This window comes from Rhizobium sp. R634, from assembly GCF_002211305.1.
Taxonomy (GTDB): Bacteria; Pseudomonadota; Alphaproteobacteria; order Rhizobiales; family Rhizobiaceae; genus Rhizobium.
In genome coordinates this window covers 339687-395947 of sequence record NZ_LOKW01000024.1, presented here as the reverse complement: position 1 = coordinate 395947, position 56261 = coordinate 339687, and the positions used below count along the sequence as shown (strand labels likewise).

Below are 56261 nucleotides of genomic sequence, written 5' to 3'. Positions count from 1 at the left end.
TCATATTCTTAACCTGATGCATGTTGTTCGCCGGCTTAGGTCGGTTTGCGGAAGCGGGACAGGAATTCCGGGCCCAGGCCCACAAGCGCGATCAGGGTATGAGGCCACAAGATGAAAGGGGCGAGCATCATTCCAGCTTCGGTGAACGCGCCGATCAAGATCAGAAGTATTATAACGACCTCCTTTCTCTTCGTGATGGCGAGGGCTTGATTCAAGGGCGACGAGGTCATTTTCGTCACCAGTCGCACCACGACGAACGAGGTCCAGATCACAGTGGCAGGTATGCCCATATTCAGCGCGAGTTCGATATAGGTGTTATGCGTGGACTGAGCGTCCCAGGTAAGACGGACATATTGCTCCATGATTTCCGGCTGTCGGAACAAGGCAAATCCCCAGCCCGAAAGCGGCCGCTCGGAAATCAGAGGCAGCAATTGCTCCCAAACATTTGTACGTCCGCTGAGCGTAAGATCTTTCCCGAATGACTCGGCAACCGCCTGCGCTACGCCCATCAAAGCGATGGAGACAACAAAGCCCAGCAAGGCGAATGCGAGAAGAACGATGAACGATCGCAGGATGCGACCCGGAAAGCGTTGGATAAAACGCATCCCATAGAACACTGCTATTCCGATCGAAAGCAGGACGACGGCAGTTGACGACTTCGCCAGCACGATGAGCACCAGGTAGAGCAGCATTGCTGTCCATCTCAGTAGGTCATAGTAGCGCAGTCGGCGGGTCGAAAAGACCGGAAGCAGCAATATGAAGTTCGTTGCCGAAAACTGGCCGAGCATATTTTTGTGATAGAATGCCCCCTTCACCATCCCGGCATAACTGCCTCTCATGACGGCGAACTGAGGAAAGGCTGCTGTGTAAAGAATGTTTATGAAAGCCGTCGCAATTGCGAACTTTGCAAGACTTTCAAACGTTTCGACCGCTCCGTAACGGGCTCTGTAAAGAATTGGCCCGGCTGACAGCAGCGCTACGGCTATGAACGCACGGAACGAGGAGCCAGGGCTGACGGAAAATACGATCGACAGAAAGCAGCATAAGCAGATTATACCGACCAACGGCGAGGCGCTACGGATCAGTTCAACGATCCGCTTGGGCTCCAGCATGCAGTACAGTCCAATGAGCGGAACGAGCGACATCAGCAACAGTCGCATCGGCATTGGATCTTTACCGGCACTCTCCTGGAAGTTGGCCGGCAGCCCATACCACATGCCGGTTGCCCGCCACAGCGTGATGTAAAATATTGCCGTGAGGACGATCCGAACAGTGGTTTCGCGCTTGATACGGTATTGCGCCCGAGGCCTGAGTCTGTGTCTTTGCAGGCCGATCGGCTGGTAGCTGTCGAATGAGGTGCTCATGACACTCCACTTACCTTTGCTGTCCCGAGGGACAAAGATCAGAGCCGCAGACCCGCTGCGGAAAGGAAGTTCCCGATCAGATTGTACGCCCCTTCCTCGAAATGAAGATGGTCCGGCTTGTAGTTGGGACACTCTTTATCGCTTGGCTTGCCGCACCGCAACATATCATCGTTCATTTGAATAAAAGTGACATGCGGCAATTCTGCTAGTGAAACCGCTATTAGCTTGTTGGCTGAAACACGTATATCCTCATAAAAAGCATATTTCTTGCCGCGAGGCGGTATGGACAAGGAATAAATATGGGCGCTCGGCCATAGAGACCGAGCCTTTTTGACGACCGCCGTAACCCCCGTCACGACAGAACAAGGATTTGTTTTCGGACCCAGATTGTTGGTGCCGATGAGGATGACGACATCGGCCGGGTGAAAATCTGGAAGATTTAGATTGTCGAGCCGATAAAGCGCATTTTGCGTGGTGTCGCCGGCAACCCCGAGATTCATCGGACGGCGGGTGGGGAAACTGTTCTTCACCCACGGCTGCCAAAGCTCGACAAGAGAATCGCCAATAAGGGCCAGATCATATCGGGAAGATCTGTCGCGATAGGTTGGAAGAGCCCGATCGTATCTCCTGGTCGGAGGTTTCGGTTGGCCTGACGCCGCTGTCGCTATTGCGGGTTCGGGGCATTCTTGCCCGAAAGACAGGTCGGCGGCGCCGATAACCAGAACAAAATTGAAGACGAAAACGACGGCTAGTTTGGCGAAAAGCCTCAACATTCAGCGTACCATGTCCTAAAATCTTTGGGCCGCATTATTGAGTAGGATATTGGGCGTGACAAGGGAGGAATGGTCCGGCACTCGGCCTGCGGCACTGAAGCGCGGTTTGCAGCGGCCGTGAACGATACTATCTGATCCGCGAATTCCGCATTCGCGGAACCAAAACGCAGGTCCGCCGTTCACTGCCATGTCCGCAGGTGTGCGGCAGGTGGGAACACATGGCACGTCAGACATTCTGGAAAGGCTATCTCAAGCTCTCGCTCGTCACCGCCGCCGTCTCCCTGACACCGGCGACGACGGAGAGCAACAAGGTGCGTTTCCATGTTCTCAATCGCCAGACCAAGAACCGCGTCGAGAGCCGCTATGTCGACAGCGTCACGCACAAGCCGGTGGCCGAGCGGGACCAGGTGAAGGGTTATCCGCGCGGCGAGGACGATTATGTTCTCCTGGAGGACGAGGAGATCGAGGAGGTCGGGCTCGAAAGCACCCGCACCATCGATATCGACAGCTTCGTGCCGCGCGGCTCGATCGACTGGATCTGGTACGACAAACCGCATTTTCTGGCGCCCGAGGACAAGGTCGGCGTCGAAGCCTTCTGCGTCATCCGCGAGGCGATGAAGGCGAACGACGTCGTCGGCATCGCCCGGTTGGTTCTCTATCGGCGTGAGCGGGCCGTGCTCCTGGAGCCTCAGGGCAAAGGCATCATTCTCTGGACCCTGCGGTACGGCGAGGAGGTGCGCGAGCCGGTGGCCGAACTTGACAGCGGGGCCAAGATCGACAGCAAGCTGCTGGCGTTGATGAAGCAGCTGGTGAAGGAAGAGACCAAGGATTGGAGCCCGGCCATGGTGCAGGATCCGATCCAGAAACGGCTGAAGTCGATGATCCGCGGCAAGCAGAAGAGCCTGAAGAAGGCCGCGCCCGCCAAAAAGCCGGCGCCGGTGAAATCGACCGGCAATGTCATCAATATCATGGATGCGCTGAAAAAGAGCCTGGCCGCGGAAGGCCGCCGGAAGCCGAAGTAGCTCCCTATCGCTTCTTCTTTTCCAAAGGTTTGGCCGCTGCGAAGAATCCGTCCCAGGGGTCTTTCGGCAATGCGTCGAGCCGCGTCGGCGTGTTATCAACGGTGAAATAGGCGGGCCCGATGTCGGCGCCGAGTTCGCTCCATTCCAGCGGCATTGAGACCGCGGCGCCGGGTCTCGCTCGCGTCGAATAGGGCGCGACCGCCGTATTGCCGCGGCCATTGCGGAGATAGTCGATGAAGATCCTGCCCTTGCGCTTGGCCTTGGTCGCCGTTGCAAGATAACGGTCGGGATCGTCGGATGACATGCTGTCGGCAAGCCATTTGGCAAAGGCCTTCACCTCCACCCAGCCGGCCTTCGGCGCAAGCGGCGTCACGACATGCAGGCCTTTGCCGCCCGATGTCTTGACGAAGGCCGCGAGACCTTCGGCCTCCAGGCGCTCCTTCAATTCGTAAGCGGCCGCGATCACATCCTCCCATTCCACGTCCTCGCCGGGATCGAGGTCCATGGTGATCATGTCGGGTTTTTCCCAATTGTCCGTCGTCGCACCCCAGGGATGGATTTCGAGCACGGCCGATTGCACCAGGGCGACGATGCCGTTGAAATCGGTGATGCGCAGCAGCTTTTCTCCCTGCTTGTCCTTCGGATCGATGATCTCGCCGATATGCTGGTTCATGCCCTTCCAGGCATGTTTCTGGAAAAACCGCTGGCGGCCGTTGATGCCGTCGGGCAGGCGCAGCAGCGCCAGCGGCCGGTTGACGACATAGGGGGCCATGAAGCGCCACACCTGGGCGTAATAATTCGCCAGCCCTTCCTTGGTCACGCCCTCGTCCGGCCAGTAGATGCGGTCGGGATGGGTGAGCGTCACGGCTGATTTCGGCAGCTCGCGTGTTGTCGTCTTTTCCGTCTCGCGCGTCACGCCCTTCGCCGGCTTGTCTTCGCGCAGGCCGCGAAAGGCGGCATGGCGCAGATTGCCGTCGGCCGACCAGGCGCGGAACTCCACCTCGCCGACCAGCTGCGGCTTCACATAAATCAGCCCGCGCCGCTCCTCGGCCGTCAGCTTGTCGTCGAATGATTTTTCGTTTTGCTGAAGCTGCGACAGCCTTTCATAAAGCATCTGTGCCATTGCCGCCGTATAGCCGGTGCCGACGCGGCCGACATGCTTGAGCTCGCCGTTCTCATAATAGCCCATGGCCAGCGAGCCGATCGCATTCTTCATCGCCGTCGAGGGCACATAGCCGCCGATGACAAATTCCTGGCGGTGCGAACATTTCGATTTGATCCACTCGCCCTTGCGTCCCGACGTGTATTTGCTGTCACGCAGCTTGGAGATCACGCCTTCCAGGCTGAGCCGGCAGGCATGGTCGAGCACCAACCCGCCGCTTTCGTTGAAATGCGCACTGTAGCGCAGCTTGTCGCCATCGCCGGAGAGCAGGGCTTCGAGCAGGCGCTTGCGATCGATGAGCGTCGCGTTCAAAAGGCTGTGGCCGTCGAGATGGAGAAGATCGAAGGCATAGAAGACGAAGCGATCGTAGCGGCCGTCGCTGAGATCGTGCTGCAGCGCCGAGAAATCCGAAGCGCCGGTATCGCGCTCCACGACGATCTCGCCATCGATCATCGCCGACTGTACCGGCAGCGCGGCAAAGGCATCCAGCACGTCCTTGCCGAATTTCTTCGTCCAGTCGAGCCCGCTGCGGGTGAGCATCCTGACATCGCCATCCTCGATCCTGACCTGCAGGCGGTAGCCGTCGAACTTAATCTCATGGATCCAGCGGTCGCCAGCCGGCGGCTTCGGCTTCAGCCTGGCAAGCGCCGGCTCGATGAAATCGGGCAATGTTGCCTTTCGCGCCCCCTTCGGCCAGTCGCGTTGCTCGGGTGCCGGGGCTTTAGCTTTTCGCGCCGGCTTTTTGGCGGCGACCGCCTTAGAATTCCAGGTCGCGTCGGGGTTTTCCGCCACCTCTTCGAGCTGCCGGCCTGATTTGGCCGATTCCGGTCTTTCATCGAGAATATTGCCGTCGTGGCGCGCCTCTGCGTCGTCCCCCTTGATCAGCAGCCAGTTTTCGCCCTTTTCGCCGGGCCGGCCGTGCATGCGCACGAGATGCCAGCGGCCTTTCAGCTTCTCGCCGTCGAGTTCGAATTCCATATGGCCCTTTTGGTACGCCTTGCGGGCATCGCCATGCGGGGTCCACGTGCCGCGATCCCAGACGATGACAGTGCCGCCGCCATATTGTCCTTTCGGGATGATGCCCTCGAAATCGCCGTAGGAAAGCGGGTGATCCTCGACATGCACGGCCAGCCGCTTATCTTCGGGATTGAGGCTCGGCCCTTTCGTTACCGCCCAACTTTTCAGCACGCCGTCCATCTCCAGCCGGAAATCGTAGTGCAGCCGGGTCGCATCGTGCTTTTGGATGACGAAACTGTTGCCGCTCGTGCGCGCCTTTCGGCCGCGCGGCTCCGGCGTGAGCTTGAAATTGCGCTTCGCCTGATAGGTTTCGAGAGCCATCTCAGCTTGCCTTCTTCCTGCCGCTGTCGCTGCGCGCCGGCGCCTTCTTCTTCGCCGGCGGCTTGCCGCTCATCTTTGCGCTCTGGCGCAGCGCTTCCATGAGGTCGACGACCTTGCTTTCCCTAGGCGCTTTCCTCTTCGGCGGTGCGCGGCCCTCAATCTTCGCTTTCACCAACTCGACGAGCGCGTGCTCGTAGCGATCCTCATATTTGCTCGGATCGAAGCTGCCGTGCTTGGTCCCGATGATATGGCCGGCGAGCTCGAGCATTTCCTTGTCGAACTTGATGTCGGGAATATCCTTGAAGACGCTGTCGACCGAGCGAACCTCGTAGTCGAAATTCAGTATCGTCGCGACGATATAGTCGTCATGGGGGCGGATCAGCAGCGTACGGTTGCGCCGGAAAAGCACGGCTTCGGCGAGCGCCACGACCTTGCCGTCGCGCATGCCCCGGCTGATCAGCGACAGGGCTTCTTCGTCATGGGCATCGGCGGGCGCGAGGTAGTAAGGACGATCGAAATAAAGCTTGTCGACGGCGTCGGAGCCGATGAAGGCTTTGACATCCAGCACCTTGTCGCTTTGCGGCATGATCTCGGCGATCTCGTCGCCTTCGATGACGATGTAATCGCCATTCTCCATCTGGTAGCCCTTCACCTGGTCGTCGCGTCCGACCGGCTTGCCCGTCTCGCTATCGACGAACTGCCGTTCGACCCGGTGGCCGGTCCTGCGGTTGATGAGGTTGAAGGAGACGCGGTCGGAAGAGGAGATGGCGGTGTAAAGCCCAACGGCGCAGGCGAGGTCGCCGACTTTCAGATGACCTTTCCAGCTTGCCCGAGCGGCCATTCCGTCCTCCGTCGCATTCAAAGCCGACTGTTGCTCTTGTCGGTTTCGAGTTCCTGGAATGCCCAGCCGCCATCGGGTGAGGGGTAGGCGAGCAGCGCATCGCCGTCACCGATTTTCTGACGCGATGCGGCGTCCTTGGCGCGGATAATCGCTTCATCGGCAGTGGCATAGGTTTCAGAAAGCGTGTCCCCGAGCTTATAGGCCCAGCCATTGTCGTGCGGCACGACCTGATAGGTGATGTCGGCCATTTCGGATCTCCTCTCGTCATGGAGCATCATGCTCTCTAGTTCCGATTTGGTTTGCGCCTTTCGTCGAGCGCGATGATCTTCTCCAGGGAAGCGATATCCTCGCTGGTGACGACGGGGACCGGATCGGCCGCGATCGCCTCCAGCACCTCTTGAGATATGGCGCCGTTGCGGATTGCCCATTCCAGGGTCTCGCGTGTTTCCCGCTCGGCCTTCAGCTGGGCATAGAGCGCGACGATCAGCCGATCGCGGGCGTCCATCCGCCGGCCCTGGCGGTCCATGCTGCGGACATCAGCCATCGCAATCCACCTTTGTCACTGATTTCGTTCAGGTGTAATCAACTGATGAGGGATGGAAAGGTTCCGTTGCCGAGCGCTGCCGGCGCCCGTATGGGGCAGAGGGCGGAACGCTTTGTCTGAAAGGCTGTTGTCAGAGGATTTCATCATGGCAGATCTCAAGGCTCGTCCGCGTCCGACCGGCGCCACCGCCGTTCTCGGGCGCATGGGTTTTCCGCATGTCACGTCCACCACCAAGGGCGAGATCGATATCGTCACCGCACCGTCCCAGCCGGGCTTCAGCCCGCTCGATCTGCTCTATGCCTCGCTTTCGGCCTGCCTCGTGCTCAGCGCACGCATCGCCGCCAGCCAGATGGGCGTTTTGGACAGGATCACCGAGATCACAGTCGACGTCACCGGCGAGAAGGCGACGGAAGGTCTTTCGCGCGTTGCGAAGTTCAACATTGCCTTCTCAATCAAGGGCGATATCGACGAGGAAATGCGCGAGAAAATCGTCCGTGCAGCCGAAGACGAGATCTGCACGGTCAGCAATACGATCCGCGGCAATGCCGATTTTTCGACGACGATATCAGACTAGGCATAATCCATAATTATTATAGACAACTGCCGGCGGAGGATTGCGCGGCCAATGCCTGGCTTCTATGCTCGGGCATCGAAAGCGATGATCCGGCCACCATGCAGTTCAATCCACTCCTGAAGTCTCAACGGCCTGTCGTCGCCATCATCGGCGGCGGCGTTTCCGGCGCAGGCGTTGCCTACCATCTCGCCATGGCAAATTGCCGCGAACGTCCTGTCATCGTCGTCTTCGAACCGCGCGCCGAACTTGGCCGCGGCCTGGCCTATGACACGGCCGATCCGGCCCACCGCATCAATGTTCCGGCCGCCAAGATGAGCCTGCAGCCCGCCGACATCGGCGAATTCCAGGCCTGGATCGAAGCCCGGGATGCCGTCGCCGACGACCCCGAGGCGAAACAGCCCGATGGCATGCTTTTCCCGCGGCGCCGGCTCTTCGGCGAATATGTCGCTTCCCTGCTGAAGCCGTTGCTCGACGATGGCACCGTGCGTCATTGCCGCGCCGCGGTGACTGCCGTCGAGCGCCGTGGCGGCCGCTGGTCGATCCGGGATGACAAAGGCGGCGTGACGGAGGCCGATATCGTCGCGATCGCCACCAGCCATCCGCCGCCGGCAGCGCCCGGCCGGCTTGCGGCCAGGCTTGGCGCCCATCCCCGCTTCATCGCCGATACCACCAGGCCGGGCGCGCTCGAGGTGATCCGCCCGCACGACCGGGTGCTCATCATCGGCAACGGCCTGACGGCGGCCGATGTCATTGCCTCGCTGGCGCAGCGTGGGCATGCGGGGCCGATCACCGCGATCTCGCGCCGCGGCCTGCGTTCGCGCGGCCACGCGCCGGTGCCGCAGCAGCTTTTCGGCGATTTCGTCTCTCACGCCGCGCATTCCGCCGTTTCGCTGCTGGCGGCAATCCGCGCGGCCATCGATGCCGCCAAAGGGGAGGGCATAAGCTGGCACGGCGTGATCGATCAGGTGAGGGCGCAGGGGCATGATCTGTGGCAGGCGCTGCCGATTGCCGAGCGACGCCGTCTCGTCCGTCATCTCCGCCCCTATTGGGATGTGCATCGTTTTCGCATTGCGCCGCAGGTCGAAGCCGTGCTCGACGCGGCGACTGCCGCCGGCCGTCTCGATATCCTCGCCGGATCGGTCGCCGATGCGCGCATCGAGGGCGAGCTCATTCGTTGCGCCCTGCAGCCGCGGTATCAGCGTCAGCCGCTGGAGCGAAGCTATGACGCCGTCGTCGTCACCACCGGCCCGGCCCATGGCGGCATTCTCGAAACCCAGCCGTGGCTTTCCGCCCTTGCCGCAAATGGCCACCTGAGCCTCGATCCGACCGGCCTCGGCCTTGCCTGCACCGACCGTTCGGAGGCGATCGGCTCGACCGGGGCGGCAGATCCGTCGCTGCTGATCTCCGGTCCCTTGGCGCGCGGCACCTTCGGCGAGCTGATGGGATTGCCGCAGGTCACCGAGCATGCATTCTTCGTTGCGAGCGAAATTGCCGGGAAGCTAAAGGCAACTGCGGCGAAGCCACAACCGGCCTGATTTTCTATTTCCGATGTCGCTCTTTGACTGTCGCCACTGATCGGTTTCTGGTACTCAGTCGCCAGCCAATATCCCGCTGCCCTCCTGTTGGGCGGCCAAGAATATCGAGATCATGTCGCAGGCTGCCTCCACCCTTTCCGAAGCCTCGCCTTCCAATCGTTTTCCGCTGGCGATGCTCCTTCTCGGCGGAGCGGCGATCGGCGGCTCGCCGATCTTCGTCAGGCTGTCCGAGGTCGGACCGATGGCCACGGCCTTCTGGCGGGTGGCGCTGGCGCTGATCCCGATCTTCATCGTTTCGCTCATGAAGAAGAATGCGGGACCGAAACCGCAAAGCTTTTCCGACTATGGCATGCTGATCCTTCCTGGTGTCGTGCTGTCGCTCGATCTCGCTGCCTGGCACCTTTCGATCACCATGACATCGGTCGCCAATGCGACGCTGCTCGCCAACCTCGCGCCGGTTTTCGTCACCGTCATCGCCTTCCTCTTTTTCAAGGCGCGGATCAGCCGCGTCTTCGTGCTTGGACTTGTCACGGCACTGGCCGGCGTCGTCATCCTGAAGGGCGGGCCGGCCGCGCTTGGCAATGGCGACCTTCACGGCGATGGCCTGGCGATGATCGCCGCCTTCTTCTACGCCTGCTACATCCTTGCGCTCGGCAGACTGCGCAGCCGGTTCGATACGATGCGCATCATGCTGTGGAGCACGGCGTCCGCCGCCGTCTGCATCCTTCCGGTCGCCTTCTTCTTCGAGGGGAACATGGTGCCGGTGACAATCTACGGCTGGTCGATGGTTTTTGGTCTCGCTTTCATCAGCCATGCCGGCGGGCAGGTGGCGATCACCTATGCGCTAGCCTATCTGCCGCCGGCCTTTTCCTCGCTGACGCTGCTGCTGCAACCGGTCGTCGCAGCGATCCTCGCCTGGGCGCTACTCGGCGAGGCGATCGGCACGATGCAGGCCGTGGGCGGCGCTGTCGTGCTTGCCGGCATCATGGTTGCCCGAACAGCTCGGGCTTCGGCTTGACCGCCTGCTGTTCCAGCGGCGGCTGTTCGTCGCCCATTCTCTGCAGCAGCCACTTCTGGATGATCGGCACATCGGCATCGCCAAGGTCGTGGCCGCCGGGAATGACGTCGGAATCGACGGTGGCGCCCGAACTTTTCAGCCGTCCTTCCAGCTCGCTCGCATATTTGCCGTAGGCATCCGTCTTGCCGCTGATGACGAGCAGGTCCGTGCCCTTCAGATCGGCATGCGGATAGTCGCTGAGAACAGGCATGGAACGCAGCAGCACCGCCTTGTGAATGAGGTTCGGGTGCAGATAGAGCAGCGAGTTCAGAAGGTTCGCGCCGTTCGAATAGCCGACATAGACGACCTTCTGCGGATCGAGCCCATAGGATTTGACGGCGCCTTCGATGAAGGCCGCGAAAGCCTCAGCCTCAGTCTTGATATCGTTCTGGTCGAAGGAGAAGGGGGTGAGGCGCTTGTACCAGCGCGGAAAACCTTCCTCCGTTGCCCGCCCGCGTACGCCGAGCAGCGTCGCGCGGGGCGCCGCCTTGTTCAAGAGCGGCATCAGCGTCGTTTCGTTGCCGCCGGAACCGTGCAGAAGCACGAAGACGCTGCCGTCGGGATTCGGCGGCGTATAGAAGCGATGGACGAAGGGCAGTTCGCGGTAGTTGATGCGCGGTTCGCCAGGCATCGAAAATTGCGGCAGCACCACCTTCAGATCACCGAGATCGGTGATGGCGTCGGGCGGCGCGAAGAGCTTTTTCCCGAGCGCGGCCTGCTCTTCATCCACGATCATGCCGGGCTTGTCCGTCGCAAGCTCGATAAGCGTGCCGCCCGGTTCCCGAGCATAGAGCGAGCGGAAATATTTGCGGTCGTGCATGTTGGTCGGCGACGCCTCGGTCGTCTCCAATGCCCGGCGGACGGACAGCAGCGTCTCCTCATCGGGAGCGCGGAAGGCGACGTGGTCGACCGTGCCGGTGCCCGGCGCGCCGGACCAGAAGCCGCGCGCATCGCGCACGTCGATGATATCGCCGGATTGCGAGACCAGCCTGTCGATCGTGCCGCGGTTGGCCTGGAAGCGGTAGCCGAAATGGGTTTCGAGGAAGCTGCGGCTCTCGGCGGGCTTTTCGGTCAGCATGGTCGCGCCGCGCACCCGTTGGATGGTGTGCTCGACCGGGATCGAGACGCCATCCCAGACGGCTTGCGACGCGAGGCCCTTTGCGCCGGCGAGCTTGAGAATGATGTTGTCGGGATCCTTGAGCCGCAGGACGGGCTCGCCGAATTCCTCGGCCGGTCCCTCGGAGCGCAGGCCGAAGCTCATGGCGCGCGTCAGCCAATAGCCGATGCTTGTAGGGTCGATCGCCAGCGAAATTTCGCTGATCTGGCCGTAGCCGGCCCGTCCTGGCGCGCCGTCCTCCCAGGCGAGGAAGGTCAGCAGCGAACCCGGCGTTCCCGCCGCATCACCGTAGAAGAGATGCAGTTGCGTCGCGTCCTCGTAACCGGCCGTCTGCTTGACCAGCCGCATGCCGAGAAAGCCGGCATAAAAGTCCACGTTCGCCTGCACCTTCCGGGTGACGGCCGTGACGTGATGTATGCCTGATACCATCGAGAGCAGTCCTGATTGAATGGGCGTCAGGAGCGCGAGTATGAGAGCTGCGACAGTCATACCGTTGCCAATGACCATCGCTTAGTTTTGTTCCGCACAAAGCGCAAGCGAATCGCCGCGCTGCAGCAATTCCAGATGCTCCACATCCTCGAGTGCCTCTTCCAGTTGCTGACGGGTGGGTGGCTTGACCATATAGGCGAGTGCGCCGAGATCCCGTGCCCGCCGCATGTCGGTCTCGTCGCTCGAGGTGCTGAGGATGCAGACGGGAATCTGCTTGAGGCGGGCATCGGCCGAAAGCGCATGGAGCACCTCGAAACCGTCCATGATCGGCATGTTGATGTCGAGCAGCATCAGGTCGATCTGCGGCATGCCGGCAATGCCGGCGCGTTCTTCAAGCAGCTGCATCGCCTCGCGCCCGTTGGTGGCGACATGCAGGTTGAAATTCACCTTCTCGCGCCGCATCAGCTTGATCTTCAGAAGCTGGATGTCGGCGGGACTGTCTTCCACCAGCAGAACCTCGGCGAGCCGGCCGGAACCTTCGCCCAGATGTTCGCCGAGCCTGGCATTGTGCGTCACGGGCGAAACGGCGGGCGCCTGAGGCTTCACGACGGCGAGCGGCACCTCAACGATGAAGGTGGCGCCGGGTCCGTTTCCTGCCTCGCACCAGATCGAGCCGCCATGCAGCTGCGCGATGCGGCGGCAGATGGCAAGGCCGAGCCCGGTGCCCTCGATGCCGCGGCCGACGAGGCGTTTGAACGGCTGGAAGATCAGCTCGCGATGCTGCGGATCAATGCCTGGACCGTTGTCATGCACGGTGAGGCGGCAGACTTGGCCATTCGGTTCGCCCGAGATCCTGATCTCCGGAATCTTCTGATCGCAATAGCGGATGGCGTTCGACACTAGGTTCTGCAAGAGCTGGACTAGGAGAGTCGCATCGCCCATGACCTCCGGCAGCGGTCCGTGGATGATCACGGCCCCGCGGCTTTCGATCTGCTGGCGCAGATTGTCTTCCACCTGGCCGAGCACATCGGACAGCGACACCGGCTTCAGCTCCGGCCCGCCGGAGGCCTCGAGCTTGGTGAAGCCCGAGACCTTGACGATCAGGTCCTCCATATGATCGGCGGCACTCAGCACGTAATCGAGCAGTTCCCGGTCTTCGGCGGGAAGGGCCGCAGAACCGTGCAGGATCCGGCTGAAGGATTTGATCGTCCGGAGCGGCTCCTTCAGATCATGGGCCATGGCGCGCGTGAAGATCTCCAGCGATTGCCGCTTCTGCTCCAGCTTTGCTTCCAGCACGCCGTGCATGATAGCGTTCTGGATGCAGCGATGCAGCGTTTCCGGCGAAAGCGAATCCTTGGTCAGATAGTCGCGCGCGCCGCTCTTCATCACCTCGACGGCAACGGTTTCGCTGCCCTGGCCGGTCAGCACGATGACGTTGGCGGCAGGGTCGTCCTCGAGGATATCGGCAAGAACGCCGAGCCCGTCGCGCCCCGGCAGCGAATAGTCGAGCAGAATGCAGTTCGGCCGTCTGCGGCTGTTCAGCGCGCGCCCCTCTTCGCCCGTCTCGGCTTCGACCACCGTGTAAGCGATGCTGGTGACCCGGCCCAATATGCGGCGATAGACCTCGCGGTCGTCAATATTGTCGTCGATGATGAGAATGCAGCAGTCTTCCGCCAATCTGTCAGTCCTCGAGCGGAAGGATCGCGATTTCGAACCAGTATTCCTTCAGCCGCTGGATCGCGGCGAAGAGGCCGTCGAGATCGACCGGCTTCTGCACATAGGTATTGGCGCCGAGCGCGTAGCAGCCTTCGATATCGCGTTCGTCGTCGGAGGTCGTCAGGATCACCACGGGGATCTTGCGCCAGCCGTCGTTCGACTTGATCGCCTCCAGCGTCTTGCGGCCGTCGAGGCCGGGCATGTTGAGATCGAGCAGGATCAGCCCCGGTTTCGGCACCATCGCGGTCAGCATATCGAGCGCTTCCTGTCCGGAGGCCGCCCAGCGGATCGAGTTGCGCAGGTTGGTGCGTTTGAAGGCGCGCATCGTCGCTTCGAAATCGTCTTCGCTGTCTTCCACGATCAGGATCGGTTGCGTGTCACGCTGCTGCATTCTGCCCCTCGCGCTTTTTTCCCAGGGTGAAATAGAATGTCGTGCCGGTGCCGACTTCGGACTCCAGCCAGATATCGCCATTGTGCCGCGCGATGATCTTGCGGACGAAGGTGAGGCCTGCTCCGGTCCCGTCATCGGAATCCTGCGACTTTTCAAGCCGCTTGAAAATGCGGAAAATATCCTCGTGGAATTCCTGCGGGATGCCCTTGCCGTTATCCTTAACGAAAAACACGTTGCGGGCAACCGTGCCGTCCCTGCCGACATAGCGTTCGAGATAGCCGATCGAGACGAGCGGCGCCGGTTTGTCGTTGTACTTGATGGCATTGGTGATGAGATTACGGAATACTTCGGTCAGCCGCGGTGCGTCGCAGATCACGTCCGGGAGCCTGCCGTCGATGACGACCTTGGCATGCCGTTCTTCCAGGAGAAGCTCCATCGTCGCGACGACGTCCTTGACGATCAGGTTGATATCGGTGCGCTTGACCGCCAGTTGCTGGCGTCCGAGACGGGAAAAATACAGGAGGTCGTTGACCAGCTTCTCCATGCGCTGGCTGAGGCGCACGAGCCGGTTCAGCCGGCGCACGCCGTCGTCGTCGAGCTTGTCTTCGTAATCCTCCAGCAGGAAGCGGGAATGGTTGTGCAGGCCGCGCAGCGGCTCCTTGAGGTCATGCGAGGCGATGTAGGCGAATTCGTCGAGATCATGGTTGCTGCGCTCGAGATCGGCGGTATAGGCCTCGAGCTGGGCCAGCGTCGTCTTCATCCGTTCTTCCTGGCGGGCGCGCTCGCTGATATCGCGCACAATGCCGACGAAGGTCTTCGTATTGCCGGTGACGACGGCGCTGATGGAAACGTCGATCGGAAAGACGATGCCGTTCTTGCGCCGTCCCGAGACCATGCGCGTCGTTCCGATGATACGCTCTTCGCCGGTCTGCCGGTAATGGGCTAGATAGCCGTCATGCTCGGAATGGTAGGGTTCGGGCATCAGCATCTTGATGTTCCGGCCGGTCGTCTCCTGCGGGGAGTAGCCGAACATAGCTTCGGCCGCTGGATTGAAGCTTGTGATCGTTCCGCGCTCGTCGATGACGATGACGGCATCCGGCGTGCTGCGCACCAGCGCGCCGAAGCGGATACGTTCGGTCTCCAGGTGATGGCTGTTGCGCATGAAATAAAAGATCAGGATCGCGATCAGCCAGAGCGTGGCGGCCGTGATGGTGCGATTGGCGATTTCCTGCCAGAACGAGGCTTCGTCATGCCGGACGGCGAAGAAGCCGAGCATTAGCAGCACGGTGCAGGCAAAGGCGAAGAAAAGCGGCGCATTCCTGTTGCCGAACCACAGCGCCGTCAGCACCAGCGGCACGTACAGAATACCGTTGGCGACGCCGAGCGGCGTATAGAGATCGACGAGAAGGCCTGTGAAGCAGACCGCAGCCGGTATCCAGAGCGGGATCTGCGCCCGGTTCGCCGGCTGCATCAGCCAGGATCGGGCAAGAAGCCCCGAACCGAAGGTTACCATGCCGACGGCCGTGTGCAGCGCCATCGCCGCATAAGGCCCCCAGCGATAGCCCTGCTCGGCGGCGGTGACGTAACCGGCGAGCGCGATCATGCCGAGCGTGATGACGATATAGCTCGCCAGCTCCTGCACCACCTGACCTCTCGATTTCTCCATGCGAAGCGACAGCAGCAGGGAGAGATTGCCGATCAGGAACACCAGCGCCGTGTTCGGCCCCATGCCGCCGCCGATCTCCGCAGAAAAATCCGGCGCGACCAGCAGACCGGTCACGAGCGTGTCGACATAGTGGAAGTTCCGCCCGATCGTGACGATCTCCACGAGCCGGGCCGCGGCGATCGCAGCCGCCAGTCCCGCCGTGATCGCCGCCGCTGCCCGAAAGCGGCGGGCGGGAAATGTCGAGGTGACAAGCCCCGCGCCGGACAGCATGAAGCAGAGCGCGGTATTGAAGGCCATCGAGGGAAAGCCGGGAATGACCGAGAGAATCACCTTGATCTGGAACAGCCAGCCGGCAAGGACGGTCATGCCGAGAACGAACATCAGGCAGCCGACGGCGATCGCGAAGGCATGATAACGCCACCGCCTCCGCTGGTCTCGCAGGTCCACGTCGTTCCTATCCTGCACCCGCGTATCCTCCTCGGTTCGCGCGGTCATTTTTTCCGAAATCGAGGAATACTCAATAGGCAAGCCAGGGCTGTGCCGTGCTTTTTGTGAAACGATTTGTAGCAATGTATATCGAATTTTAGCAAAACGGCCTTATCGTGATGTCGAAGGACGGCGAGGACCATTCCAACAATATCTGAGTTGCGGTGCTGGATGCCTACTTTATTCTACGTCGACGACAGCAGGGATGACCTCTTCTATCTCGACTATATCAGCAGGAAGCAGCAGATAGATGTCGATCTATTCTGTTTTTCGACCGCCGAGACGGTATTCGAGGCGCTGGAGCGGCGTGTGGCGGAAGGCAAGAGCCCGCCCGACCTGCTGATTGCCGACCTCTATATGCCGCTGGATAGCGGCGTTGGGCTGATGAACCGGTTGTGCCGGGATGATCGGTTCAAAGCGATGCGGCTTGCCATCTGCAGCGGATCGGATGCCGATGAGGACCGTGCGCGTGCGCTGGAGGCCGGCGCCGATTTTTATCTCGAGAAGCCGCTTGATCTTGCTGCGATCATTCTCAATCTTTAAGTGTAGAAAACGATGGAAGCCTGAAGGCCCGTTTTCCGCCGTTCGTTCGCTGCGGTTGACAAACCGCAATTGACAAGGTCGAGGACGCATCCCAAGATGCAACCGAAGCGAAGAGACCGTAACGCAAAAATAAGCGCTGAGAGAACCGATTTACCCGCGTTCGCCGCCACGAACATCAGCCAACCCCTTAGCTGAATGGGCCAATCGGCTCTCTCGCGCTTACGTCTGGCACTGCCTTCCCGCATTCATGGATGTTGAACGCGGGGAGATTACGATACCCAGGTAAGAACTACTGCCCCCAGTAAAACTGCCCGTGCATCACCTGTAGTTGAGATAATTGATGATATCCGCCTTCCATATCGAAAGCCCCCGTTTCGATACTTGTCATCAACCGTCTCGCAATTTTTGTAGCTGTTCGCGTTTAAGACGTATATCCCAAGATTTCGGGATCGGAGGCATCGGGCGGGAGGAGAGGAAAGAGTGGGAATGAACAATGCTTCGGCAATTCCCTTTCATGCCGGACCGGAGCTTAGCCGGGCGATCAACCGCACCGATTTTTTCCGCCTGTTGAAGGCGGCGGCGCAGCATTACAACTTCGACAATTTCGCGCTTGCCCGCATTTCCGAGGCTTCGGCCCCCTTCGGCGAGCGGGATATCGTCATCACCAACGTTGCCGAGCGGCGCGTCGGCCTTTTCATTGCGACGTTGAAGGAAGCGCTCGGGACCGTGCGGGCAAAGTCCGCCCAGTTTCTGGCGACGCCGGTCCAAGGCAGGGGCGCCCAGCCGGAAGCCTATGCGTCCGATCTCGTCTTCAACGAGTTCCGGAGTGGTGTCTTTCTCTTCATTCCCCTGTTTACGCCGGAGGGGCGGCGATACTGCCTCGTGCTCAGCGGCGAACGCCAGGAGCCCGATCAGGGTGAGATCGCCGACATGCTGCTGGACGCGATGCGGATTTTCGACAAGCTCTACGAGGAAATTCTGACGCAGGAAATGTCCGGGCGGCTTACCCAGCGCGAATCGGAAATCGTCAAATGGACGAGCGAGGGCAAGACGTCGGCGGAAATCGCCATCATCCTCGGCCTGTCCGAACATACGGTCAATTCGCATATCACCGCCGCGGCGCGCAAACTCGATGCCGTGAACCGCGTCCACATGGTGGCGATCGCATTGAGAAACGGATTGGTTTCGTGAAGCTGGTTTCGGGACTGGGGAAATTGGGAAGATGAGCGCCGAAACAACGCGGAGGAGTGCTGTAAAAGTTCTCTTTGTCGACGACGAATTCATCGAATTCCGTGCGCTCAAGAAGAAGATCGCCGATCTTTCCGAACCCGCCGTCGAACTCGAATATTCGGCGTCGATCGGCGATGCGCTGGAAAAGATCCGCGCGGGGCGCTTCGATCTCATCCTGCTCGACAACCGTCTTCTGCCCAATGCGGATTTCCGTGAAACGGTGCCCGAACTGCGCGGCATCGGCTACACCGGGCCGATCGGCGTCGTCTCGACCGATATTTCCGGCGGCTATTTCCAGGAGTTTCCGGAGTACGGCGTCGATTTCCGCATCGGCAAGGACGAAATCGACGTCCAGACGCTCCAGCACATCATTCGCGAATATGTGACCTATGACGTGCCGGATTTCTGGAAGGACGATTACAGCATCTAGTTCCGAGACCCCACTATAGATGCTGGCATGACGCCGTGCTTTCGGCAAAGCTCCGGGCCGGCGTGCCCGTCCCGTGCTCCTTCAAAATGCCGGTAATCTGCTCGCCGTGAAACGGTTGCACTTCATTCTCTGGTCCTCTCAATGGGCCAGAGCTTACTTCAAAATCAATTATTTTTGACGTGGCAAGGTCACCCGATTCACCCAACCGGATGATTGTACTCACTGGTCCGGACTATAGATTATAGCAGGTTTTCGGCGACTCCGCGCGAAATGGTCGTCGATTTGGGGCTCGATCTTCGCGACGAACTCTTTTTTTCAGATCGTGCCCGGGCAAGCAGATGGGGCTGCTCTAAAGGAACCTTTGCGGCTGGGAGCTGCCTTAATTGGTCAGCAGGCCCCATGTCATCGGATGATGTTTGAGAGGTAACGACATGCGCAAAACAATAGCAGTCGGCCTGGCCGCGTTGATCGCCGTGTTCTTTCTCGGGGGCATGAGCGCGAGACATGAGATCTTTCCTTGGCCACAACTTTCCGCGCTGCGGAAAATGGTCGGCGCAGAGAAGGCGGCGGCTCCAAGCCGGTATACTTTCGACGACAAGGAACGACTGATCGGCGATGAAACAAAAACGCTTGTGACCTGCCCGACTCAAACCGATCGAACTGCCGTCTTGCTCATTCTTGGCCAATCGAACGCAGCCAACTACGGTGGACAACGGCACCGGTCCAACTATGGCGCTCGGGTCGTGAACGCCTTTGACAAACGGTGCTTCATCGCCGCGTCGCCCCTTCTGGGATCGACCAATACCAGGGGAGAGTACTGGACGCTTCTTGGGAATAAATTGATCGCATCAGGACAAAATGACAACGTCGTCCTCGCACCTCTCGCATATTCCGGATCTGAGGTCGCACGATGGGCGGCAGGCGGTGACTTCAATCCTGTTTTGGTCGATACAACGAAGAAGCTTCAGGATTCCGGTTATCGGATAACGGGCGTCCTCTGGGTGCAAGGAGAGGCGGACCTCGTTATGGGCACCACTGCGGAGGCCTATCAGGAACGTTTTATGTCGATGGTTGGCACGCTGCGTCAGCACGGCGTCGAAGCACCCGTTTACATTTCGATCGCATCGAAATGCCTCGAGCCGAGCAATGGCGGCTTTAAGGAGCATATTCCAGACAACGCGATAGTCCAGGCGCAATTGGCCCTGTCAAAAGGCGGCCACGGTATCCGAGAAGGCGTAAATTCTGACGTGCTGCTCGATGGAGATGATCGCTACGATGATTGCCATTTCGGGGGCACAGCCGGGGAGAAAGTGTCGCAGGCCTGGCTGAACCTTCTGCGCGGCGATCACCAGCTGGAAGCCTCGGATAGTCTTCGGTGAACCGGTTTTCGCGCCTTCAGGCAATGGGCAGTTGGATGGTGAAGCGGCTGCCCCTGTCATCCGAATGTTCGAGGCTGACATCGCCGCCGAGTGCCTTCAGAAACTCCCGCGCCGTCGGCAGCCCGAGACCGGCGCCGGGAACCGTTCCTGCCTTCGGCAGTTTCCAGAACGGCTCGAAGATCCGCTCCCGATGTGCGGGGTCGATACCCAGGCCATTGTCGGAAATGCGAATGAACCACAGCGGGCCGTCGCGGTCTGCTTTGATCGTGACATGCGGCGGCGAGTCGCCGCGATAGATGAGCGCATTGGAAATGAGATGCCTCAGCGCCAGGCCGAGCAGGGCTCGGTCGGTGCGGATGGAAGGAAGGCCTTCGCTTGCAAGCGCGGCATTTCGGACCGCCGTCTCGTCGATCAACTCGCCCCAGACATTTTCAACAAGCGCCTGCAGATCGACCTCTTCAGGCGTCACTTGAGGCGTGCCGCCGGCGAGACTCATCAGGGCCTTGGTCAGGCGCTGAGCGGTCTGCGCCTTTTCCATGATCATCCTGAGGCTCTGACGATGCTCATCCTCGAGCGTCTCCTCGAGGTCGTCGAGCAGCACTTCGGCATACATGGCGATATGGCGAAGCGGCGATTGCAGGTCGTGCGAGGCGGTTGCGAGGAAGCGTTTGATTCGCTCCTCATTGTCGGCAGCGCTGGTTTCCGGCGGTCTCGTCGGGTTGGATGACATATGGCGGTTTCCCCGATCATTTTTGGAGCGCCCCGCGTGGGAACGCACGATGCAGTGCCGACAATAGAAAGAGGGCGCCGGCTCTGCAACCGGCGCCCTCTTCAAGGATGCGTTAACAACCGAAGTTACGTCGCGGACTTGCGCGGGCGGCCCTGTTCGGGCGGGATGATGTCGACGTTCTCGTCGCTTGCCGGTGCCTTGGCATGGCGGCGGCGCCAATCGCCCAGGAAGAGCAGGATCGGGGCTGCGATGAAGATCGACGAGGCGCCGGCAACGAGAATGCCGAAGACCATCGGGATCGCGAAGCTCGAGACCGCGCTGCCGCCCCAGATCGCCATCGGCACCAAGGCGAGGAAGGCCGTCGCATTGGTGTAGAGGCTTCGTGCGAGCGTCTCGTTGATCGACTTGTCGATGATCTCGCGCAACGGCATCGACTTGTAGAGCCGCATGTTTTCGCGCATGCGGTCGTAGACGACGACCTTGTCGTTCACGGAATAGCCGACGAGCGTCAGGATGGCGGCGATGGCCGTCAGGTTGAAGTCGAGCCCGGTGATCGCAAAGAAGCCGATCGCCTTGGTGACGTCGAGCACCAGCGTAACGATGGCGCCGACGGCGAACGGCCATTCGAACCGCACCCAAATGTAGATCAGCATCGCGAAGCTTGCGATCACCACCGACAGGATGCCGGCCGAGGCAAGCTCGCCGCTGACCTTCGGGCCGATGACGTCGGTGCCTTCGACGGTGGCGGTCGCATCGATCCTGGCGACTTCGGCCTTCAGCTTGGTCACTGCTGCCGTCTGCGCCTCTTCACCGCCTTCCTGCCGCTGGGCGCGAACGAGAATGCTGTTGTTGTCGCCGAAGGACTGCAGCGTGATTTCGCCGAGGCCGAGGCTATCGAGACCCTCGCGGAACTTCGCGAGATCGGCCGCGCCCTGGGTCTTGACGGACATCTGGATGCCGCCGCGGAAATCGACGCCATAGTTCAGGCCGGGATGGATGAACAGCACGACGGAGGCGATCGACAGCAGCGCCGAAACGGTGACGCCGAAGAAGCGCGCCTTCATGAACTGGATGTGCTTGTCGTAAGGGCTGAAGGGGATCAACGGCCGGATGTTCAGCACCTTGAACTTGCGGCGGCGGGTGATCTCGATCATGGCAACGCGCACGAAGGCAACCGAGGTGAACATTGAGATGATCAGGCCGAGCGCCATGGTCACCGCAAAGCCGCGAACCGGCCCGGATCCGAAATAGAACAGGATGGCCGCAGCGATCAGCGCCGTCATATTGCCGTCGATAATGGTCGAATAGGCACGATTGAAGCCCGTATCGATGGCGGCAAAGGCGCCCTTGCCCTTGCGGGTCTCTTCACGAATACGCTCGTTGATGAGGACGTTCGCATCGACCGCGAGGCCGATGCCGAGAACGACACCGGCAATGCCCGGCAGCGTCAGCGTCGCGCCGACCAGCGTCAGGGCCGAGAAGGTCAGGATGGTGTGGATCAGCAGCGCCACGTTCGCCAGGATGCCCCAGGTTCCGTAGAGCACGAAGATGAAGGCAGCGACGAGGGCGAAGCCGACGATGCCGGAATAGACGCCCATCTTGATGGCGTCGGCACCGAGGTCGGCGCCGACGGTGCGTTCCTCGATGACGGTCAGCTTGGCGGGCAGGGCGCCGGCGCGCAGCATGGCGGCAAGCGTCGTTGCGCTGTCGGCCGAGAAGTTGCCGGAGATCTGGCCGGAACCGCCGGTGATCGGCTCGCGGATGACAGGTGCGCTCAGCACCTTGTCGTCGAGAACGATGGCGAAGGGATTGCCGACGTTCTGGCGGGTGATATCGGCAAAGCGGGTGGCGCCGGCGCTGTCGAAGCGGAAGCTGACGACCGGCTCGCGGGTGTTGGGATCGAAGCTGACGCGGGCATCCGAAAGCCGGTCGCCCGATATTTCGACGCGGTCGAGGACAGGATAGGAGTTTCCTTCGTCGTCCTTCATCATCGTCACGCCGGGACCGGGCTGGTTGTTCGGCGCGAGCATGTGGAACGACATCTTCGCCGTGGAGCCCAGGAGTTCGCGAAGGCGCGACGGATCCTGCGCGCCCGGCAGCTGGACGAGTACGCGGTTGCCGCCGATGCGCTGGATGGTCGGCTCGGAAACGCCGACCTGGTCGACGCGCTGGCGGATGACTTCGAGGCTCTGCTGGACGGCGTTGTCGACATTGGCGGAGATGCCGGCCGGCGAGAAGCCGACGGTGACGGTCGCTCCATTCGCCGTGACATTGAGATCGGCCTGGCCGGCGCTGAGACCGGTGCTGATCGGGTTGGCGAGCGTCTTGAGTTCGGTGACGGCCGCATCGCTCTGCGAGGCATCGGCAAGCGTCACGACGATCTGGTTCTGGCTGCGCACGACGGCCTTCGGTTGGATGCCCTTTTCGCGCAGCACGCGGCGCGCGTCCTGGAGCAGCGATTGCAGCCGCTCCTTGGTGAGGTCCGCCTCATCGACTTCAAGCACGAGGTGGGAACCGCCGCGAAGGTCGAGGCCGAGCGACACCTGGTCATGCGGCAGCCACGCCGGGATGCGCTGGAGGGTGGATTGCGGCAGGACGTTCGGCAGGGCGATCAAGAGGCCCAGTATGATGATCACCGAATAGGTGAACACCAGCCATGGTGAGGTACGCATGTTGTATTCCTTAGATAATCGGGGGCCGGCGCTCCGGCGCTGGCGGTATGTCGTCAATGGTCGGAAGCGCCGCTCGGCGCTGGCCTCAGGCCGCTGCCGGCGGTGCGCGCGGCTGATAGGTCGTGGAGACCGCGGCACGAAGCGGGGCTTTAAATGCCGCAAGAGGCGCGGCGGCGGCCCAGCCGTCGGGATCCAAAGGTGGGACGGCGGCAAGCAGGGACGATCCGGTGTCGTGAGTGGTCTGCTTCGGCGCAAGCTTGCGCTCGGCGGCGAGCACCCCGCGCAGAGCCTCGCGCACGGTCAGCTGCGGCGGCTGCGGATCGCGGCCGGAAGAGGAAAGCGTATTGACCGCGGCGGCAGGCGAGAGAACCAGATTGCCGCCGAAGAGCAGGCCGAGATAGGCAAGGATGGCGACGGCAAGGGAAGCGGCGATACGGATCGTCAGACGGTGCTGGTCCAGCTCCATCTCCTCCGTTCCAGCGATGTCACTCCCGTATCGGCTCAAAAGCGCGCCAATCTCTTATTCTTTTTCCAGCGGAGCAGTGCCCGTCGGTATGATTGTATCAGGCTCGTGCCTGTCTTCATAGGGAACACTCTCATGATGCACTTGAGCGAGCCGGTCAACCATGCCCAGAGCGATTTCGCGTTCGCCCATGATGACGGTGTCGGCGCCGTATTGCTTCAGTTCGTCGACCTCGGCGTCGGAATGGGCGCGGGCGACGATGAGGATCGAAGGATTGACGCTGCGCGCCTGCTCGGCGATGCGGCAGGCCTCGAAGGCGTTCGGAATGGCGATGGCGAGGCTGCGCGCCGTCGAGAGATTGGCGAGATCGAGTGTTTCCCGCGCTACGGCATTGCCCATGAAGGCTTCGATGCCCTGCGCTTTCAATTCGCCGATGCGCTTGTCGGAATCCTCGATGACGAGGAAGGGCGTGCCTGACGATTTGAGGTTCTGCCCGACGATCCTGCCGACCCGGCCGTAGCCGATGAGGATCGCGTGGCCGCTGAGGGCAGTCGGATGCACTTCGTCGTCTTCGGGCGCCTGTTCCTGAGCGGCACCTGCCTCCGCGGCGGCGGCAGCGGGATCGGCTGCGGGCTCCTCGCGCTTTGCGCCTTCGAGAAGAGGCCGCATGCGGTCGCAGAGGAAGAACAGCAGCGGATTGAGAACGATCGAGATGATCGCTCCGGCGAGGATGAGGTCGCGGCCCTCCTCCGGCAGCAGCCCGAGTTCGACTCCAAGAGCGGCGAGGATGAAAGAGAATTCGCCGATCTGGCCGAGGCTCGCCGAGATCGTCAGCGCCGTTCCGAGCGGCTTCTTGAAGGCGAGCACGATCAGGAAGGCGGCGAGTGATTTGCCGATGACGATGATGAAGATCGTGGCGAGGATCAGCAGCGGCCTGTCGATCAGGATGTTCGGATCGAACAGCATGCCGACCGAGACGAAGAAGAGCACGGCAAAGGCGTCGCGCAGCGGCAGGCTTTCCTGGGCGGCGCGATGGCTGAGCTCGCTTTCGGCAAGCACCATGCCGGCGAAGAAGGCGCCGAGCGCCAGAGACACGCCGAAGAGCTTCGCTGCGCCGAAGGCGACGCCGAGCGCAATGGCGAGCACGCCGAGGCGGAAGAGCTCGCGCGAGCCGGTATGGGCGATGCGGTGCATCGTCCAGGGAATGAGCTTGCGCCCGAAGACCAGCATCAGCGCCACGAACAGCGCTACCTTCACCAGCGTCATCGCGATCATGGCACCGATGCCGAGATCGAAGCCGAACAGGCGGCTTAATCCCGCCGAAAGCGGCTCGACAGGGCCGTGGCCGTCACCGCCGATGCTGGCGGCTGCCGGTATCAGCACCAGTGCCAGCACCATGGCGAGATCCTCGACGATGAGCCAGCCGACGGCGATCCTGCCGCGCTCCGTCTCGACGAGCCGCCGCTCCTGCAGCGCCTTCAGCAGCACGACGGTAGAGGCGACCGAAAGAGCCAGGCCGAAAACCAGGCTGCCGCCGGTCGGCCATCCCAGGAAGGCACCAAGCGCCCAGCCGAGCAGCGTGGCGAAGGCGATCTGCGCGATGGCGCCGGGCACGGCGATGCCGCGCACCGACAGCAGGTCTTTGAGCGAGAAATGCAGCCCGACACCGAACATCAGCAGGATGACGCCGATTTCGGCAAGCTCGGGTGCAAGGCTCTGATCCGCCACGTAGCCGGGCGTATGCGGCCCGACCAGCACGCCGGCGATCAGGTAGCCGACGAGCGGCGGCATGCGCAGCCGATGGGCGATGGCGCCAAAGACGAAAGCCAGCACGAGGCCGCCGACGATTGTCGAGATCAAGGGCGTATCGTGTGGCATTGCTGTCTCCCGATCTGGAAATCCCGTTCGTAATATGACATATATGGTCTATATCGACCAATATGGGTAACTTGAAATCATGGGTCAAGGCGCCAGAGAAACAATTCTGAGCCCCGCTCTCTGCCGGGCTGCACGCGGTCTCCTCGACTGGACCCAGACCGATCTCGCCGAGAAGGCCGCCGTCTCGCGCAGCACCATCCGCGATTACGAGGGGCGCCACCACGATATCCATCGTGCCACGGAGGCGCAGCTGCGCCTCGCCTTTGAGGAAGGCGGGGTCAAATTCATCGAGATTGAAGGCGCGGGCACCGGCCTCTGCCTGCCCAATCGGCCAGGCTGACGCCGGCTCAGGGCGCCAGGCAGGCGGCCGAGACCTTGTAGATATAGAGCGACTTGCCCTTGTAGTAGCCTGCGGCCGGCTGCCAGTTCTTCAGCACCTCGGGCGTCTCGGTGGCGCAGGTGAGGGGGGCGTCCGTCAGGAAGAGCACGGTGCCAGTCATATCGGCGGGCAGGGCGAATTCCTGCTCGTAATAGCTCTCCGGAAGGCCTGCCGGCGCCCGCGCATAGATCCTGTAGGATGCGTCGCGCAGCGTATAGAAAAGATCGGCGACCATGTCGCGGTTGTTGGTGACGATGATATCGGTGCCGGCCGGGCCCGCAAGTGCCGCTGCCTCGCGGCTGACCTCGGCGCGGCCGAGATAGCGCTTCATCAGCTCGTCGCCGTTCGGCAGCAGCAGCTGCTGCGGAAAGATCGTCGCCAGGGGAAAGAGCAGGCTTGCGATGCCGTTGATGGTGAGCGACAGCCGCAGCCCCTTCGGCCACAGGCGATAGAGAAGCCAGACGGCAAGGATCGTCCCGGCGACATAGGCGGTCACGGCCCAGTTGGCATAGGCCTTTGCGACCGTCGCCTGCAGGGTGATCAGCACCACCACCGGCATCGACAGCCAGACCAGCATCTTCTCCCGGTCGTCGCTCCTGCCCTTGATCATGCGGTAGACCGCCCAGAGCATGGCGAAAAATATGATCGGCCCGACGACGCCGAACTGGGCGGCGAAGAATTCGAGCCCACGCCGCAGGTTGATCCCGAGTTCGCTCCAATGGGCGATATCCTGCGTATGGCGCACCGTCGTATTGTCGTGCTGCAGGTTCCACCAGAGGTTCGGCAAGGCGACGGCCGCCGACACTACGACCGCGATGATGAAATCGCGAATGGCGATCCGCGCAGCCGGAATGAGAAGGAGGGCAAGCGCGCCGCCGGGAACGACGAAGAGCACGGCATATTTCGTCAGGAAGGCGAGGCCGACCCCGAGGCCCATGACCAGCGCAAGTCCGACCGAGCGCCGCTGCGTCAGGCTGAAATAGGCAAGCAGGGCGATCGCGATGAAGAAGAGTAGGATCACGTCGGTCGAGAAGAACACCGAGGAAAGCGCCACGCCGGGAAGGGTAATGTAGGCGGCGCCCGTCCAGCCTTCGATCTCCGGGCCGACGAAACGTTTGGCCACCTTCATCAGCACCAGAGCCGCCGCCATGTGGATCAGCGGTCCGGAGAGCCTGATCCAATAAATGGCGTTGGAGCCGGAAAGCTCGGTCATCGCCCGGATCACCCAGGCGATCATCGGCGGCTTGGAATAATAGCCGAGATCGAGATTCTGCGACCAGAACCAGTACTGCGCCTCATCGACGAAAAGGTCCGTCGCATCGAAATGGAGCGAGACGACGCGCCAGAGCGTGAAGCCAAGGACGATGAGGAGACCAGATCTGGGGGACATGAACTTAAGTGTTCCGCTGACATGAAAGGCGCGAGTGCGATTACACCAAAGGCGCCGGACTGCCAACGGGAAAGGGTTCTTAGAACACCCGAAGCGGGCGGATGTCGCGGTTTGCCGCGATAAAATCGAGACGGGCGACGGCTGCAAGCACCGCTATTGCAATCAAGCAGGAACCCAATCCGAGAACAATCATTGCTCTGTCCTTGTCGACGTCATGTCTTGGTTATTGACCGGCATATAACACGGAGCTTGCGTGTGCCTTGTAGCAGCCGTGCAACTGCGCGGCAGTATTTCTTATGAGCTGCCCTGAATTGCTTCAAAAGCCAGCACTGGGAAAGGCTTATTAACCTTCAAGCAAGGAATTAACCATAAACATTGGGTTACACGTCGGAATGGGAAGATGCACTCGTTCCCACCAGGCATGACGCCGTACCGCCGTACCGGGTCGATCCGGTATCCATCTCTTCAGACAGCTTCGAAACATAGCTGATCAGAGGGCTTTTGTCGGCCGGTGCCAACCGGCGATGAAGACCGTCTCCACGCTCTGCGTTCATCGGATGCTGCAAAGGTTTTTGGCCAGGCATTCGCCTGGAAAGTGGGTTGGGGACAGGCGTTGAGGCAGGACATGCCATCAGATCAGGCTCGTGGCGCGCAGGCAGGCAGCTTGCGCGACCGCCTGCGCTTTGCCGGTCTCGATGCCGATCAATGTGAACTCGTGCGCCGCAACCGGCCCGCCCTCGAGGCGCATTTGAAGGCGGGTCTGCGCGATCTCTTCCACCGGTTCCAGTCATTTCCCGACGCCGCCCGCAATTTCGAGAGCGAAAGACAGGTCGATCGCCTGCATGATCTCCAGTCCTCGCATTGGGACGTGCTGACGGATGCGCGGTTCGACAGCCTCTATGCCGAGCGCGTCAAGGTTCTCTCCGATACCGAAAGCAAGATGGGGCTCGATCCGCGCTGGCACGTGGCCGGTCACGGCGTCATGCTCGAACATGTCGTTTCCGGCCTTGCCGAAGAGATCGCCGGCCGCCCCTTGCTGCCGTCGGCCAAGCGCCGCACGCGTGAAATCTCCGACCTGATGACGGCGATCATCCGCATCGTCATGGTCGATGTGGAAATTGCCGTCTCGCTCCGTTTCAACGCGTTGCGAGCCGCCCAGAGCCGTGCGCTCGCCGATCAGCGCGCCGACAGCGAGGCCGAGATCGCCCGGATCTTCGGCGATGTCATCGAAGGCCTGTCCGCACGCGACCTGACGCGGCGCGCGCCCGTCGATGGCGCCAATGCCGCGATCGCCACCGCTCTGAACAATGCCTTGGATGGCCTGCAGGCCGAGTTCACCGCCATCACCGAACGCACTGATAAGGCCGAGGCGGCGACAGGCTCGCTTGCCGGCCTGTCCAGACAGTTTGCCGGTAACGCTTCCGGCCAGGCCGATCGCCTTCAGCTTTCCGCCGCCGCTCTTGCCGGCATCGCCGGCAGTGTCCGCGACGGCGCCGCCGACAGCCGTGCCGCCGAACAGGCTGCCGCCTCGACCCGCGCCGCCGCCGAGGAAAGCGGCGAGGTCGTCGGCCGCGCGATCGCCGCCATGGCCGATATCGAACAATCGGCCGAAAAGATCGGCCAGATCATCGGCGCGATCGACGAGATCGCTTTCCAGACCAATCTCCTGGCGCTCAATGCCGGCATCGAAGCCGCTCGCGCCGGCGATTCCGGCCGCGGTTTTGCCGTCGTCGCCCAGGAAGTCCGGGCGCTTGCCCAGCGCTCGGCCGAAGCTGCGCGTGAGATCAAGACGCTGGTGACCACCACCAAGGCGCAGGTCGATGCCGGCGTGCAGATGGTCGGCCGCACGCAGGATTCGATCGGCAGCATCGTCCGCCAGGTCACCGACATCAATGCTGCGATATCAGGCATCGCCACCAAGACCGGCGAACATGCCGCAAGCCTCGACAGCGTCACCGTCGACGTCAAGGGCCTGGGCGCCGAGGTGGCCGATAGCGCGGGCTTTGCCGAGCGCTCGGCGGATGGCGCCGACCATCTCCATACCGTCATTCTCGAACTCGGCCAGACGATTCGCGAGTTCCGCATCGCCCGCGAAAACGCTCTTGCCGAGCGCCCGGCGCCGGCCCGCGTGATGCCGCCCCGCGCCATCGAGGCGGCCGCCCGTCCGGCACCGGTCGAAGACGAATACGAAAATGATGATTTTGGCCTTCCGCAGCCCTTCGCAAGCGTCGGAGGTGGGCGGAATGTTTACTAACCTATCGGATTATCGCCTCAGCTCATCTTCTCGGGCCGGGGACAAGGGGACAAGGAAAAGCTGATGGTAGCAAAGAAGAGTGGCAAGACGCTGAATTTGACAGCGGTGCTCGACCTCAACGAGGCTTCCGCCTTGCGCGATAAACTCCTCTCGCTCAGGGGCAGCGGCCTTTCGATCGACGCATCGGGCGTCGAGCGGATCGGTGCTCTCTGCGCTCAGGTTCTGATGTCCGCCGAGAAGACCTGGGAGCAGGACAAGCAGCCGTTCGCCTTTTCCAAGGTGTCCGATGCATTTCAGAAAACCATGCAGCTGGTTGGCGTCAATATTGACCACCTGCTCGCCAAGGAGATTCGGCAATGAAGAAAAAAGTGCTTACCGTGGATGACTCCCGCACCATCCGAAACATGCTTCTCGTGACGCTGAACAATGCCGGTTTCGAGACGATCCAGGCGGAAGACGGCGTCGAGGGCCTTGAGGTTCTCGAAGAGTCCAATCCCGACGTCATCGTCACCGACATCAATATGCCCCGTCTCGACGGTTTCGGCTTCATTGAAGGTGTGCGCCGCAACGAGAAATACCGGGCGATCCCGATCCTGGTCCTGACCACCGAAAGCGACGCGGAGAAGAAGAACCGCGCCCGCCAGGCCGGTGCCACGGGCTGGATCGTCAAGCCTTTCGACCCGGCCAAGCTGATCGATGCCATTGAGCGTGTAACGGCTTAAACCCAGGATTTTCTCCTATGGATATGAACGAAATCAAAGAGATCTTCTTCCAGGAGTGCGAGGAGCAGCTCGCCGAACTGGAATCCGGTCTTCTGAAAATGAATGATGGCGATCGCGATCCGGAAACCGTCAATGCGGTGTTCCGTGCCGTGCATTCGATCAAGGGTGGCGCCGGCGCCTTCGGCCTTGATGATCTCGTCGCCTTCGCCCATGTCTTTGAGACCACTCTCGATTGCGTTCGTTCCAACAAGCTTGAGCCGACCCAGGACGTCCTGAAGGTGATGCTGAAGTCGGCTGACGTGCTCGCCGACCTGACGAATGCTGCACGCGACGGCGGCAGCGTCGATGAAAGCCGCAGCCGCGGCCTCGTCAAGGAGCTGGAAGCGCTGGCCAACGGCGAATTGCCGTCTCCTTCGGCCGCCGCTGAAGCCCCTGCGCCGAAGGCCACCGCAAAACCCGCGCCGGCTGCTGCTGCACCCGCTCCGAAGCCGACCGACGATAGCGGCTTCCAGCCGATCCCCTTCTCCTTCGACGATTTTGGCGGCGATGAGGCGGATTCCGGCTTGCCGGCTTATGAAGTCACCTTCAAGCCGCGCTTCGAGCTCTACTCCAAGGGCAACGACGCCACGCTGCTGCTGCGCGACCTCTCTCGCCTCGGCGAGATGACCATCTATTGCAACGCGGACGAACTGCCGGGCCTCGAGGAGCTCGATCCGGAAGGCGCCTATTTCTTCTGGAACGTCACGATCAAGACGGACAAGGGCGAGGATGCCATCCGCACCGTCTTCGAATTCGCCGAGTGGGATTGCGACCTGACGATCAAGGCGGTCGACGAAGCGGCGGGCGATGCAAGCACCAACGAGGAACTGCCGATGGTGCCGGTTCCCTTCGACCTGTCGATCCTCGACGAAACGAGCGCAACGGAAGAGACTTCCGCCCGCGCGCGGGCCGACGAGACGGCCGCGGCCGTTGCCGCTGCGGAAACCGCATCCAACGTCACGCAGATGGCCGCAGCCGCCGCCCGCGTCGAAAAGAAGGAATCGGCAGCAGCCGCAGCCGCTGCCGCAAATGCCGCCGCGCAGAACAATGCGGCCGGTGCCGGCCAGACGATCCGCGTCGATCTCGACCGCGTCGACCGCCTCATCAACCTCGTCGGCGAATTGGTCATCAACCAGGCGATGCTGTCGCAGAGCGTCATCGAGAACGACACGACCGGCACCTCCTCGATCAACATGGGTCTCGAAGAGCTGCAGCAGCTCACCCGCGAGATCCAGGACTCGGTCATGGCGATCCGCGCGCAGCCGGTGAAGCCGGTCTTCCAGCGCATGTCGCGTATCGTCCGCGAAATCGCCGACATGACCGGCAAGTCGATCCGCCTGATCACCGAAGGTGAGAACACCGAAGTCGACAAGACTGTTATCGACAAGCTGGCCGAGCCGCTGACCCACATGATCCGCAATGCCGTCGACCACGGCATCGAAACGCCGGAAAAGCGCGCCGCCGCCGGCAAGAACACCGAAGGCACGGTCCGCCTCACCGCCAAGCACCGCTCCGGCCGCATCCTGATCGAGCTTGCCGACGACGGCGCCGGCATCAACCGCGAGAAGGTCCGTCAGAAGGCGATCGACAACGATCTCATCCCGGCCGATGCCAACCTGTCGGACGAGGAAATCGACAATCTGATCTTCCTGCCGGGCTTCTCCACCGCCGACAAGATCTCCGACATCTCCGGTCGCGGCGTCGGCATGGACGTCGTCAAGCGCTCGATCCAGGCGCTCGGCGGCCGCATCAACATCACGTCGAAGCCGGGCCACGGTTCGGTCTTCACCATGAGCCTGCCGCTGACCCTCGCCGTCCTCGACGGCATGGTCGTCACCGTCGCCGGCCAGACGCTGGTCGTGCCGCTGACCGCGATCGTCGAAACCCTGCAGCCGGAAGCCGCCGCGATCCACTCCTTCGGTGCGAACCACCGGTTGATCTCGATCCGCAACTCCTTCTGCCCGCTGGTCGATGTCGGCCGCATCCTGAACTTCCGCGCGACCCAGGCCAATCCGGTCGAAGGCGTGGCGCTTCTGGTGGAATCCGAAGGCGGCGGCCAGCGCGCCCTGATGGTCGATGCCATCCAGGGCCAGCGCCAGGTGGTCATCAAGAGCCTGGAAGCGAACTACACCCACGTGCCGGGCATCGCCGCCGCCACCATCCTCGGTGATGGCCGCGTGGCCCTCATCCTCGATGTCGACGCGGTTGTCGGCGCTTCGCGCGGCCAGTCGCTCAAGGCGGAAATGTCGTTAGCAGCGGTAGGGTAAGGCAATGTCGTACACCGTAAAAAGTCTGAGCGAAGGGGACCGCGAACTGATCGCGTTCCGTATCGGCGATCAGGAATTTTGCGTGAACATCATGTCGGTTCGCGAAATCCGGGGCTGGACCCCGGCGACCGCGATGCCGCACTCGCCGGCCTATATGCTCGGCGTCATCAACCTGCGCGGCGCCGTGCTGCCGATCATCGACCTTTCGGCCCGGCTCGGCATGAAGCCGGCCGATCCGACCGCCCGCCACGTCATCATCGTCGCTCAGGTCCGGCGTAAGGTCGTCGGCCTTCTGGTCGACGCCGTCTCCGACATCCTGACGGTGACCGACGAGGTCATCCAGCCGACGCCGGAGATTTCATCCGACCTCGAGCGCCAGTTCGCCCGCGGCGTCCTCGCCATCGATAAGCGCATGATCTGCCTGATCGAACTCGAAGCCCTCTTTTCCGAAACCGAAAGCGAAGCCGCATGAATGCAATGGGCGCAAAAGATCAGAGGCAGGGAGCCGACGAGGTCCTGGCGAGCGGAGAATATCCGCTGACGCGCCGCGACCTCACGGAAATCGCCGCGATGATCTATTCGGATGCCGGGATCTTCCTCAACGAGACGAAGGCTTCGCTCGTCTATTCGCGCCTGTCGAAACATATCCGCAATCTCGGCCTGTCCGGCTTCCGGGAATATTGCGCGCTCGTCGCCTCGCCGGCCGGCGCTGCGGCGCGGCGCGAGATGCTGTCGCATCTCACCACCAATTTCACGCGCTTCTTCCGCGAAAACCATCATTTCGAGCATCTGCGCGACCATGTCCTGCCGGAGCTTCTGCAGCGGGCGCGATCCGGCGGCAGGGTGCGCATCTGGTCGGCCGCTTCTTCCGACGGGCAGGAGCCTTATTCGATCGCGCTGACGGTGCTGTCGCTGATGCCGAATGTCGCCGACTACGACTTCAAGATCCTGGCGACCGACATTGACCCCAAGATCCTCGCGATCGCCCGCGCCGGCGCCTATGACGAGGCAGCGCTCGAAACCGTGTCGCCCGCCATGCGCAAGCAGTGGTTCAGCGAAGTCGAGGTGCAGGGCCGCAGGAAATTCCAGGTCGACGACCGCGTGAAGCGGCTGATCACCTACAACGAGCTGAACCTGATGGCGCAGTGGCCGTTCAAGGGCAAGTTCGACGTCATCTTCTGCCGCAACGTCGTCATCTATTTCGACGAGCCGACGCAGATGAAGATCTGGCAGCGTTTCGCCGGCCTGCTGCCGGAAGGCGGCCACCTCTATATCGGCCATTCCGAGCGTGTCTCGGGCGAAGCGAAACACGTCTTCGACAATATCGGCATCACGACCTATCGCTACACGACCAAGGGTCTCGGGAGGAAGGCATGAGCGCCCCGGCACGAGTTCTCGTTGTTGACGACTCGCCGACGATGCGCGGTCTGATCACGGCCGTCCTGAGTTCGGACCCCGAAGTCAACGTCATCGGCCAGGCCGGCGACGCACTGGAAGCGCGCGAGGCGATCAAGCGGCTGAACCCCGACGTCGTGACACTCGATATCGAGATGCCGAACATGAACGGCCTCGATTTCCTCGAAAAGATCATGACGCTGCGACCGATGCCCGTCATCATGGTATCCACAATGACGCATCGCGGCGCCGAGGCGACGCTTGCGGCATTGGAAATTGGCGCCTTCGACTGCGTCGGCAAGCCGGCGCCCGGCGAACCGCGGCCCTTCGGAGACCTTGCCGAAAAGGTCAAGGCGGCCGCGCGCACGCAGCGCCAGTTCTCCCAGCCTGCGGCTGCCGCCGTCACGCCGCCGCCTGCCGTCGCCGATTTCCGCGTCGGCCGCAAGATCGTCGCGATCGGCTCGTCCACCGGCGGCGTCGAGGCGCTGATTGCGGTGCTGCAGAAGTTTCCGGCCAATTGCCCGCCGACCGTCATCACCCAGCACATGCCGCCGACCTTCACCAAGAGCTTTGCCGAGCGACTGAACCGCCTCTGCGCGCCGGTGGTGCAGGAAGCGACCGATGGCGCCCGTCTTGAGATCGGCAAGATCTACCTGGCGCCCGGCGGCGAACGTCACCTTCAGGTCACCGGCGCCTCCGCGCCGTGCTGCCGCCTCGTCGACCGGCCGCCGGTCAACGGCCATCGCCCATCGGTCGACGTGCTCTTCGATTCGGTCGCGGAACTGGCGGGACGCAATGCCGTCGGCGTGATCCTTACCGGAATGGGCCGCGATGGCGCGGCCGGATTGTTGAAAATGCGCCACGCCGGCGCCAGAACGCTTGGCCAGAACGAAAAAACCTGTGTCGTTTACGGAATGCCAAGGGTTGCTCATGAACTTGGCGCCGTTGAGCAGCAGCTGCCGCTGTCTGCCATCGGTGAGGAAATATTGAAAATGACAGCCGCCCGAAAGGAAGGGACCGAATAATGTCGATCGCGGAGAAAATCAAAGTTCTGATCGTCGATGATCAGGTAACGAGCCGGTTGCTGCTCAGCGATGCGCTGACCCAGCTCGGGTTCAAGCAGATCACGTCCGCAGGCGACGGGGAGCAGGGCATGAAGATCATGGCCGAGCAACCGCACCACCTGGTGATCTCGGACTTCAACATGCCGAAGATGGATGGCATCGGCTTCCTCCAGGCCGTGCGCACCAACCCGAACACCAAAAAGGCGGCGTTCATCATCCTCACCGCCCAGGGCGACCGCGCGCTGGTGCAGAAGGCGGCCCAGCTCGGCGCCAACAACGTGCTCGCGAAGCCGTTCACGATCGAAAAGATGAAAGCGGCCATTGAAGCCGTGTTTGGAGCCTTGAAATGATCAATGAGGGGGCAGCCCGCCGCGTGCACATCATTCAGGGCGAGTACAAGGTTCTGAGCGACCCGAATGCGGTGCTCTCGACCATTCTCGGCTCGTGCGTGGCTGCGTGCCTCCGAGATCCTGTCGCCGGCGTCGGCGGCATGAACCACTTCCTGCTGCCCGGTTCGGCGACCTCGCCGACATCAGGCGGCGATGCCACGCGCTACGGCGTGCATCTGATGGAACTGCTGATCAACGGTCTCCTGAAGCAGGGCGCCAGGCGCGACCGGCTGGAGGCGAAGATCTTCGGCGGCGCGAAGACGATCTCGACATTTTCCAATGTCGGTGAGCAGAACGCGGCCTTCGCCATGCAGTTCCTGAGGGATGAAGGCATTCCGGTGGTCGGTTCCTCGACCGGCGGAGAACATGGACGCAAGCTTGAATATTGGCCGGTCTCCGGCCGTGCCCGGCAATACCCCCTGACCGGCGCCGAAACCCAGAGAACCGTCGCTCTCGAGCAGCGTCCCGCCGCTCCGCAGAAGCCCGCCGAAACCAGTATCGAATTTTTTTGATGGCGAGGATTTTCATATGACCTTTAACCCGGTGATCGAACCTCCCGCGCCAGTCGAAGCGCTGAGCGACATCCTGATGCGCATCGTTTCCGAACTGCACGATGTCGCCTACCTCATCGAGCGCATCGAGCCGCAGCTTCTCGATCTCGGCGGCGCCGAAATCCTGAATTCGCCGGATTCGATGAAGGTCATGCAGGGTATCGATCTCGCCGTGCAGAAATCGCGCGGCCTTGCCGAATTCATCGACACCATCACCGGCGAAATCCCGCAGGGCTGGACAGTCGACGTCGCGACCGCGCTCAGCCTCGTCAAGCTGGCGGAGATGCAGAAGGCGCTGGGTGGCGCCATGCGCCACGGCCATTCCCAGCCGCTGAGCAAGGCCGCCGGCGACTTCGATTTCTTCTAGGAAGGCTCACAGCCCGCCGGTCCATTTCGCTCCGCGCGCCCTTTACGAAACGCTCGCGCAAGTTTCGCCGATTATTCGTCAGATGAGGCAATAAGCCTGCTTTGTCTTTGACGGATCGTGCGAGAACAGAATGAATCTGTTAAATCAATTAGTTCAGATTTTTAAGAACTTTGGCGCCCTAGGCCGTACACGCCTGATGATTCTCGGAGGCGTCGGCGCCGTTTCCATCGCAATCGTCCTTGCGGCTGCCCTTTTCGTCAACAAACCGGCACAGGAAACGCTCTATGTCGGTCTGGATTCGCCGGATCTCAATCAGATCAGTATGGCGCTCGCCGAAGCCAACATCGATTTCCAGGTCGGCACGGACGGTTCCAGCATCACCGTTCCCGCGGGGATGACGGGCAAGGCCCGCCTGCTGCTTGCCGAACGCGGCCTGCCGAACAGCGCCAATGCCGGTTACGAACTTTTCGACAATGTCGGCTCGCTCGGCCTGACCTCCTTCATGCAGGAAGTGACGCGGGTTCGCGCGCTGGAGGGCGAAATCGCACGCACGATCCAGTCGATCTCGGGCATAACAGCCGCGCGTGTCCACATCGTCATGCCTGAAGTCGGCAACTTCCGGAAGGCGGAGCAGAAACCGACCGCTTCCGTCATGATTCGCGCGAGCGCCGCCGCGGGGCGCAGCGCCGCCACCTCGATCCGCCACCTCGTCGCCTCGGCCGTGCCGGGGCTTGACGTCGATGACGTGACGATCCTCGATTCCGCCGGCCAGTTGCTCGCCTCCGGCGACGAGACGAGCAACAGCTCGCTGAACCGCTCGCTCAACATCGTCCAGAACGTCCAGCAGGAAGTCGAATCCAACATCGACAAGGCGCTGGCGCCCTTCCTCGGCATGGACAACTTCCGCTCCAGCGTCACCGCCGATCTCAATACGGACGCCCAGCAGATCCAGGAAACGGTCTACGATCCCGAATCCAAGGTCGAACGCTCGGTCCGCTCGACGAAGGAAGCCCAGCAGTCGCAGCAGAGGCAGTCCGATAACGCCACCACCGTCGAACAGAACATTCCCCAGGCCGCTCCCGAGGCCGGGGGCGCCGGCGGACCGGAATCGCAGGACAAGTCCGACAAGCGCGAAGAGCAGACCAACTACGAAATCAACAGCAAGACGACGGCGACGACCCGCAACAGCTACAAGGTCGAGAAGCTTTCGATCGCCGTGGTGGTCAACAAGGGCCGCATCGCCAAGATGGTCGGTGAACCCGCCGACCAGGCCAAGATCGACGCCTATCTCGCCGAAATGCAGAAGATCGTCGCTTCGGCGGCCGGTATCGATGCCAAGCGCGGCGACGTCGTCACCGTCACGGCCATGGATTTCCTCGAAAATCAGCTGCTCGAAGAGGCGACCGGCGGCGTCCGCGTCATGGACATGCTGAGCCGCAACCTTGCCGGCATCATCAACTCGCTTGCCTTCGTCGCCGTCGCCTTCGTGGTGGTCTGGATGGGCCTGCGGCCCCTGGTGCGCAGCGTCAACGGCAGCGGCTCGGGTGCAATGCTCGGCGACGCCACGCCGGAAGCGGCCGGCCTCGAGCTGCCGGACTTCGCGCCGGCGGCCGGAGCGTCCGGAGGGGCTCTCATGGATGGCTTCGGATCCGACTTCGGCTTCGACAGCACGGAAGATCTGCTCAGCCTCGGCGACGACGACGGCAACTTCAACCGCCGCGTCAAGGAAGGTCCGGAACGCAAACTGTCCCGCATGGTCGAGATCAACGAGGAACGCGCCGCGAAAATCCTCAGGAAATGGGCGATCGACGACGCAGCATAAAAAAAGGGCCGGGCAACCGGCCTTTTTTTATGTGGGTACGAGGCCGGTTCCATTCAGATCGGAATAGGTCCAAGTCTCTTGAACGCCCGCCGGGAGAAGTTAGATAAAATTGTTGAGGATCACTCGCGTAAAACGCGAATCAAGTTGCGGTACAGCCAGAATCATCTTAGCCTTCCCTATATTCTGAGGGGCGCAATTGGTGCTCGAATCAGTGCATGGGCGACAGCGAAAGTAAATCCCCAGAAGTCGGAGATGGTGATTTACATCGGCTGACTTACCCTTAAGTGATTCGAAATGGGATTCGCGCGGGGCTTGAATTGAATCCTTTACACAAAAATTGCTGTCGCACCGAGTTTGATCGTTCCTCAGCCGCAGGAAATTGCCAATGGATATGACCGTATTTCAGGCGAGCAAAGGCGAGAGGCAAATGGCGAATTTCGCGAGCGTGATGGCGCCGGCACTCTTGCCGCGTGACGAGCTGATCCGGCGCCTGCACGGTGTCGCCGACACCGGAAGGTTGCAGTCCGGTCTGCGCGCTCTGACGGAGTATGTCGGTGCTTCGCACTATCTCCTGGCGCGCTGCGATCTCATTCAGGAAAGCGGCCTCGATTTCATCGTTGCATCCGACTGGCCGTTCGATCTGGTCAAGGATGTCGTCGACGATCTGATCAGCGGCTATGCCCGTTCGACCGAGCTGGAAAAATGCATGCAGGTCTTCCAGCCGAACTTCGCTCTTCTGCCCGATAGCGCCGATGTGCCGGAGGGCGCCAGCCGCCAATATTGTTCGCTGACCTTCAATGTCGGCCGGTCGCGGCTGGCTCTGATGTTCCTGTTCGGCGAAGGCTTCATTCTTTCGCCGGAGCGCTTGCGGGACGTGGGCCTGCTGGCAGGTTATGTCGCGAGCTTCCTTCGCTGCGGCGGTGCACGGGTCGATCGCGATTTCGAACTGACGGACCGCGAGCTGGAATGCCTGTTCTGGATCGCCGAGGGCAAGACCAGCGACGAGATCGCGATGATCCTCGGAATCTCCCGCAATACCATCAACAACTACATCACCAGCGTGATGCGCAAGACGGCGACCAAGACCCGGTCCGAGGCCATTGCCTTCGCTGTCCGGAATAATCTCGTATAGGGGGATCCATGGCCCATCCATCAGGCAGGACGATGAGCGGCGCGGAGCAGCTGCGCATGGTGCGTGTGAACAGGATTTCCAGCCGGTCCGATCTTTTCCCGCGGCTGATCGCGATGCAGAAGCTCGCCGAAGCCCAGGGCTTTGCGATCTATCGCGTCAGCGGTTCGGGCCTGCCGGCAAAGCAGCGCCTGGTCTGCGAGCTTGAGAACTGGGGCTCTTCGAACGCCGGTTTCGGCAAGGCTTTCACGGATGCCTACGGCGATATTCTCCTCGATCATATCGATAAATCGCTGCTGCCGCTCTCATGGGCCGGCGCTCACGATCGTGCGGCACCCGGCCCGGCGGACTTTTCGCCGTTCATGACGCGGCTGAAGGATGGCATCCTGCCTTTTTCCGGCATCGCTTTTCCGGTGCGGCTCGGCGCCGTCGGCAACGGCTTCATCCTTTTCACCGGCGATGAAATCGACCCCTCGAGCGATACGATCGTCGAGCTGCACGGCCGCTGCTGCCATATCATGATGGATCTGCTCTCGCTCGACGAACGCCGCACGGGTGCCGCCGAAGCCCTCAGCGAACGCGAGATCGCCTGTCTGCAGCTTGCCGGCGACGGTCGCATCAGTGAAGAGATCGCCGACAAGCTCGGCCTTTCCGTGCACACCGTGAACGCCTATCTCGGCTCGGCGACCATCAAGCTCGATTCCGTCAACCGCATCCAGGCGATCGCCAAGGCGATCCGGCTCGGCTATATCAGCTGAACCGGATTGAAGGCGTCAGCTCGCTAAAGCTTGCGGTGGCTGATTCACGTTGTAGCGCGATTCCCGCAGGCTCTTTTCGAGGAAGCGGGTATTCTCATCGGGATCGGCCGAGGGGTCCTGAAACGCGATGTGGTTGATCTCGATGCCGGCATGGTCTTCGGCGAGGGTGAGCTGGGCGTAGACCGTGACGCCGCGCGGCTTGATCTCCAGATCGAGAACGACCTCGGGCTTGCCGCCCCACTCAAGCGTATAGTTTCCGCCAAGGCCGAAATTCACCGTGCCCGGATGAAAGAAAAGCTCCGCCGCCGAAGCGACGAGATCGGAAAGATTGCCGTAGTACTCGAAGCGCAGCAGTGAAATGAGGTCAGAAGCGTCCAGAAGGCGCAGTTCCGTGGCAACTGGGCTGATGGCGTTTGCGAGGATCTTTTCACGTTGGGCAGAGTGAGGGCATTTTTTCATTCGGCTTATCTTACCCGTTTGTTCTTGGCGTCTGCGGCGTAGATCCGGTGGATCAGCTCCGCAACGGCCTTATAGAAGACTGACGGTATGACACTATCGACCGAGACTTGCGCAAACATGGAGCGGGCGAGCGGCGGATCCTCGAACACGGGGATGCCGTTCTTCTCGGCGATCTCCCTGATCTTCAGCGCGATGAGGTCCTGGCCCTTGGCCAGCACCACCGGGGCGTCGTTTTCTTCGCGTGCATAACGCAGCGCCACCGCATAGTGCGTCGGGTTGGCAATGACCAGTGTGGCGCGGTCCACGTTGGCGATCATGCGCCGGCGCGCGCGGTCGCGCATCAGCGAGCGCTGCCGGCTCTTGACGAAGGGGTCGCCCTGGGCCTGCTTGTTTTCTTCCTTCACTTCGTGCCGCGTCATCTTCAGTTCGGTGAACCAGTGATGGCGTGTCCAGAAAAGATCGGCGATCGCGACGATCGCCGTGGCAATCAGCACGACGATGATGATCTTGCGCATCGCCGTCATCATCCGCACGAGGATCGTCTGCGGGTCGGAAAACATCGCGTCGATCGAGCCGAAATATTCGCTTCTCAGCACGAAAAATAGGATGACACCGACGATGACGACCTTGAACAGCGACTTTCCGAATTCGACGAGGCCGGGCAGGCTGAAGAGCCTTGACCAGCCTTTGATCAAGGAGATGCGCGAGGCCTGCGGCCGGATGCGCTCGAGCACCGGCGTCGGCAGGTTCTGGAAGATGGAGGAGGCGATGCCGAACACCATGAACAGGATGAAGGCGGGGGCGAGCAGCGCAGCACTCGCCCAGCCGAGCCGGACGAAAAGCGCCAGAATATCCGGCCCCGTCTCGATCTTCCACTGGTCCGGCTGCTCGAAGATGTCGCGCAGCGTCTCGTTCATGCGGCCGACGCTGTCGGGAAGGAAGAACACCAGATAGATGAAGGTCGCGAGGATGGTTGCGAAGATCGACAGCTCGCGCGAAAACGGCACATTGCCTTTCTCCGCCGCATCGCTTCGCTTTTTCGCGGTCGGGGCTTCTGTTTTGCTGTCCTTGTCATCATCTGCCAAGTCGCTGCCCTCCGTCAGACAAACGGGCCGCAGCCAATGCATGCCGCCCGGCAGTGTGCAATGGTTTTGGGATGACGATATGCATCAAAGCAAAGACCTGAACGCCTTGCATGATTTACGTTCATGCAAGGCGCTCTGAAGCACGACTATTGATGGAAGGGTAGTCGCCCGCAGCAGGGCGATCAACAGCCGCCTTTCGGGATGCTGGATTTGTCAACAGTCTCGAAGCGTTAGGCGGCTGCCGAAGCGTCGCCTTCCTTCTCCTTGAGCTCGATCTGGCCTGAGTTGGCCAGGCGAATCGCTTCCTGGGCGACGGCGCGGCGAGCGATGGCGATCTCGCGCGGATTGACGCCGCCCATGCCGCTCTGCAGATCCGATTCGATCATGCGGCGCTGGCGCGGGCTGATGGCGGAAAGAACCGATTCGCGGATCTCCGGCGGCGAGCCGCGCAGCGCGACGGTGAGTACATCCGTGGAGATGTCGTTCAGCAGCATGACGCGGCTGCGCTGCGGCATATACATGAGGTCCTCGAAGAGGAAGATCTTCGGGCGAACCTTGTTGACCGCTTCCCGGCTGATCGATTCGAGCGAGGTGAGCAGCGTGTCGACCTGCGGCTTGTCGAGTTCGTTCATGAGATCGGCGACCTTCGTCGAACCGGCCGCATTGCGCTCCGCCTCGACTTCGGCGAGCAGCGTCATGACCTGGTTCTCAATGATCTGCGCGGCCTTCGGGCTGACGGTCTTCATGTTGACCGTGCGGTTCATGATGTCGGCCCGGCGATTGTCGGGAAGCTGCAGCAGCACTTTGGCGCCGAAGGCAGAGGGCATCATCGAAAGGATATAGGCGACGGTCTGCGGGTGTTCGCGCAGCAGGAACTGTGCCACGAATGCCGGTTCGGCCTCGCTGAGGCGATCCCAGATCGAGGTCTCATAGGCCTGGAATGCGGTGCGGCGGCCGAGCAGGCTGTCGACCTCGTCGGGCGTTAGCCCCTCTTCCAGGATCGCTTCGATCGCCTTGGCGTTGTCCATCAGGCCGGCGCCCTCGGTGAAGAGGTCTTCGAATTCCGCGACGAGCGACAGCAGCTCGTCCGGCGGAATGGCGCGCAGCGATTGGGCGGATGAGATAATGGTCTGCAGTTCTGCCTGGGTAAAATATTTCAACAGCCGGCCGGCGACTCCCTTTCCCATAGCGAGAAGAACAGCCGCCGCCTTTTCAGCCTGGGTCAACGGTTTCCCGGCTAGCGCGCCGCCGAAATCGTCAAAGTCCATCATGGTCTAACCTCTCCGTCCCACACAGGGATCAGGCTTTTTTCGTGCTCAAAACTTCTATCAGTTTCACACCGAATCGCGTGTCGTCGTTATCAAGCACCGTAATCTCGCCGCGTGCAATCCTGCGGCCATTCACCATAATCTCGACCGGTTCGCCGATCTTCTTGTCGAGGGCGATCGTCGCCCCTTCATTGAGATTCATCAGGCCGGAAACCTGCATGCGGCTAGTGCCGAGCATGATCTGGACGTCGATCGGAATGTCCATGATCAGTTCGAAGTTCGAGGTCAGCGCGCTGCCGAGCGGCGCCGGCGACGCCTCGAAGGAAGAGCTGCCGCCGAAATCCATGCCTGCGGCCGGGCTGGCATTGCCAGCGCCGAAATCGCCGCCGAAATCGTCGCCGCCGAACGGGGAATTCGAAGTCTCGCCGCCAAAGGCGGCCAGATCCGTTCCTGCACCGAAGGCATCATTCTCCAGGTCGCCGCCAAACTGCGACAAGTCGCCATCGGCATCCTGCTTCAGCACACCGCGCAGATCGTCGATCGCCTGGTCGAGATCGGCTTCACTGCCCGGCATATCCAGGGAGAGGTCGCTGTTCTGCTGTGTTTTCTTCGTAGCCATGAAATCACTATTCCAGTTGAAACTTGCCTCAAACTGCCTTTGCAGCCCAAAAGCCAGAGAACCGATTAATTCATTAAATGACGGATGAGTTCGTCATCCGAGTTCATCGTATCCTTGACGCGGACCATGTAGTTTTCGCCGGAACGCCCGAATTCGCACACATACAGTTCCTTGCTGTTGGCGCTCACCTCGACGCGTACGTCTTCGTGGTCGCGGAATGGAATGACGTCGCCGACCATCAGCTTCGATATAGTGCGCAGCGTCAGATCCTGTAGCCTGATCTTTGCCTCGAGCGTCACATGCGACCGGCGGACCTGGTCGCCGAGCTGCTCGGTCCATTCCGGCGATTTGCCGGCGGCCTGGCGCTTCGGCTTCGGCGGCGTCACGTTGGTCTTGAGAAGCGCCGTCTGAGGAACGATCAGCGAGAATTCCGAAACGATTCCGGCCAGCGTGATCGACATGTTGATGGCGGCGACGAACTCATCCGGCCGGTCTTCCGGCGGCCGGGCGCGTGTATCATGGGCGTGCGGGGCCGACAGGCTGGGTTCGAAGCCGCCGGGCGCGTTGACGGCCGAGCGCAGCACCTTGGCGATCTTGTCGAAGATCATGACAGCGAGGTCGAGCTCGATAACCGACAGCAGACGGTCGGCCGGCTCCTCGATCGTATCGGCGGTGGCGCCAAGCAGGTGTTCCATCAGCGTGATGACGAAACCGTTGCCGCAGGCAAGCGTGATGTTCTGCGACCAGTTGCGCAGCGTCGCGTCGACGAGCGTGACGTTGGCGCTCAGGTCGTCAATCAGGTGGTTCTTGTAGCCGATCTCGCAGCCGAGATAGTTGACCGTCACGTCGAGGCCGGTCTCGCTCTTGATGACGTCGGGAAAGAATTCGCTGTAAACTTCGCCGAAGGAGCTGCAGATCTTGGCGACCCTGCCTCTGTCGCCGAGCCCGCCCGTCAGTTTGGCCAGAAGGGCAGGATCCATTGCCGGTTTGTCATGCGAAGCATTGCTCGTGGTCATTTAAGCCGCCTTGTTTTCGCCGCCTGGGTTCATCATTTCCTGTTCGACTGCATCGATCGACGGACGCTCGTAAGCCGAGATCGTCTTGCGCCCGTATTCGAGAGCGACCTGCGGCACCGAGCCGTTCATGTAGGCAAGCAGCGTCTGCTTGACGATGACGTAGAGGCGGTGCTGCTTGTTGCGCACGATCTTGATCTGGGAGACCAGCGGCGAGCAGAGGCAGTAGGACAAGAGAATGCCGAGGAAGGTGCCGACGAGCGCCGAGCCGATCAGGTGACCGAGCACTTCAGGCGATTCATTGATCGCTGCCATCGCCTTGATGACGCCGAGAACGGCCGCGACGATACCGATCGCCGGGAAGGAATCGCCCATGATCTGGATCGCGTGGTAGGGCTTCATCTTGTCGTGCATGATGGTGTTGAGCTCTTCGTCCATCAGCGCCTCGATTTCGTGGCTGCGGGCATTGCCGATGATGATCAGGCGCACGTAGTCGCAGATGAATGCGGTCAATTCCTTGTTTTTCAGAACGGTCGGAGCCTGCTGGAAGATCGTCGATTCGGCTGGATTGTCGATGTGGGCTTCGATTTCGTTTCGCGACTTGGTGCGCAGGTCGCGCATCAGCGAATAGAGCACGCCGAGCGTGTCGAGATAGTTGCGTTCCTTCGGCACGGCGTGCTTGAAGGCTTCGCCGAGCGCCTTGCCGGAATCCTTCACCACCTTCATCGGGTTGGCCATGATGAAGCTGCCGAGACCCGCGCCGCCGATGATGACGAACTCGAAGGGCTGGAACAGAGCGTCCACGTGGCCGCCCATTGCCATGAAGCCGCCGATGACGCAGCCGCAAGTCACTATAAATCCGATAATGATGTTCATCGTCAGCCCAATCTGAACGTTGCTTTTCTTTGAGACCGATAGGGTTTCTGCCTTGCGTGAGGCTGATGAAAGGGCCGGTCGCGGGGCATTTCCGCGTGCCAGCTTCGCGCAAGCATCTGTCGTCAGGCTAAAGGTGACGAATGGGTGTCCGCACCCGTTTCTGAGATGCCGCCTCAGCGAATTCCGGCCGAACCACACCAAACGACGCCCGGCTTTTCGTTCCGTTCATCGCCAATGCTTGGAGCTTACCGACATGCAATCCGGTCTTTATGTTTCTCTGTCGTCGCAGATGGCTCTGGAAAAGCGCCTGAACACCATCGCAGACAACATGGCGAACGTGAATACGACCGGTTTTCGCGCCACCGAGGTGAAGTTCGACGAGATGGTGGCGAACACCAAGAACAAGCTGAACACCAAGGTCGCTTTCGTCTCGCAGGGCAATGACTATCTGAGCGAACAGACCGGCGAATTGCAGCACACCGGCAATATGCTCGATTTCGCCATCAAAGGCGATGCCTGGTTCGCGCTCGATACGCCGGCCGGCCGGGTTCTGACGCGGGACGGCCGCTTTACGATCAGGGAAACGGGCGAACTCGTTACTGTCCGGGGATATCCGGTTCTCGACGCCGGCGGTGCGCCGATCCAGCTCAACACTGCAGGCGGCGAGCCGGCCGTCGGCACCGACGGGGTGATCTATCAGGGCGGCCGTCAGGTCGGTTCACTCGGCCTGTTCGAGGCCGATGTCAGCAAGGGTTATCTCAGGTACGAAAACAGCGGCATCATGACCACCGACCAGCCGCGCGCCGTCGTGGATCGCTTCAATATCGGTGTCGAGCAGGGCTATCTCGAAAATTCCAACGTCAACGCCATGCGCGAGATCACCCAGCTGATCCAAGTCAACCGCGCCTTCGAAAGCATCTCCTCGCTAATGCGTGACAGCGAGGATTCGTTCAAGGAAGCCGTCCAGACGCTCGGAGGCAGCCGCTAATGCATGCCGCCCAAGAGAATGCAGCGGTTTTGGGAAGCTGCGCGACGCATTTTCGGGCGGGATTTGACGTATGAGCACCACGTTGCTGTCCGAGGAAAGCCTCTCTCCCAAACTGGCGCATCTGGCAGGCCTCGTCGACCGCTACGTCTCGCCGGACTTCGCCGTCGCCCATGGCGGGCGGGTTCAGACCATCGCCGCCGGCCACTATACGGTCCGCGGTCTCTCGCGCCATGTTCGTCTCGGTGAGTTCGTCGCCCACAAGTCGGCGACCGGCATCCATCTCGGAGAGGTCGTTCGCGTCGAGCCGGATCTGATCTATGTCTGCCCGATCGAACCCGGCGAGCCGATCGGTATCCACGATACCGTCATCCGCAAGGGCGCCTTCCGCATTTCACCCTCGGACAGCTGGTGCGGGCGCACCATCAATTCGCTCTGCGAGCCCATCGACGGGCTGGGCCCGATCACCGAAGGGCTCGATCGCCGGTCGATCTCCAATACCGCCCCGCCCTCGATGACCCGTAAGCGTGTCGAGGCCGGCTTCAAGACCGGCGTGCGCGCCATCGATATCTTCTCGCCGCTCTGCCTCGGCCAGCGCCTCGGCATTTTTGCCGGCTCCGGCGTCGGCAAATCGACGCTTCTGTCCATGCTTGCCCGTGCGGATGCCTTCGACAAGGTGGTGATCGCGCTTGTCGGCGAGCGCGGCCGCGAAGTGCGCGAATTCATCGAGGATACGCTCGGCAGCAATATGAAGAAGGCGATCGCCGTGGTCGCAACCAGCGATGAAAGCCCGATGCTGCGCAAGATGGCGCCGCTGACGGCGGTCACCATCGCCGAGCATTTCCGCGACAAGGGCGAGAACGTTCTTTTCATCGTCGACAGCGTCACGCGGTTTGCCCATGCGATCCGCGAGGTGGCGACGGCTTCCGGCGAGCCGCCGATTGCGCGCGGTTATCCCGCTTCCGTCTTCACCGAGCTGCCGCGCCTCCTGGAACGCGCCGGCCCCGGGCCCGAAGGCGCTGGCACGATCACCGCGATCATCTCCATCCTGGTCGACGGCGACAACCACAACGACCCGATCGCCGATTCGACACGCGGCATCCTGGACGGACATATCGTCCTGCAGCGCAGTCTCGCCGAAGAAGGGCGTTATCCGCCGATCGATCCGCTGGCCTCGATCTCGCGTCTTGCCCGGAAGGCCTGGACGCCGGATCAGGAAAAGCTGGTGTCGCGGCTGAAGGTGCTGATCCACCGCTTCGAGGAGACACGCGACCTGCGCCTGATCGGCGGTTATCGCCAGGGCGCCGATCCCGACCTTGATATGGCGGTCAAGCAGGTGCCCATCATTTACGACGTTCTGAAGCAGTCTCCCGGTGATCGCGAGTCGGCCGATGCCTTCGCCGATCTTGCCGGCGCGCTCAAGGCCGCGGCCGGCATGGGCAATCAGGGCGGTCCCATTCAGAGGAGATAGACGTGGCTGAATTCGACGACGAACGCATCGCTTCCCCGAAGCAGCGCAGGAAGACCGTCATTCTGGACCGGTTCCTGACGTTCGCCGGCCTGGCGCTCGCCGGCGCCTCCGCTTTCTTCCCCTGGTATGTCTTCTTCAATGAGGACAAGTTCGGCATCAACGTCGCCAGCAGCGACAATGCACGCGAACTGCCGGATTGGCCGGCCCGCAACGTTTTCAGCGTCTCGCCGCTTGCGATGGTCAACAAGAACGAGACGGACAAGAAGGTTCCGCCGGTTGATACGCTGACGACGGCTACGGTCTCCGATCTCGGCAAGGCGCGTGATGGCGCCATGCTCAAAGAGGACCAGCCTTTCCCCGGCAAGTCTTCCTTCCGGCTGCTGCACGTTTCCAACGGCCGGGCGCTGATCGAAGATCCCTCGGGCATGTACGTGGTGCGGATCGGCTCGATCCTGCCCGACGAGAGCCGTCTGGCGACGCTCGAACAGCGCGACGGAAAATGGGTGATCGTTACCTCCAAGGGCGAAATCTACCAGAACAACTGATGCTGCCTGCAAAAGCATGAGGCAACAGGGGCTCCGCCGCGAACCGGCCGGAGTCTTTGTTCTTTCAACGGCCTCCGGCACCGGCTGAAAAGGTCTCGAAGCCCGAATTCCCGTAAGTCCCACGCAAGATTACCTCACTAGGTTCGGGATAGTAAAAACGGAGAGTTCTCATGCAACCGATCCAACTTTTCGACTTGGCTTCGCGGCAGGCGGAATGGCTGACGATCCGTCAGCAGGTTGTTGCCGGCAACATCGCGAATGCCAACACGCCGAAGTTCCGCGCCAAGGACGTGACGCCCTTCGACGCCGTGCTTGATAGGTCCGAGATCACCATGGCGCGCACCAATCCGGCGCATCTGAGTGGCAATGATTTCAGCGCCAGCGGCGACATCGATGTCAAGGACGCGGCGCTCGACCAGGAGATCGGCATTCAGGAATCGGGCAACACCGTCGGTGTGGCCGAGGAACTTTCGAAGTCCGGCGAGATCAAGCGGCAGTACGAGCTCAACACGTCGCTGGTCAGCTCCTTCAACCGCATGATGTTGATGACCGTCAGGAAGTAAAAGTCATGGATCCGCTTTCAGCAGCAATGAAAATCGCCGGTTCCGGGCTTGAAGCGCAGTCGACGCGCCTGCGCATCGTCTCGGAAAACATCGCCAACGCCCGCTCGACCGGCGACACGCCCGGCGCAGATCCCTATCGCCGCAAGACGATCACCTTCGGCCAGCAGATGGACCGCACGAGCGGCGTCGAGACGGTCAACGTCAAGAAGGTCGGTGTCGACGAAACGGACTTCAGCACTGAGTTCGACCCCAGCAATCCGGCTGCGAATGAAAAGGGCGTCGTCAAGCTGCCGAACGTCAATATCCTGGTCGAGATGGCCGACATGCGTGAAGCCAACCGCTCCTACGACGCCAACCTGCAGACCATCAAGCAGACCCGCGACCTCATCTCCTCCACGATCGATCTCCTGAAGAGCCAATAATAATGATCAGCAGCGTCCAGAATGTCAGCAACCTTTCGATGACCCGTGCGCTCGGCGCCGTCGACACCGAAAATTCCGTCTCGTCGTCTGCCGCCGCCACCATGCCGGGTACTGCGGGCGCCGCCAACGGCATGAGCTTCGCTTCGGTCCTGGGCGGCATGGCCACTGACGCCGTCAACAGCCTGAAGGGTGCGGAAAGCATGTCCTTTGCCGGTATCAAGGGCACGGCGACGACGCGCGAAGTCGTCGATTCCATGCTGCAGGCCGAGCAGACGCTGCAGACCGCGATTGCCATCCGTGACAAGGTCGTCTCGGCCTTTCTCGAAGTCACCAAGATGCAGATGTAACTGATTTGAGGACGAAGACATGAGAGCGCTCGCCATCGCAGCAACGGGCATGGATGCCCAGCAGACCAATCTGGAAGTCATCGCGAACAACATCGCCAACATCAACACGACGGGCTTCAAGCGGGCTCGCGCCGAGTTCACCGATCTGCTCTACCAGACCGAACGTGCCAAGGGCGTTGCCAACCGCGCCAACCAGGCCGTCGTTCCCGAGGGCGCCAATATCGGCCTCGGCGTCCAGACCTCGGCGGTCCGCAATCTGCATCTCCAGGGCGAACTCACCCAGACCGGCAACGACCTCGACGTGGCGCTGATCGGCAAGGGCTTCTTCCAGATCCAGTCGACCGACGGCACCACGCTCTACACCCGCGCCGGCGCTTTCAACAAGAACGACCAGGGCCAGCTCGTCACCATCGACGGTTATGAGGTTCTTCCTGGCATCACCATTCCGCAGGGTTCCACCGAGCTGACGATCAGCCGCTCCGGCGAAGTTTCGGTCAAGTTGCCCGGTCAGACCGATACGACCGTGCTCGGTCAACTGACGCTTGCCGACTTCGTCAACGAGGCGGGCCTCCAGCCGATCGGTGACAACCTCTTCCAGGAAACGGCCGCCTCGGGCGAGGCTGTCGTCGGCAACCCGGACGAGGAAGGTTTCGGCTACATGAAGCAAGGTTATCTGGAATCCTCCAACGTCGATCCGGTGAAGGAAATCACCGAGCTGATATCGGCCCAGCGCGCTTATGAAATGAATTCCAAGGTGATCACCACCGCTGATGAAATGGCCTCCATCGTCAGCAAGAACCTGAAGTAAAGGGAAGGGCCGAAACATGATGTTTTGCCGGGCAGGACGCATCTCAGGATGGGTGGCGGCAGCCACGATCGCAGTCGCGGGCATCATTTTGCCCGCGGAGGTGGATGCCGGCATGGGTTATGCCGTCGTCCCGACGACGATCATCTACCCCGGCGACACATTGTCGGGCAGCCAGCTTCAAGAGGTCGAGGTCACCAACCCCAACCTCGCCGGAGACTATGCCAAATCGATTTCGCAGGTCGAAGGTCTGGTCTCCAAGCGCACGCTGCTGCCTGGCCGCACGATTTCGGTTTCGGCCTTGCGCGAGCCCTATACGGTGACGCGCGGCTCTTCGATCCGCCTTGTCTTCTCTCTCGGCGCAATGACGATCTCGGCCGCCGGCACGCCGCTCGAAGACGGCGCGACGGGGCAGCTCATCCGCGCGCGCAATATGGATTCCGGCGTCATCGTCAGCGGCACGGTGCTTGCGGACGGCACGATCCATGTGAGGGCAAAATGAAATTGTTCTTCCGTTTCCTGACCCTTGTCGCGGTTCTCGCCATGAATTTGGCCGACGTCGCGCCCGCCTGGGCGCTGACCTCCCGCATCAAGGACATCGCCTCCCTCCAGGCCGGCCGCGACAACCAGCTGATCGGTTACGGCCTGATCGTCGGCCTGCAGGGAACCGGCGACGGTTTCCGTTCCTCGCCCTTCACCGAGCAGTCGATGCGGGCGATGCTGCAGAATCTCGGCATCTCGACGCAGGGCGGCCAGTCCAGCGCCAAGAATACGGCGGCGGTGATGGTCACCGCCAACCTGCCGCCTTTTGCTAGCCCCGGCAGCCGTATCGACGTGACGGTGAGCTCGCTCGGCGACGCGACGTCGCTGCGCGGCGGCACGCTCGTCATGACCTCGCTTTCCGGCGCCGACGGCCAGATCTATGCCGTCGCCCAGGGCGCCGTCATCGTCTCCGGCTTTCAGGCGCAAGGCCAGGCGGCGACGGTGACCGAAGGCGTCACTACAGCCGGCCGCGTGCCGGGCGGCGCGATCATCGAGCGCGAGCTGCCGTCCCGCTTCAAGGATTCGGTCAATCTCGTCCTGCAGCTACGCAACCCCGACTTCTCGACGGCGATCCGTATCGCCGATATCGTCAATGGTTACGCCTCGGCGCGCTTCGGCGGCCCGGTGGCGGAAGCCAAGGATTCGCAGGAAGTGGTGGTCCAGAAGCCGCGCGCGGCCGATCTCACCCGCTTGATGGCCGATATCGAAAATCTCATCGTCGAAACCGATACGCCGGCCAAGGTCGTCATCAACGAGCGGACCGGAACGATCGTCATCGGCTCTGATGTCCGCGTCTCGCCAGTCGCCGTCAGCTACGGCACCTTGACGGTCCAGGTTACCGAGACGCCGCAGATCATCCAGCCCGAACCCTTCTCGCGCGGCCGCACCGCTGTCCAGCCGCAGACCGACATCGCGGCCGAACAGACCGGCGGACGCGTCGCCATCATCGATGGCCCCGACCTCAGGACCCTCGTCGCCGGTCTTAACAATATCGGCGTGAAACCGGATGGCATCATCGCCATTCTCCAGGGCATCAAGTCGGCGGGCGCCCTGCAGGCGGAGCTTGTGCTGCAATGATTGGCATCATCAATCCTGACATGACGGTCCTGCAATTGCTGCGCCGGCTGGCGCTGCCGGCGGCGGGCCTCGTCCTCCTCTCGATTCCCGGCGCTTTCGCACAGGAGCATCCGGAAGGCGCCATCACGCCCCAGGACGAGATCAAGCAGTTCTGCACGAACATCGCCGATCCCGCACGCGACCAGCGTTACCTCCTGCAGAAACAGGAACTGGAAAAGCTTCGCGCCGACATCGACGCCCGCATGGCCGAGATGGACAAGCGCAAGGCCGAATATCAGGACTGGCTCAAGCGTCGCGACGATTTCCTGAAGCAGGCGGAAGCCGGCCTCACCGAAATCTATAAGAAGATGAAGCCGGATGCGGCAGCGCTCCAGCTGCAGGACATGAAGATCGAGGTGGCGTCTGCCGTCATCATGCGGCTCGGCCCGCGCCAGTCGAGCCTCATCCTCAACGAGATGGACCCTGAGAAAGCTGCGGTCATCGCAAACATCATCGCCAGTGCGTCCGACCCCAATACGTCGAAGGATCCTTCATGAATATGCGTCTCCCGGCCGCGATCGCCGCCCTCGCACTCCTTGCAGGCTGCCAGTCTCCGACGGCGGTCAGCGAGATCGGCCGCGCGCCAGCCATGAGCCCGATCGGCAGCGGTCTCGCCTATGGCCAGACGCCGCAGATGGCGCTCTACCCGAAGCAGCCGCGCGCCGTCGCGCAGGGCTATTCGCTATGGAGCGATTCGCAGGCCGCCCTCTTCAAGGATGCGCGCGCCTTGAACGTCGGCGACATTCTGACCGTCGACATTCAGATCAACGACAAGGCTTCCTTCGACAACGAGACCAACCGCAGCCGCACCAATTCGAGCGGCATGAACTGGGATATCAACGCCCAGATCTTCGGCTGGACGCCGGAGTCCAAGACCGACTTGACCTACGGTTCCGACACCAGCACCGACGGCAAGGGCAAGATCGAGCGTACCGACAAGATTACCCTTCTGGTCGCAGCCGTCGTCACCGGCATCCTCGAAAACGGCAACCTCGTCATCTCCGGTTCGCAGGAAGTGCGCCTGAACCAGGAACTGCGCATCCTGAACGTCGCCGGTATCGTTCGTCCGCAGGACGTCAATGCCGACAACCAGATCTCCTACGACAAGATCGCCGAAGCCCGCATCTCCTATGGCGGCCGCGGCCGGCTGATGGAAGTGCAGCAGCCGCCGCGCGGCCAGCAGGCTGTCGATCTTTTCTCGCCGCTTTGAGGCTGAACGACGATGGCAGAGCCAGACGAAATCGCAGGTCAACCGAAGAAGAAATCCGCCGCGCTGATGACGATCATCGGCATTGCCGTGCTGACGCTCGTTGGCGCCGGCGGCGGCTGGGCGGTCGGCACGATCGTCGCGCCCAACGTCAAGGGCGCCAAGGAAGCGGAGCTGGCCAAGGAGGCCGAGGCCAAGAAAAAGGCCGAGGAAGGCCTGGCGCGCATCTCGACCGAAGAGAACAACGTCGTCCAGCTCGAGCCGATCACGTCGAACCTCGCTTATCCCTCTGAAAACTGGGTCCGACTCGAGGTCGCGCTGCTGTTCAACGGGCCGCCCGATGTCAAGGTTTCCGAGGATATTCATCAGGATATCCTCGCCTATATCAGGACCGTATCGCTCCAGCAGATCGAGGGGCCGCGGGGCTTTCAATATCTCAAGGATGACATACAGGAACGTGTTGACCTTCGCTCGCAAGGGCGGGTATCGAAGGTCATGTTCAGGACATTTGTCATCGAATGATTCGATTCATAGTTTTCCTTGCTGCCATGATGGCGGTACCGGAACTGGCGGTGGCACAGCAGCTGCCGACCGATTTGTTGAACGTGCCGGTCGACGGCTCCGTCGCCGCCTGGATCATCCGCACGTTCGGCCTGCTGACCGTTCTTTCGGTCGCGCCGGGCATCCTGATCATGGTGACGAGCTTCCCGCGCTTCATCATCGCCTTCTCGATCCTGCGCTCGGGCATGGGCCTCTCCTCGACGCCCTCCAACATGATCCTGCTGTCGCTGTCGCTGTTCATGACCTTCTACGTCATGTCGCCGACTTTCGATCAGGCCTGGCAGAATGGCGTGCAGCCGCTGCTCGCCAACCAGATCAACGAGACCGAAGCCGTTCAGCGGATTGCCGAACCTTTCCGTACGTTCATGGCGGCCAATACCCGCGACAAGGATCTGGCGCTCTTCGTCGATCTCGCGCGCGAGCGCGGGCAGAATATTCAGACGGCCGATCCGATCGACTATCGCGTGCTGATCCCAGCCTTCATGATTTCCGAAATTCGCCGCGGCTTCGAGATCGGCTTTCTCATCGTTCTGCCGTTCCTCGTCATCGACCTCATTGTCGCGACCATCACCATGGCGATGGGCATGATGATGCTGCCTCCGACCTCGATCTCTCTTCCTTTCAAGATTCTCTTCTTCGTGCTGATCGACGGCTGGAACCTGCTCGTCGGCAGCCTGGTGCGCTCATTCAGCTGAACGGCTGCCTTCACTACCGTCCCAACGAAAAAACCGCCGGATCGCTCCGGCGGTTTTTTTGTGCAGGTCGAAAGCCTCACTCGGCGGCGAAGGGCGCCGTGCGCGGCGGCAGCGCCGGAATGTCGATGTGCTCTGGCACAAGGCGCTGTTTGGCGCGCTCGGCCATGATTTCGTACGCCTGCTCCAGATGATGGCAGAAGCGTTCGGCGTCAAAGAGCGGCGCGATGTACCGCTTCTCCTTCAGATGCGCCTTGTATTCGGCGATCCGCCCGGGATTTTGCGCCAATTCGACAGCAAGGTCTTCATAAGCCTGCAGGTCGGCGGCGACGAGATCAGGCAGGTCGATTGCCTGGAGCAGACTTTCGCTGACGCGTGAGGCGAAATTGGTGCCCTTGACGGTTAGAACCGGCAGGCCGCCCCATAGCTGCTCCGAGGTGGTCGTGTGGCCGTTGACGGGGAAGGTGTCGATGCCGAGATCGGCCGCCTGCTGGCGGTCGATGTGCTCTTCATAGGGCGCGCGCGGGCAGAAGATGATCCGCTTGGCGGAAATGCCCGCGGCCTGGAACTGCTTCAAGAGGTTTGCCTGGTTGCGCGGCGTATTGGCCATCAGCCAGAGCACGCTGTTCGGCGCCCGCTTGAGAATCCGGCACCAGCTGTTGATCGTTTCCGGCGTGATTTTGCGGTTGCCGTTGAAGGAGGCGAAGATGAACGCCTCTTCCGGCAGGCCGAGCTGCTCACGGGTGACGGGACGCGGCTTCGGACGATGCGTCGGGTCGTTCGGCTGGTAACTCTCCGGAAGCCGGCAGAATTTCTCATGATAGAACGGCATTGCCACATCCGGCAGCACGAAATGGTCGCCGATGACGTAGTCGAGATCGATGTTGACGGTGCTGCCGGGGAAGCCGAGCCAGCCGACATGCACCGGTGCGAGCGGCAGGTTGAAAGCCGCCGCCCGGCTGCCCGACGTATGGCCCTTCAGGTCGACCATGATGTCGATGTTGTACTCGCGTACGATTTCGAGCACCGCCTGGTCGGAGAAGCCGTGAATGTCGACGATCCTGCCCCAGCGGCTGCGGTCGGTGTCGTTATGCTTCAGATATTCTGGGCCTGTATGGCAGAACAGCGTGACCTCGAAGCGATCCTTGTCGTGCAGTTCCAGGATGCGCTGCAGGAGCTTCATCGTCGCGTGGCGATCCCAGAAATCCGATGACATGTAGCCGATCCGGATCTTGTCGGACCATGTGTGCGGCTGGTTGCGGCGGAAAGCGACCCGTTCCTGGTTGAGAGGGGTCGTGCCGATCGTTGCGTGCCGGTTGAAATCCTCGTTGCCGCACCAGTGCAGATGATAGAAGGGGTTGTCCTTGCGCAGAATCTCGAGATCGCCCTTTGCCAGGGCCCCGTCGATCACCGCCTGATGCTTGGCTGCCTCTTCGAAGTCATTGAATTCACGTGCGAATACAAGGTGGAGAAAGCGGAAGGCATGATTGCCGGGAAAGCGCTTGAAGAGGTTGCGCGCAAGCGCCTGGTTGGTTGCGTCGTTGAGATCGTCGCTGAGCAGCAGGGCCGCCAGGCGCATGTGATCGGGATTCATGCTTTCCGACAGGATCGTCTTGAACGGACGGATGATATCCCGCTGCTGGCGCTTCAGATAGATCACTGTAATGATGAAGGCGAGCTCGGCATCTTCCTGCGCCCTGGTGAGGTTGCGCATGGCGATCAGCAGGGCTTCATCCTCGCTGCCGGTCTCATAATGCAGCTTGGCAGCCTGTTTCTGATATTCGTAAGCGTTCGGTCCTTCGCAATTGCCGGCAAGGC

The 56261-nt window shown here is 61.4% G+C and carries 58 protein-coding genes (2 of these 58 cut by a window edge); 35 read left to right on the top strand and 23 right to left on the bottom strand.

Annotated elements, in window-relative coordinates:
- The 3 genes in view from ATY77_RS22400 to ATY77_RS22390 are tightly spaced (at most 38 nt apart) and all read right to left on the bottom strand, a layout consistent with a single transcriptional unit that may run on beyond the window.
- Window positions 1–22 carry the 5' end (the start) of an acyltransferase gene (locus tag ATY77_RS22400; RefSeq protein WP_088688887.1) on the bottom strand. Its footprint begins 1097 nt before the window's first position, so 22 of the gene's 1119 nt are visible here — the first part of the coding sequence; the start codon lies at window positions 20–22; the stop codon falls past the left edge of the window.
- A gap of 13 nt (window positions 23–35) precedes the next feature.
- On the bottom strand, window positions 36–1364 hold the full coding sequence (locus tag ATY77_RS22395) for an O-antigen ligase family protein (protein WP_088688886.1): 1329 nt from the start codon (window positions 1362–1364) through the stop codon (window positions 36–38).
- 38 nt (window positions 1365–1402) lie between these two features.
- Window positions 1403–2137, bottom strand: coding sequence for a GDSL-type esterase/lipase family protein (locus ATY77_RS22390; protein WP_088688885.1), 735 nt, complete (start codon window positions 2135–2137; stop codon window positions 1403–1405).
- A 218-nt stretch (window positions 2138–2355) separates the two neighbouring features.
- On the opposite strand from ATY77_RS22390, the gene ATY77_RS22385 reads away from it, so the two are divergent.
- Entirely contained in the window at window positions 2356–3159 is an 804-nt protein-coding gene (locus ATY77_RS22385) for a Ku protein (RefSeq protein WP_088688884.1), read from the top strand.
- Window positions 3160–3163: 4 nt separating this feature from the next.
- Here ATY77_RS22385 and ligD read toward each other — a convergent pair whose 3' ends face one another.
- Genes ligD through ATY77_RS22365 form a run of 4 tightly spaced genes read right to left on the bottom strand, consistent with a single transcriptional unit; the run spans window position 3164 to window position 7044 of the window.
- Window positions 3164–5659, bottom strand: coding sequence for a DNA ligase D (gene ligD, locus ATY77_RS22380; protein WP_088688883.1), 2496 nt, complete (start codon window positions 5657–5659; stop codon window positions 3164–3166).
- Between the two features lies 1 nt (window position 5660).
- Window positions 5661–6500, bottom strand: a complete 840-nt coding sequence (locus ATY77_RS22375; protein WP_088688882.1) for a Ku protein — start codon at window positions 6498–6500, stop codon at window positions 5661–5663.
- Window positions 6501–6517: 17 nt separating this feature from the next.
- On the bottom strand, window positions 6518–6748 hold the full coding sequence (locus tag ATY77_RS22370) for a DUF2188 domain-containing protein (protein ID WP_088676808.1): 231 nt from the start codon (window positions 6746–6748) through the stop codon (window positions 6518–6520).
- Window positions 6749–6783: 35 nt separating this feature from the next.
- Window positions 6784–7044, bottom strand: a complete 261-nt coding sequence (locus ATY77_RS22365; protein ID WP_088688881.1) for a hypothetical protein — start codon at window positions 7042–7044, stop codon at window positions 6784–6786.
- Window positions 7045–7189: 145 nt separating this feature from the next.
- On the opposite strand from ATY77_RS22365, the gene ATY77_RS22360 reads away from it, so the two are divergent.
- The 3 genes from ATY77_RS22360 to ATY77_RS22350 all read left to right on the top strand — a co-directional run bounded on the left by ATY77_RS22360 (window position 7190) and on the right by ATY77_RS22350 (window position 10171).
- Window positions 7190–7618, top strand: coding sequence for an OsmC family protein (locus tag ATY77_RS22360; RefSeq protein ID WP_088688987.1), 429 nt, complete (start codon window positions 7190–7192; stop codon window positions 7616–7618).
- A 98-nt stretch (window positions 7619–7716) separates the two neighbouring features.
- The gene (locus ATY77_RS22355) at window positions 7717–9153 is read left to right on the top strand and encodes an FAD/NAD(P)-binding protein (protein WP_088688880.1); all 1437 of its coding nucleotides are present in this window, start codon (window positions 7717–7719) and stop codon (window positions 9151–9153) included.
- Window positions 9154–9265: 112 nt separating this feature from the next.
- Window positions 9266–10171 carry a DMT family transporter gene (locus tag ATY77_RS22350; protein WP_088688879.1) on the top strand — a complete coding sequence of 302 codons (906 nt, stop codon included), beginning with the start codon at window positions 9266–9268 and terminating at the stop codon, window positions 10169–10171.
- Here ATY77_RS22350 and ATY77_RS22345 read toward each other — a convergent pair.
- From ATY77_RS22345 to ATY77_RS22330, 4 genes are read right to left on the bottom strand one after another with little or no spacing between them, the layout of a single operon-like run.
- Entirely contained in the window at window positions 10137–11816 is a 1680-nt protein-coding gene (locus ATY77_RS22345) for a VOC family protein (RefSeq protein WP_190237678.1), read from the bottom strand. The genes ATY77_RS22350 and ATY77_RS22345 overlap by 35 nt on opposite strands.
- 21 nt (window positions 11817–11837) lie before the next feature.
- Window positions 11838–13433 carry a response regulator gene (locus tag ATY77_RS22340; RefSeq protein WP_088688878.1) on the bottom strand — a complete coding sequence of 532 codons (1596 nt, stop codon included), beginning with the start codon at window positions 13431–13433 and terminating at the stop codon, window positions 11838–11840.
- Between the two features lie 4 nt (window positions 13434–13437).
- Complete coding sequence (locus ATY77_RS22335) at window positions 13438–13863, bottom strand: response regulator (RefSeq protein WP_004674503.1); 426 nt, start codon at window positions 13861–13863, stop codon at window positions 13438–13440.
- Entirely contained in the window at window positions 13850–15994 is a 2145-nt protein-coding gene (locus ATY77_RS22330; protein WP_088688985.1) for a PAS domain-containing sensor histidine kinase, read from the bottom strand. The genes ATY77_RS22335 and ATY77_RS22330 overlap by 14 nt, the downstream gene beginning before the upstream one ends.
- A gap of 192 nt (window positions 15995–16186) precedes the next feature.
- Here ATY77_RS22330 and ATY77_RS22325 point away from each other — a divergent pair, with 192 nt between their 5' ends.
- The 4 genes from ATY77_RS22325 to ATY77_RS22310 all read left to right on the top strand — a co-directional run bounded on the left by ATY77_RS22325 (window position 16187) and on the right by ATY77_RS22310 (window position 19597).
- On the top strand, window positions 16187–16558 hold the full coding sequence (locus ATY77_RS22325; protein WP_088688877.1) for a response regulator: 372 nt from the start codon (window positions 16187–16189) through the stop codon (window positions 16556–16558).
- A gap of 486 nt (window positions 16559–17044) precedes the next feature.
- Window positions 17045–17749: a LuxR C-terminal-related transcriptional regulator gene (locus ATY77_RS22320; RefSeq protein ID WP_088688876.1), complete on the top strand. Its 705-nt coding sequence runs from the start codon at window positions 17045–17047 to the stop codon at window positions 17747–17749.
- A gap of 31 nt (window positions 17750–17780) precedes the next feature.
- Window positions 17781–18218, top strand: a complete 438-nt coding sequence (locus ATY77_RS22315; protein ID WP_088676814.1) for a response regulator — start codon at window positions 17781–17783, stop codon at window positions 18216–18218.
- Between the two features lie 431 nt (window positions 18219–18649).
- Window positions 18650–19597 (top strand): sialate O-acetylesterase, encoded by a 948-nt coding sequence (locus ATY77_RS22310; protein WP_088688875.1) that lies wholly within the window; start codon window positions 18650–18652, stop codon window positions 19595–19597.
- A gap of 16 nt (window positions 19598–19613) precedes the next feature.
- Here the strand turns inward: ATY77_RS22310 and ATY77_RS22305 are convergent, their stop codons facing one another.
- The 4 genes from ATY77_RS22305 to ybaL all read right to left on the bottom strand — a co-directional run bounded on the left by ATY77_RS22305 (window position 19614) and on the right by ybaL (window position 25340).
- On the bottom strand, window positions 19614–20327 hold the full coding sequence (locus ATY77_RS22305; protein WP_088688874.1) for a HAMP domain-containing sensor histidine kinase: 714 nt from the start codon (window positions 20325–20327) through the stop codon (window positions 19614–19616).
- Window positions 20328–20452: 125 nt separating this feature from the next.
- Complete coding sequence (gene secD, locus ATY77_RS22300) at window positions 20453–22999, bottom strand: protein translocase subunit SecD (RefSeq protein ID WP_088688873.1); 2547 nt, start codon at window positions 22997–22999, stop codon at window positions 20453–20455.
- A gap of 85 nt (window positions 23000–23084) precedes the next feature.
- Entirely contained in the window at window positions 23085–23465 is a 381-nt protein-coding gene (locus tag ATY77_RS22295) for a hypothetical protein (RefSeq protein ID WP_088688872.1), read from the bottom strand.
- Between the two features lie 54 nt (window positions 23466–23519).
- Window positions 23520–25340, bottom strand: coding sequence for a YbaL family putative K(+) efflux transporter (ybaL, locus tag ATY77_RS22290; protein WP_088688871.1), 1821 nt, complete (start codon window positions 25338–25340; stop codon window positions 23520–23522).
- Window positions 25341–25419: 79 nt separating this feature from the next.
- On the opposite strand from ybaL, the gene ATY77_RS22285 reads away from it, so the two are divergent.
- Window positions 25420–25680 (top strand): helix-turn-helix domain-containing protein, encoded by a 261-nt coding sequence (locus ATY77_RS22285; RefSeq protein ID WP_088676820.1) that lies wholly within the window; start codon window positions 25420–25422, stop codon window positions 25678–25680.
- A gap of 7 nt (window positions 25681–25687) precedes the next feature.
- On the opposite strand, the gene ATY77_RS22280 is transcribed toward ATY77_RS22285, so the two are convergent.
- Window positions 25688–27109: a glycosyltransferase family 39 protein gene (locus ATY77_RS22280; protein ID WP_088688870.1), complete on the bottom strand. Its 1422-nt coding sequence runs from the start codon at window positions 27107–27109 to the stop codon at window positions 25688–25690.
- Between the two features lie 625 nt (window positions 27110–27734).
- Between ATY77_RS22280 and ATY77_RS22275 the strand changes: the two genes are divergently transcribed.
- From ATY77_RS22275 to ATY77_RS22215, 13 genes are all read left to right on the top strand, one after another.
- Window positions 27735–29363 (top strand): globin-coupled sensor protein, encoded by a 1629-nt coding sequence (locus tag ATY77_RS22275; RefSeq protein WP_088688869.1) that lies wholly within the window; start codon window positions 27735–27737, stop codon window positions 29361–29363.
- A gap of 63 nt (window positions 29364–29426) precedes the next feature.
- Complete coding sequence (locus ATY77_RS22270; RefSeq protein WP_088688868.1) at window positions 29427–29723, top strand: STAS domain-containing protein; 297 nt, start codon at window positions 29427–29429, stop codon at window positions 29721–29723.
- Window positions 29720–30085 carry a chemotaxis response regulator CheY1 gene (cheY1, locus tag ATY77_RS22265; RefSeq protein WP_003570362.1) on the top strand — a complete coding sequence of 122 codons (366 nt, stop codon included), beginning with the start codon at window positions 29720–29722 and terminating at the stop codon, window positions 30083–30085. Before ATY77_RS22270 ends, cheY1 begins: the two co-directional genes overlap by 4 nt.
- Window positions 30086–30102: 17 nt before the next feature.
- On the top strand, window positions 30103–32391 hold the full coding sequence (locus tag ATY77_RS22260) for a chemotaxis protein CheA (RefSeq protein WP_088688867.1): 2289 nt from the start codon (window positions 30103–30105) through the stop codon (window positions 32389–32391).
- 4 nt (window positions 32392–32395) lie between these two features.
- A complete protein-coding gene (locus tag ATY77_RS22255; RefSeq protein ID WP_088676825.1) occupies window positions 32396–32863 on the top strand; it encodes a chemotaxis protein CheW in 468 nt (155 codons plus the stop codon).
- Window positions 32860–33768 carry a protein-glutamate O-methyltransferase CheR gene (gene cheR / locus ATY77_RS22250; RefSeq protein ID WP_088688866.1) on the top strand — a complete coding sequence of 303 codons (909 nt, stop codon included), beginning with the start codon at window positions 32860–32862 and terminating at the stop codon, window positions 33766–33768. Before ATY77_RS22255 ends, cheR begins: the two co-directional genes overlap by 4 nt.
- A complete protein-coding gene (gene cheB / locus ATY77_RS22245) occupies window positions 33765–34811 on the top strand; it encodes a protein-glutamate O-methylesterase CheB (RefSeq protein ID WP_088688865.1) in 1047 nt (348 codons plus the stop codon). The genes cheR and cheB overlap by 4 nt, the downstream gene beginning before the upstream one ends.
- The gene (locus ATY77_RS22240) at window positions 34811–35200 is read left to right on the top strand and encodes a response regulator (protein WP_003556488.1); all 390 of its coding nucleotides are present in this window, start codon (window positions 34811–34813) and stop codon (window positions 35198–35200) included. The genes cheB and ATY77_RS22240 overlap by 1 nt, the downstream gene beginning before the upstream one ends.
- On the top strand, window positions 35197–35751 hold the full coding sequence (cheD, locus tag ATY77_RS22235; protein WP_088676828.1) for a chemoreceptor glutamine deamidase CheD: 555 nt from the start codon (window positions 35197–35199) through the stop codon (window positions 35749–35751). The genes ATY77_RS22240 and cheD overlap by 4 nt, the downstream gene beginning before the upstream one ends.
- A 16-nt stretch (window positions 35752–35767) precedes the next feature.
- Window positions 35768–36157, top strand: coding sequence for a hypothetical protein (locus tag ATY77_RS22230; RefSeq protein WP_088676829.1), 390 nt, complete (start codon window positions 35768–35770; stop codon window positions 36155–36157).
- A gap of 130 nt (window positions 36158–36287) precedes the next feature.
- Window positions 36288–37979, top strand: a complete 1692-nt coding sequence (gene fliF, locus ATY77_RS22225) for a flagellar basal-body MS-ring/collar protein FliF (protein WP_088688864.1) — start codon at window positions 36288–36290, stop codon at window positions 37977–37979.
- Window positions 37980–38364: 385 nt separating this feature from the next.
- The gene (locus ATY77_RS22220) at window positions 38365–39111 is read left to right on the top strand and encodes a helix-turn-helix transcriptional regulator (RefSeq protein ID WP_088676831.1); all 747 of its coding nucleotides are present in this window, start codon (window positions 38365–38367) and stop codon (window positions 39109–39111) included.
- Between the two features lie 8 nt (window positions 39112–39119).
- Entirely contained in the window at window positions 39120–39866 is a 747-nt protein-coding gene (locus ATY77_RS22215) for a LuxR C-terminal-related transcriptional regulator (protein WP_088688863.1), read from the top strand.
- 15 nt (window positions 39867–39881) lie between these two features.
- Here the strand turns inward: ATY77_RS22215 and ATY77_RS22210 are convergent, their stop codons facing one another.
- From ATY77_RS22210 to motA, 6 genes are all read right to left on the bottom strand, one after another.
- Window positions 39882–40325, bottom strand: coding sequence for a hypothetical protein (locus tag ATY77_RS22210; protein ID WP_088676833.1), 444 nt, complete (start codon window positions 40323–40325; stop codon window positions 39882–39884).
- A 5-nt stretch (window positions 40326–40330) separates the two neighbouring features.
- Entirely contained in the window at window positions 40331–41410 is a 1080-nt protein-coding gene (gene flhB, locus ATY77_RS22205) for a flagellar biosynthesis protein FlhB (RefSeq protein WP_088676834.1), read from the bottom strand.
- A 230-nt stretch (window positions 41411–41640) separates the two neighbouring features.
- Entirely contained in the window at window positions 41641–42681 is a 1041-nt protein-coding gene (gene fliG, locus ATY77_RS22200) for a flagellar motor switch protein FliG (protein ID WP_088676835.1), read from the bottom strand.
- Between the two features lie 28 nt (window positions 42682–42709).
- Window positions 42710–43297, bottom strand: a complete 588-nt coding sequence (fliN, locus tag ATY77_RS22195; RefSeq protein ID WP_088688862.1) for a flagellar motor switch protein FliN — start codon at window positions 43295–43297, stop codon at window positions 42710–42712.
- A 65-nt stretch (window positions 43298–43362) separates the two neighbouring features.
- Window positions 43363–44313, bottom strand: a complete 951-nt coding sequence (locus ATY77_RS22190; protein ID WP_088688861.1) for a FliM/FliN family flagellar motor switch protein — start codon at window positions 44311–44313, stop codon at window positions 43363–43365.
- A complete protein-coding gene (gene motA, locus ATY77_RS22185; RefSeq protein WP_088676838.1) occupies window positions 44314–45186 on the bottom strand; it encodes a flagellar motor stator protein MotA in 873 nt (290 codons plus the stop codon). It lies immediately after the preceding gene.
- A 253-nt stretch (window positions 45187–45439) separates the two neighbouring features.
- Here motA and flgF point away from each other — a divergent pair, with 253 nt between their 5' ends.
- The 13 genes from flgF (at window position 45440) to fliP (ending at window position 54446) form a co-directional block, all read left to right on the top strand.
- On the top strand, window positions 45440–46174 hold the full coding sequence (gene flgF / locus ATY77_RS22180) for a flagellar basal-body rod protein FlgF (protein ID WP_088676839.1): 735 nt from the start codon (window positions 45440–45442) through the stop codon (window positions 46172–46174).
- A 70-nt stretch (window positions 46175–46244) separates the two neighbouring features.
- Complete coding sequence (fliI, locus tag ATY77_RS22175) at window positions 46245–47642, top strand: flagellar protein export ATPase FliI (RefSeq protein WP_088688860.1); 1398 nt, start codon at window positions 46245–46247, stop codon at window positions 47640–47642.
- Between the two features lie 2 nt (window positions 47643–47644).
- Complete coding sequence (locus ATY77_RS22170) at window positions 47645–48187, top strand: flagellar protein (protein ID WP_088676841.1); 543 nt, start codon at window positions 47645–47647, stop codon at window positions 48185–48187.
- A gap of 170 nt (window positions 48188–48357) precedes the next feature.
- Window positions 48358–48750 carry a flagellar basal body rod protein FlgB gene (gene flgB, locus ATY77_RS22165; RefSeq protein WP_088676842.1) on the top strand — a complete coding sequence of 131 codons (393 nt, stop codon included), beginning with the start codon at window positions 48358–48360 and terminating at the stop codon, window positions 48748–48750.
- 5 nt (window positions 48751–48755) lie between these two features.
- Entirely contained in the window at window positions 48756–49172 is a 417-nt protein-coding gene (gene flgC / locus ATY77_RS22160; protein WP_088688859.1) for a flagellar basal body rod protein FlgC, read from the top strand.
- A 2-nt stretch (window positions 49173–49174) separates the two neighbouring features.
- Window positions 49175–49519: a flagellar hook-basal body complex protein FliE gene (locus ATY77_RS22155; RefSeq protein ID WP_088676844.1), complete on the top strand. Its 345-nt coding sequence runs from the start codon at window positions 49175–49177 to the stop codon at window positions 49517–49519.
- A gap of 19 nt (window positions 49520–49538) precedes the next feature.
- Window positions 49539–50327, top strand: a complete 789-nt coding sequence (gene flgG / locus ATY77_RS22150) for a flagellar basal-body rod protein FlgG (RefSeq protein WP_088676845.1) — start codon at window positions 49539–49541, stop codon at window positions 50325–50327.
- 16 nt (window positions 50328–50343) lie between these two features.
- Window positions 50344–50826 carry a flagellar basal body P-ring formation chaperone FlgA gene (gene flgA / locus ATY77_RS22145; RefSeq protein WP_088676846.1) on the top strand — a complete coding sequence of 161 codons (483 nt, stop codon included), beginning with the start codon at window positions 50344–50346 and terminating at the stop codon, window positions 50824–50826.
- Complete coding sequence (locus ATY77_RS22140) at window positions 50823–51944, top strand: flagellar basal body P-ring protein FlgI (RefSeq protein WP_088676847.1); 1122 nt, start codon at window positions 50823–50825, stop codon at window positions 51942–51944. The genes flgA and ATY77_RS22140 overlap by 4 nt, the downstream gene beginning before the upstream one ends.
- The gene (locus ATY77_RS22135) at window positions 51941–52480 is read left to right on the top strand and encodes a MotE family protein (RefSeq protein ID WP_088676848.1); all 540 of its coding nucleotides are present in this window, start codon (window positions 51941–51943) and stop codon (window positions 52478–52480) included. Before ATY77_RS22140 ends, ATY77_RS22135 begins: the two co-directional genes overlap by 4 nt.
- Window positions 52477–53193: a flagellar basal body L-ring protein FlgH gene (gene flgH, locus ATY77_RS22130; protein ID WP_088688858.1), complete on the top strand. Its 717-nt coding sequence runs from the start codon at window positions 52477–52479 to the stop codon at window positions 53191–53193. Before ATY77_RS22135 ends, flgH begins: the two co-directional genes overlap by 4 nt.
- Before the next feature lie 12 nt (window positions 53194–53205).
- Window positions 53206–53712: a flagellar basal body-associated FliL family protein gene (locus ATY77_RS22125; protein WP_088688857.1), complete on the top strand. Its 507-nt coding sequence runs from the start codon at window positions 53206–53208 to the stop codon at window positions 53710–53712.
- On the top strand, window positions 53709–54446 hold the full coding sequence (fliP, locus tag ATY77_RS22120) for a flagellar type III secretion system pore protein FliP (RefSeq protein ID WP_088688856.1): 738 nt from the start codon (window positions 53709–53711) through the stop codon (window positions 54444–54446). The genes ATY77_RS22125 and fliP overlap by 4 nt, the downstream gene beginning before the upstream one ends.
- 76 nt (window positions 54447–54522) lie before the next feature.
- Here fliP and ATY77_RS22115 read toward each other — a convergent pair whose 3' ends face one another.
- A protein-coding gene (locus ATY77_RS22115) for a glycosyl transferase (protein WP_088688855.1) crosses the window boundary here: on the bottom strand, window positions 54523–56261 show its 3' portion. It continues 178 nt past the right edge of the window; the window shows 1739 of its 1917 coding nt (coding positions 179–1917); its start codon lies beyond the right edge, outside the window; its stop codon occupies window positions 54523–54525.

Coding starts and splice junctions, on each gene's coding strand:
- ATY77_RS22395 (WP_088688886.1), bottom strand. CDS start 1,364: ATGAGCACCTCATTCGACAGCTACCAGCCGATCGGCCTGCAAAGACAC.
- ATY77_RS22390 (WP_088688885.1), bottom strand. CDS start 2,137: ATGTTGAGGCTTTTCGCCAAACTAGCCGTCGTTTTCGTCTTCAATTTT.
- ATY77_RS22385 (WP_088688884.1), top strand. CDS start 2,356: ATGGCACGTCAGACATTCTGGAAAGGCTATCTCAAGCTCTCGCTCGTC.
- ligD (WP_088688883.1), bottom strand. CDS start 5,659: ATGGCTCTCGAAACCTATCAGGCGAAGCGCAATTTCAAGCTCACGCCG.
- ATY77_RS22375 (WP_088688882.1), bottom strand. CDS start 6,500: ATGGCCGCTCGGGCAAGCTGGAAAGGTCATCTGAAAGTCGGCGACCTC.
- ATY77_RS22370 (WP_088676808.1), bottom strand. CDS start 6,748: ATGGCCGACATCACCTATCAGGTCGTGCCGCACGACAATGGCTGGGCC.
- ATY77_RS22365 (WP_088688881.1), bottom strand. CDS start 7,044: ATGGCTGATGTCCGCAGCATGGACCGCCAGGGCCGGCGGATGGACGCC.
- ATY77_RS22360 (WP_088688987.1), top strand. CDS start 7,190: ATGGCAGATCTCAAGGCTCGTCCGCGTCCGACCGGCGCCACCGCCGTT.
- ATY77_RS22355 (WP_088688880.1), top strand. CDS start 7,717: ATGCAGTTCAATCCACTCCTGAAGTCTCAACGGCCTGTCGTCGCCATC.
- ATY77_RS22350 (WP_088688879.1), top strand. CDS start 9,266: ATGTCGCAGGCTGCCTCCACCCTTTCCGAAGCCTCGCCTTCCAATCGT.
- ATY77_RS22345 (WP_190237678.1), bottom strand. CDS start 11,816: ATGACTGTCGCAGCTCTCATACTCGCGCTCCTGACGCCCATTCAATCA.
- ATY77_RS22335 (WP_004674503.1), bottom strand. CDS start 13,863: ATGCAGCAGCGTGACACGCAACCGATCCTGATCGTGGAAGACAGCGAA.
- ATY77_RS22325 (WP_088688877.1), top strand. CDS start 16,187: ATGCCTACTTTATTCTACGTCGACGACAGCAGGGATGACCTCTTCTAT.
- ATY77_RS22320 (WP_088688876.1), top strand. CDS start 17,045: ATGAACAATGCTTCGGCAATTCCCTTTCATGCCGGACCGGAGCTTAGC.
- ATY77_RS22315 (WP_088676814.1), top strand. CDS start 17,781: ATGAGCGCCGAAACAACGCGGAGGAGTGCTGTAAAAGTTCTCTTTGTC.
- ATY77_RS22310 (WP_088688875.1), top strand. CDS start 18,650: ATGCGCAAAACAATAGCAGTCGGCCTGGCCGCGTTGATCGCCGTGTTC.
- ATY77_RS22305 (WP_088688874.1), bottom strand. CDS start 20,327: ATGTCATCCAACCCGACGAGACCGCCGGAAACCAGCGCTGCCGACAAT.
- secD (WP_088688873.1), bottom strand. CDS start 22,999: ATGCGTACCTCACCATGGCTGGTGTTCACCTATTCGGTGATCATCATA.
- ATY77_RS22295 (WP_088688872.1), bottom strand. CDS start 23,465: ATGGAGCTGGACCAGCACCGTCTGACGATCCGTATCGCCGCTTCCCTT.
- ybaL (WP_088688871.1), bottom strand. CDS start 25,340: ATGCCACACGATACGCCCTTGATCTCGACAATCGTCGGCGGCCTCGTG.
- ATY77_RS22285 (WP_088676820.1), top strand. CDS start 25,420: ATGGGTCAAGGCGCCAGAGAAACAATTCTGAGCCCCGCTCTCTGCCGG.
- ATY77_RS22280 (WP_088688870.1), bottom strand. CDS start 27,109: ATGTCCCCCAGATCTGGTCTCCTCATCGTCCTTGGCTTCACGCTCTGG.
- ATY77_RS22275 (WP_088688869.1), top strand. CDS start 27,735: ATGCCATCAGATCAGGCTCGTGGCGCGCAGGCAGGCAGCTTGCGCGAC.
- ATY77_RS22270 (WP_088688868.1), top strand. CDS start 29,427: ATGGTAGCAAAGAAGAGTGGCAAGACGCTGAATTTGACAGCGGTGCTC.
- cheY1 (WP_003570362.1), top strand. CDS start 29,720: ATGAAGAAAAAAGTGCTTACCGTGGATGACTCCCGCACCATCCGAAAC.
- ATY77_RS22260 (WP_088688867.1), top strand. CDS start 30,103: ATGGATATGAACGAAATCAAAGAGATCTTCTTCCAGGAGTGCGAGGAG.
- ATY77_RS22255 (WP_088676825.1), top strand. CDS start 32,396: ATGTCGTACACCGTAAAAAGTCTGAGCGAAGGGGACCGCGAACTGATC.
- cheR (WP_088688866.1), top strand. CDS start 32,860: ATGAATGCAATGGGCGCAAAAGATCAGAGGCAGGGAGCCGACGAGGTC.
- cheB (WP_088688865.1), top strand. CDS start 33,765: ATGAGCGCCCCGGCACGAGTTCTCGTTGTTGACGACTCGCCGACGATG.
- ATY77_RS22240 (WP_003556488.1), top strand. CDS start 34,811: ATGTCGATCGCGGAGAAAATCAAAGTTCTGATCGTCGATGATCAGGTA.
- cheD (WP_088676828.1), top strand. CDS start 35,197: ATGATCAATGAGGGGGCAGCCCGCCGCGTGCACATCATTCAGGGCGAG.
- ATY77_RS22230 (WP_088676829.1), top strand. CDS start 35,768: ATGACCTTTAACCCGGTGATCGAACCTCCCGCGCCAGTCGAAGCGCTG.
- fliF (WP_088688864.1), top strand. CDS start 36,288: ATGAATCTGTTAAATCAATTAGTTCAGATTTTTAAGAACTTTGGCGCC.
- ATY77_RS22220 (WP_088676831.1), top strand. CDS start 38,365: ATGGATATGACCGTATTTCAGGCGAGCAAAGGCGAGAGGCAAATGGCG.
- ATY77_RS22215 (WP_088688863.1), top strand. CDS start 39,120: ATGGCCCATCCATCAGGCAGGACGATGAGCGGCGCGGAGCAGCTGCGC.
- ATY77_RS22210 (WP_088676833.1), bottom strand. CDS start 40,325: ATGAAAAAATGCCCTCACTCTGCCCAACGTGAAAAGATCCTCGCAAAC.
- fliG (WP_088676835.1), bottom strand. CDS start 42,681: ATGATGGACTTTGACGATTTCGGCGGCGCGCTAGCCGGGAAACCGTTG.
- fliN (WP_088688862.1), bottom strand. CDS start 43,297: ATGGCTACGAAGAAAACACAGCAGAACAGCGACCTCTCCCTGGATATG.
- ATY77_RS22190 (WP_088688861.1), bottom strand. CDS start 44,313: ATGACCACGAGCAATGCTTCGCATGACAAACCGGCAATGGATCCTGCC.
- motA (WP_088676838.1), bottom strand. CDS start 45,186: ATGAACATCATTATCGGATTTATAGTGACTTGCGGCTGCGTCATCGGC.
- flgF (WP_088676839.1), top strand. CDS start 45,440: ATGCAATCCGGTCTTTATGTTTCTCTGTCGTCGCAGATGGCTCTGGAA.
- fliI (WP_088688860.1), top strand. CDS start 46,245: ATGAGCACCACGTTGCTGTCCGAGGAAAGCCTCTCTCCCAAACTGGCG.
- flgB (WP_088676842.1), top strand. CDS start 48,358: ATGCAACCGATCCAACTTTTCGACTTGGCTTCGCGGCAGGCGGAATGG.
- flgC (WP_088688859.1), top strand. CDS start 48,756: ATGGATCCGCTTTCAGCAGCAATGAAAATCGCCGGTTCCGGGCTTGAA.
- ATY77_RS22155 (WP_088676844.1), top strand. CDS start 49,175: ATGATCAGCAGCGTCCAGAATGTCAGCAACCTTTCGATGACCCGTGCG.
- flgG (WP_088676845.1), top strand. CDS start 49,539: ATGAGAGCGCTCGCCATCGCAGCAACGGGCATGGATGCCCAGCAGACC.
- flgA (WP_088676846.1), top strand. CDS start 50,344: ATGATGTTTTGCCGGGCAGGACGCATCTCAGGATGGGTGGCGGCAGCC.
- ATY77_RS22140 (WP_088676847.1), top strand. CDS start 50,823: ATGAAATTGTTCTTCCGTTTCCTGACCCTTGTCGCGGTTCTCGCCATG.
- ATY77_RS22135 (WP_088676848.1), top strand. CDS start 51,941: ATGATTGGCATCATCAATCCTGACATGACGGTCCTGCAATTGCTGCGC.
- flgH (WP_088688858.1), top strand. CDS start 52,477: ATGAATATGCGTCTCCCGGCCGCGATCGCCGCCCTCGCACTCCTTGCA.
- ATY77_RS22125 (WP_088688857.1), top strand. CDS start 53,206: ATGGCAGAGCCAGACGAAATCGCAGGTCAACCGAAGAAGAAATCCGCC.
- fliP (WP_088688856.1), top strand. CDS start 53,709: ATGATTCGATTCATAGTTTTCCTTGCTGCCATGATGGCGGTACCGGAA.